The sequence below is a fragment of the Noviherbaspirillum sp. genome (assembly GCF_035944575.1).
Lineage (GTDB): Bacteria > Pseudomonadota > Gammaproteobacteria > Burkholderiales > Burkholderiaceae_D > Noviherbaspirillum.
Window position 1 is genome coordinate 1 of record NZ_DASZBA010000191.1, and the last position, 55,492, is coordinate 55,492.

A 55,492-nucleotide genomic window follows, 5' to 3' on the forward strand; every position below is an offset into this window, starting at 1 on the left:
AAAAAGCTCCTTCCCCCTTGTAGGGGGAAGGCTGGGATGGGGGTGTGAAGGTTGAACTACTGCATGCGAATGCTCGACCTCATTACCTCCACCTTAACCCTCCCCTGCAAGGGGGAGGGGATCTGACGGCGATTGAACTGACCGTAGTCCCAACCCGCTCACACCAAGGAGCAGAGACATGTTCACCAAAATCCTGATTGCAAACCGCGGCGAGATCGCTTGCCGCGTGGCCGCAACCGCGCACCGGCTCGGCGTCAAAAGCGTCGCCGTGTATTCGGAAGCGGATGCAAACGCCAAGCACGTTGCCGTATGCGATGAAGCGGTGCCGATCGGACCGGCGCCCGCGAAGGAAAGCTATCTCAAGGGCGACAAGATCATCGAGGTCGCGCTCGCCACCGGCGCGCAGGCGATCCATCCCGGCTACGGCTTCCTGTCCGAGAACGAAGCCTTCGCCAAGGCCTGCGCCGATGCGGGCCTGGTCTTCATCGGGCCGCCCGCCCCGGCGATCCATGCGATGGGGTCCAAATCCGCAGCGAAAGCGCTGATGGAAACCGCCGGCGTGCCGCTGGTGCCCGGCTATCACGGCGACAACCAGGACCCGGATTTCCTGCGGCAGCAGGCCGACAAGATCGGCTATCCGGTATTGCTCAAGGCCAGCGCGGGCGGCGGCGGCAAGGGCATGCGCATCGTCGAGAAAAGCGAGGACTTCAAGGCCGCGCTCGCTTCCTGCAAGCGCGAGGCGATCAGCAGTTTCGGCGATGACAAGGTGCTGGTGGAAAAATACCTGACCCGTCCGCGCCACATCGAAATCCAGGTGTTCGCCGACACGCAAGGCAATTGCGTCTACCTGTTCGAGCGCGATTGCTCGGTGCAGCGCCGCCACCAGAAAGTGCTGGAAGAAGCGCCGGCGCCCGGCATGACGGAAGAGCGCCGCCGGGCGATGGGCGAGGCTGCGGTGGCGGCTGCGAAGGCGGTCGGCTACGTCGGCGCCGGCACGGTGGAATTCATCGCCAACCAGGACGGATCGTTCTACTTCATGGAGATGAATACCCGCTTGCAGGTCGAGCATCCGGTGACGGAGATGATCACCGGGCTGGATTTGGTGGAATGGCAGCTCAGGGTGGCCGCCGGGCAGCCGTTGCCGAAAAAGCAGGAGGAACTGGCGATCCGCGGCCATGCGCTGGAAGCACGGATCTATGCGGAAAATCCGGAGAAGGGATTCCTGCCGTCGATCGGGGCCCTGCGGCATTTGCATACGCCGGAAGCGGTCGCCTTCATGTTGGGCCAAGGCGAAAGCGCGATCACACCTGCGGCGATCCGGATCGACTCCGGCGTCCGCGAAGGCGACACCATTTCCCCGTTCTACGACCCGATGATCGCCAAGCTGATCGTCTGGGGAGACGACCGCGCCGAAGCGCTCGCCCACATGTCGCAGGCGCTGTCCGAATATCGCATCGTGGGTCTCAGCAGCAACGTTGCCTTCCTCAAGCGGCTGGTCGAAAGCCCGGCATTCTCGCAGGCCGATCTCGATACCGGCCTGATCGAACGCAATCACGACGTCCTGTTCCCGAAGGCAATGCCGGTGACGATCGATGTCGTCTCGTTGGCTGCAGCTTTCCTCCTCACATCGGAGCAGAATGTCGGCGCTGCGGCCAATGACCCGTGGGCCGATACCACCGGCTGGCGCATGAACGGTACGCTGCTGCGCCGGCTCGATTTCTCGGACGAATCGCATGCCTATCCCGCCGACATCGGTTATCGCGAAACCGGCTGGTCGGTGCAACTCGGCGAGCGCACGGCGGTCATGACGTTAATCGAGCGCCATGGTGCGCAACTGGTGATCAAGGTCGACGGCGCGACGGTGCGCGGCACGGTGGTGCGCGACGGCGAGGCGTTCCATGTGTTCACCGGCGGCATGCATCATGTGCTGGCCTACAGCGATCCGCTGGCCCATGCCGGCGAAGCCGAGGCCGAAGGCGGCCGCCTCACCGCGCCGATGCCGGGCAAGATCGTGGCCGTGCTGGCGGAGAAAGGCAAGACGGTGGAAAAAGGCGCACCATTGCTGATCATGGAAGCCATGAAAATGGAACACACGATCGCCGCGCCGGCGGACGGCATGGTGGAAGACCTGCTGTATGCGGTCGGTGACCAGGTAGCGGAAGGCGCGCAGTTGCTGGCGTTCAAGGCGGCGTAGCGGCGTGACTTAGAAACAGCAGGTTCCTTCCCACTCGTAGGGGATGAAGCCGGGGTTTCGCAACGCATGCGTTGCCCCGGCTGAATCGAAGCCGCTTGCAAGCGGCGACGTGGAAAAGTTGTAAGCGGACCGGCTCCTTCCCCCTGTCAGGGGGAAGGCTGGAATGGGGGTAGTGGGATCGAGTAAACGCATGCAGTCGATCAACCTTCACACCCCCACCCTAGCCCTCCCCCTAAAAGGGGGAGGGGACCTGTTCTTTATGGCGCGAACCAGCGCGGACTACATCGAAAAGGCAACCCTATGACCCTCCCCAACAAAGTCAAAATTGTCGAAGTCGGCCCGCGCGACGGCCTGCAGAACGAAAAGGAAACCATTCCCGCCGCCGTCAAGATCGAGCTGGTCGACCGGCTGACCGACGCCGGCTTCTCCAACGTCGAAGCGGCATCCTTCGTCTCGCCGAAATGGGTGCCGCAGATGGCCACCTCCACAGAGGTGATGGAAAAGATCCGCCGCAAGCCCGGCGTGATCTATTCGGTGCTCACGCCCAACATGAAAGGCTTCGAGGCCGCCGTCGCGGCGAAGGCGGATGAAGTCGTGATCTTCGGCGCCGCATCCGAAGCCTTCTCGCAGCGAAACATCAACTGCTCGATTGCAGAATCGATCGAGCGCTTTCGCGACGTCGCGCAATCGGCCAAGCAGCACGGCATCCGCCTGCGCGGCAGTATCAGCTGCTCGTTCGGCTGCCCCTACCAGGGAGAGGTATCGCCGGACAGCGTGGCCGACGTGGTGCGGCGCCTGCGCGATCTCGGCTGCGATGAGATCGATATCGCCGACACCATCGGCGTCGCGACGCCAAACAAGGTCAAGACGGTATTCGAGCGGGTGAAGCAGGAATTCCCCGCCGAGCGCCTCTCCGGCCATTTCCACGACACCTACGGGCAGGCGCTGGCCAATATCTACGCCGGCATGGAATCCGGCATCGCGATCTACCACTCGTCGATCGCCGGCCTCGGCGGCTGCCCATACGCGAAGGGCGCGACCGGCAATGTGTCAACCGAAGACGTCTTGTACATGATGAACGGACTCGGCATCGATACCGGTATCGACCTCGACGCGGTGGTGGATGCCGGCCAGTTCATCTCGCAGCATCTCGGCCGCAAGGCCGCCAGCCGGGCCGGCAACGCCATCGCCGCCAAGCGGCAGGGCTGACACCACCGGCACGACCCGATGCTGAGCACGCTCGCCATCGCCAACTACCGCTCGCTGCGCGACCTCGTCATTCCGCTGCAGCGCCTGAACGTGATCACCGGCGCCAACGGCAGCGGCAAGTCCAGCGTATATCGGTCGCTGCGCCTGCTGGCCGATACCGCGCAGGGCGGGGTCATCCCGTCGCTGGCGCGCGAGGGCGGATTGCAATCTACTCTCTGGGCCGGCCCGGAAAAGTTTTCCCGGTCGGTCAAGCGGGGCGAGCATCCGGTGCAGGGCACGGTGCGCAAGGATTCGGTCAACCTGCGCCTCGGCTTCGCCGGCGACGAATTCGGCTATGCCATCGATCTCGGCCTGCCGATTCCGAGCCCGTCCGCGTTTTCCCTCGACCCGGTCATCAAGCGTGAATGCATCTGGAACGGTCCCGTGCTGCGGCCGGCGGCGCTGCTGGTGGACCGCCACGGCGCGGCGGTGCGCATCAAGCATGACAGCGGCGACTGGCAGCTCATCTCCAGCCATGTCCCGACCTTCGACAGCATGATGGCCCGTCTCGCCGACCCGCGCAACGCGCCGGAAGTGCTGGCGCTGCGCGAACAGATCCGCTCGTGGCGCTTCTACGACCACTTCCGCACCGACGCCGATGCCCCGGCGCGGCTGCCGCAGATCGGCACCCACACGCCGGTGCTGAGCAATGACGGCGCCGACATGGCCGCCGCACTGCAGACCATCCGCGAAATCGGCGATCCGGCCGCGCTCGACGAGGCGGTCGACGATGCCTTTCCCGGCTCCAGCATTTCGGTGTACAACCACGACGGCCGCTTTGAAATTGCCATGCACCAGCACGGCCTGCTGCGGCCGTTGAAAGCGTCCGAGCTGTCGGACGGCACGCTGCGCTACCTGCTCTGGATCGCGGCGCTGCTCACGCCGAGGCCGCCCGAGCTGCTGGTCCTGAACGAACCCGAGACCAGCCTGCATCCCGACCTGCTGCCGGCGCTCGCCCGGCTGATCGCCCGCGCTGCAAAGCACTCGCAGGTGCTGGTGGTGTCGCATGCCACGCGGCTGATCGCCGCCCTCGAACGCGAGCCGGAGTGCAACTCGATCATGCTCGAAAAGGAGTTCGGCGAAACCCGGGTGCGAGGCATGGAACCGCTCGACATGCCGCCCTGGCACTGGCCGGCGCGCTGAACGGATGTGCAATGCCTGACCTATTGCGCCCTCTGCTGATCGAGATCGCGGCCTGCCGGCAATGCGCCGCCCATCTGCCGCACGGCCCGCGCCCGGTGGTGCAGGCCGGCCGCCATGCGCGCCTGCTCATCGTCGGCCAGGCGCCCGGCCGGCGGGTGCACGACACCGGCATCCCGTGGAATGATCCCTCCGGCAACCGCCTGCGCGACTGGCTCGCCATGCCGCCGGACATTTTCTACGACCCGAAGGTCGTTGCCATCATGCCCACCGCCTTCTGCTATCCCGGCAAGGGCAAAAGCGGCGATCTGCCGCCCCGCCCGGAATGCGCGCCGCTGTGGCATGACCGCGTGCTCGCCGCGATGCCGGACGTGCGGCTCACGCTGCTGGTCGGGCGCCATGCACAGGAACGCTTTTTACAGCACAATGCCAAGGCCACCCTGACCGAAACCGTGGCGGCCTGGCGCGACTACCTTCCTGCGTACCTGCCCCTGCCGCATCCCAGTCCGCGCAACCAGTCCTGGTGGAAAAGCAACCCCTGGTTTGAAACCGACGTGCTGCCTGCCCTGCGCGAGCGCGTCAAATCGATCATTGCCTCATGAAAGAATCCATGCAACTTCCCGACAGCGCCCAACGCGTCGCCGACCTGCTCAACGCCATCGGCCACGACAAGCCGGTGGTCATGCTCCCCGAAACCGGCAAGACCTCCGCCGAAGCCGCCGCCGGCCTCGGCTGCGACATCGCCGCCATCGCCAAGTCCATCGTCTTCCGCCGCCTGTCGGATGATGCGGCGGTGATGGTCGTGGCCAGCGGCGCCAACCGCGTCGATGAACAAAAGGTCGCCGCCATCGTCGGCCCGCTCGGCCGCGCCGACGCGAAGTTCGTCAAGCAGCGCATCGGCTATGCGATCGGCGGCGTCTGCCCGATCGGCCACGTCGAGAAAACCGTCATGCTCATCGACGAAGACCTGATGCGCCTGGACAGCCTCTGGGCAGCCGCCGGCCACCCGCATGCGGTCTTCAATCTCACGCCGCAGCAGTTGCTGAACATGACCGGCGCGCCGCTCGCCGATGTCGCGCTGCGCGTGGAAACGAGGGTGGCGTGACGCCGTCGCCTTCAATGAAGGCGTTCGACCCGGACCATGACGCGTCGCCGGTGCCGTCGCCCTGCATCAATGTTTGCAGCATGAATGCGGCGACGGGCTTGTGCGAGGGATGTTTGCGGACGATCGACGAGATCGCGTTGTGGGGTACGGCGACGGAGAATGTGAAAAGGGCAGTGTGGCGGGAGATTCGGCGGCGGGAGGAGGGGTTGTTTTAGATGTGCCTGTTTCATGATGTTTTCATCGCCATCTCCGGCCGGTTCCCTACTCCTTACAGGGGGAAGGAGCAGGTAGGCGTAATGGATAAAGATTAGGTGGACACATCGCTTTCAAACCAGAAGGACAATCAGACCAACCATGAAAACACTCCACTGGTACTTCGACTTCATCTCCCCCTTCTCCTACCTCCAGGGCGAACTGCTCCCCACGCTCCCGGCAGACGTCGACATCCACTACAAACCCATCCTCTTCGCCGGCCTGCTGAACCACTGGGGCAACGTCGGCCCCGCCGAAATCGGTCCCAAGCGCCGCTGGACCTATGAACACTGCGCCTGGCTCGCACACCGCCACAACATCCCGATGACCATGCCCGCGCATCACCCCTTCAACCCATTGCCGCTGCTGCGCCTGTGCATCGCGCTCGGCCCGTCGCGCGATGTCGTGCAGCGCCTGTTCCGCTACGTATGGTGCGACGGCCACCTGCCCACCGAGGAGCAGCACTGGTCCGCGCTGATGCAGGAAGTCGGTGCCACCAGCGACATGCTCGACACACCGGAAGTCAAACAGCAACTGCGCGCCAACGGCGACGCTGCCATCGCCGACAGCGTCTTCGGCGTGCCGACTGCCGTCGTGGACGGCCGCTGCTTCTGGGGACTGGATTCCACCGACATGCTGCGCGCCTGGCTGGCAGGCGATCCGTTCTTCCAGTCGCCGCTGCTGCAGCAGGCGCAGAACATGCAGCCGGGGCTTCAGCGCAACCGGAGCGGCGGCGCATGAGCATGCATACACGGATTATCGTCATCACCAACGCGTCCGCACATCCGTGCATGCGCCGCGTTGCCGTCACACCCCGAAAGACACCATGAAACTACCCGCCACCATGCGCGTGTTCGAACGCGGCTGGCTCTCCTCCAACAACATACTTTTCATCGGCCGCGACGACACCGCGCTGGTCGACAGCGGCTACGCCACCCACGCGCCGCAAACCGTCGCGCTGGTGCGGCATGCGCTGCAAGGCAGGCCGCTCGACCGCCTGATCAATACCCACATGCATTCAGACCACTGCGGCGGCAACGCGGCGCTGCAACGCGAGTATGGCTGCCGCACCACGATTCCTGCCTCGGAAGCCGCAGCCGTGCGCACCTGGAACCAGGACGTGCTTACCTTCGAACTCACCGGCCAGCAATGCGAGCGCTTCACCTTCACCGACACGCTCGCACCAGGCGATGTGATCATGCTGGGCGGCATGGAATGGCAGGTACTCGGCGCTCCCGGTCATGACCCGCATTCGCTGGTGTTTTATTGTCCCGCCGAGCGCATCCTTATCTCCGCCGATGCGCTATGGGAAAACGGCTTCGGCGTCATCTTCCCCGAACTGGAAGGCGAATCCGGTTTCGCCGAAACCCGCGCCACGCTGGAACTGATCGCCTCGCTCGATGTGGACCTCGTGATCCCCGGCCATGGCGCGCCCTTCACCGATGTCGGCGCGGCGTTGAAACGGGCGTTTTCACGGCTCGACTATTTCGTCGCCGATCCAGCGCGTAATGCGCAGAATGCGGTGAAGGTACTGCTCAAATTCCTGCTGCTGGAACGGCAATCCATCCCGCTGGCCGACGTGCCGCGCCTGATGGCCGACATGCATCTGTCGGCGGAAGCAAACCGGCGCTATCTGCACCAGCCGCCCGAAGATCTCGCCAAGTGGGCGGTGTCGCAACTGGTGCGTGCCTGCGCGGCGAAAGTGGTCGACGATCAATTGGTGGATGCCGGCTGACCGATTCTTACCCGCTTACCGTCGCCGACAGCCCGACCTCGACCCGCTCGCCGGGCGCCAGTCCCTCGATCCACGGCATCAGCAATTCGACGACGCCATCCGGCTGATGATGCGCGGGTTTCGTCTCCGGATGCGGGTAGTACCAGAGGCCGGCATACGCGCGCCCCTTCACCTTCAATCGCGCGGGCGAAATCACGAACCGCTCCTCAATGTCTTCAAACCACCGGATGACGCCGTCGAACAGCGGCGCCTGCGGTACCGGCTTGCAGGGCGCGAGGTCGACATTCAGCGTTCCGGGGAAGTAAGGCGAGAAGTCGATGCCGTGCTGGAGGAAGAAAGGCTGTTGCAAGGAAATCGTGCCGCCGGGATAACGGCGGTCGTTGCCCCGGCCGCTGGCGACCCCGTGACCGGCGATGAGGACTCCGGGTGTCCAGTTCATCGCGTGATGGTCAGATGACATGGGTTACGCCATCCGGGCGATATATGGGCGCGGAACAGTTGCATGTTCAACTCGACGGAAACGCATCGATTTCCGCCGCGGCCGCACCGGCAAGCGCCGCAGGTTGAATGCCCATGGCTTCCAGTGCACGCAAGGCGACGCCGTGACGGGCGGCGGTGGCAGCCAGCAGGACGTGCGCGCCCAGCAACGGCTTGCCTGCATCCTCTTTTTTCCGCGCGGCCAACTGTTGCATCAGTGCTTGCGCTGACGGTTGCGCATGGTAGACACCCTTACCCGCAGGGATGGGAGCGGCAGCGCTCCCTGCCGCATCGAGCGACACTTCGATGCCAATATTGCGCAACGCATCGTCGTATTGCCGGGCGATCGCCGCACGATAACCGTCCGGGTCGCTCTGCATGCGCTCGAACGCCTTGCGTGCCGTTCCGTCCGGCAGCGCCAGTGCGGCAAGAACAAAATGTTCCGCGCCCGGTTCCTTCCGGCCGTCCGCGTTCGCATATGATTCGGCGTTTTGGCAAAGTACCTTGATGGTATGCATGTCCTGAAAACGCTGTCTGATTCTGGTGAACATGGAAGCTCCCGGTTTATGAATGCGGTTTTGAAAGCGTGCCGGCCAGGCGCTTATGTGCCGCCTGCTTCGATACGCCAAGCGCTTCGGCAATCTGCGACCACGACCAGCCCTGATCCAGCGCAGCTTCCACGGCCTTGCGCTCCAGCTTGTCCGCCATCAGGCGCAATGCCACGACGGCGGCCAGTGCTTCGGCGGGATCGTCGGGAGAAGGAAGCGATTTGGGATTCATCATGCGCCAATGATAGTTGACGCAGATTTTAATTGTCAACTGATGTTGACGGCCATGCCCAACGATGGTGTGCCGGGATGAACGACATCGCCCCGATCCGCTCATCCCTGGCCGTTACTTCACGCCGTCCAGAAGATGCCGTTTGAAAAAGGCGGTGATCTGTTCGTTGATTTTCGGAACAATCGCGTTCCTGTCGAAATCCGGAGGATCGCCGACGAGTGCCTCGACCGCAACGGAACGGCCGGGCGGAAGGGGGCTTAGCAGTGCACCGTGACCACCGGTCGGCAGATCCGCAAGATGTTCACACGACCGGCATGCCTGCAGTACGGCGTCGCTGTGAAATCGCGGGGTCAGCCACTTGTCTTTCCGCGCCGAGATGATCGCCAATGCCGGCCGCGGGTTCTTCAGGGAGTCAGGATCGAAATCGACGGCGAAGGGCACGCCGGCAACTATCGCAGTGATGCGGGGATCGCTATGTTCGTACCACGAAGGGTCATTGAACTTCATGTTGTTCACGTTACGGACGAGTGCGAGTTTGATGCCGTCAAATAGGCTTCCGGTAAGAAACATGAAGGGCCCGGCACAGGTATGAAAGTCTTCCTCGATGTATTCGTTGCAATGGCGCCGGAGCTGCGAAGGAGACCATTTGCCTCCGGCAAGCGTCAGCGCGGTATGGCCACCGGCGGACATGCCGAACATACCGATACGGGCAAAGTCGAGAGCCGGACCGAATGCCGGCTCGGCGCGCACCCTGTCGATCGCGCGCGTGACTTCCGTCGGCCGCCTGCGCCAGCTTGGCGGCCCCGGTTCGCTATTGTCCTTGTAGTTGTCGCCGAAATGTTCCGGCAGCGCCACGACAAAACCCGCGTTGACCAGCGACTTCGCGAGATCGAAATGCACCCACGGCGACGCGGGCGACCCATGCGATATCACGATGAGACGCCGGTTGACCGCTCCCAGCGGCGCATCCACCGCGACATTCATGGTAAACGCGCCCCTGCGTTCGACGGCCGGCTCCGATGCGGTCGGATAGAAAATCGTGACCGGACCGGATTCCGCATCCCCCTCCAGCTCGGCAAGCCCGACGGCTGCTCCGGCCGGGCCGGCACATGCAAGCAACAGGATAATGTAAGCGAGACGAAGTGCGCGATGCATGATCAAGGGAAGATAGATAAGGAAGCAATCCGATATGTCGCCACCATGGAAACCTCAGTCAACGCTGGCAGGACCCGGCGGGTTCTTGGCGAACCACTCCACGATCATGCCCATGTTGTCTTCGAAACCGCCGGGTGTGGAAATGTTCAGCACCCCGGCCCGGGCGCCGGTCCGGTTCTGGAAATCATGTGTCGCCCCCGCCGGCGCCAGTACGAAGGAACCTTTCGGGCAATCGATCCATGCGCCGTCGACGAAAAAGCTCATCGTGCCCTCAAGCACGTAGAAGACATCATCTTCGTCATGCGAATGCGCGCCCGGCCCCTGGGTATTTGGTTCAAGCCACCACTCGGAGATGGAATATTTGCGATTCGACTCAGCGCCGTCGGCTTTGAACAAGGCGGACATGCCGCCCATCCGGTAGGGCCGGCCTTCACCGGGACGAAGAACGATGGGACGGCGGGTTGTCTCTTCCATGGCGCTTCCTGTTATCGTGAAACGGCTGAGGTGGCATGAGCTGCCAAATGGCAGATTACCATGGTGCGGGACTACATCAGGCAGGCATGGCGATTCAGGCAGGAAACCGCGATGAGGGCATAAAAATCAATGATCCGGTATCGGCATACCCTGCGTACGCAGGAACGTCAGCTTGTCCCAATAGCCGCGTTGAAAAACGATCTGGTCATTCTGAATGTGAAAGAACCCGCATCCCCGCAGCCCGAGCGGATCGCGCCATTCAAGAATTGCCCATTCACCGTCTTCAAAAATGTTCTCGACGATGCATACCATCTTCGCAGCGGCGAACCCGTCGGCGAACATCTTCCGAATCGCGTCTCTGCCTTCGACGGGTGATTCGGCTACCTGGTGGTTCACCGCATGTTCGTTGTAGAACGATGCGAGCGCATCGACGTCCGCTTTGTTGAAGGCATCCACCCATTGTTTGACGAGGTCTTTTGGTTTCATGGTGAATGTGTTTGTCGTGGTCCTGACAGGCAATGTCTGACCGGACGCCGGCCTATAAGATGATATTGATCGAACTAAATTTAATCTACTCTGACGCTTATATTTTGACCTGTTGAGGTTACAGGTCAGATGTGCTGAGGTGCGAATGTGCTGCTGCAAGACTTGGCCCCGGTTACTGCTGTGCTCAGGACCAACCTGCCCAATTTGGTGCCCACGACGATATCCCCTCGCGGACGAACTCAGGCATTTTCTGTAACTCGTTGCGGCTTTCAGTTGCCTTGCCTAAATGCTTCTCAGCCATGATTCGTTCCCATCCGGCTCCACAAGTTTTTGTTCTTGAAGCTCATAGCTTTATCCTCTGCTTGTCACCCGTGAGTACCCGACCTTCATGTGCCCTTTGTTCTCAAAATTCTAAGATGATGTGAAACTTTAATATGAGACGATTTTTAAGACGATGCAAAAGGGAGTTTCATGATGTCTCGCGACTTGTAAGTTATAAGACATGCTCAGAAGTCCGATCATTAAAACCGACCACAGCGAAATAGCTAAATGCTGTAATTTCTGACTTAGAGCCAATACTTGCCCATTGGACATTCTGATTCGGATCTCGTAGACTTCATAAGCAAATCGCTACAAGTCTACCTAACGCGTAATTGCGTTGCTACCTATCCCTCTCTGAGTCACTCTAGATGTCGACAACGAAGCTAACAGAACAACAACTTGCCACTATTCGACCGCTTGAAGCTGCACTCCAGAAGGCGGTTCAACAGGTGGAACCGGAGAGGGCAATTGAGATTGTCACAAAAATACAAGCTGAGTTTCCCAACGATCGGAGCCACCACCGTTTGCTTCGCGCAAAACTTTGGGCATTTGAAGCAAATTTAGAAGCGAATCGAATTATGTACGCCGAAACTGGCTTTATCGGGATTCGGAAGCTATCGGAACCTAATACTCGACTGTACTTGGAAGCAAGTTCCTTGCTTGCAGTATGTAAGTTGCGCCAGAAACGTGTTCCTGAAGCAAAAGACCTAATTACTGAAGTTATTTCGAAAATAAACAACATTGCCTCAGAGCGAACTCGAAGACAATTTCAAAAGCGGTTGATTGAGCGTATAGAAGAGGAATGCATCCTGACAGAGTTAATCGGCACAGGAGATGCAACGTTAGATGTTAATGAAGTTGAGGCTAATGCTATATTTCTTTTGCAACGGAACACCGACGACGAAATTCTAAAACTAATTGGCGATAGCGTTCCAGCAGCTAGCATACAGTTGCTAAATGATGTTAGAACGCACTCGGTTAAGCAGCTTCCACCATCTGACCGCAAACTTCTTCCTCCACCCGAAAAGGCCGAAGAACCTAGGCAAATTGGGCGTACGACCTTTGCAATCCTGAAGCGTATCGCGTGGAAGACTTTCTGCAAGCCATCAAGTCCAATCTTCAAACTTTGGTCGAATCGTGTGCCAAAAGTCTTCAATGAAGGGTATTTTTCTGCAGCCGTTGTCACGACCTTGGGCGATTTTCGGATTGGAATCCCAATGATCGCGAGTGGCCTTGCTGCACTGGTTATGAAATACTCTGCGGAAGAGTTTTGCGAGTTGGCGAAACCGAAAGGACTGATGATCCCTAGGAACGAGCCTGAGACTTAGAACATTTGACTCCATTCTTGCAAGGAAGGTCCTTTCCAATCGAGCGGGCAAAGGGTATGGCGGAAAGGGCGCTTCGTTTGAAGGAGAAACGTGCACGCACAACTTGACGAATTTCGTTGTAAGGTATGGTGCGAGAATCGGGTTATTGGCTGCCGATTCCCGTGCTTAAGCGATCAATCTGCTGCTGATTCAGGTTGCGGTGCTAAGTAGCCAGCCTTGTTGGCACTCAACAGTGCATCTAGCTCAGCATCCGAGAATGTCCCCTGTGCTCGAAGCTTTTGAATAAACGTTCTGTAACTTGTTGCACCAGGTATGTCTGCATTCGTCTCCACTGGAAGTCTAATAATGCGTTCAAAGTCTTCTTTAATTAAATATTCGAAAATTGGGAAGATCACCTTTCCCATTATTTCATTGACGCGATTGAAAGAATAAGCGCCGCCCAAAAAGTGAATGGCACGGTCCTTTGCAAGTATTCCTAATCCATGCTCTATTCCTAAAACAAGCTCGTCGAAAGTTAGTTGAGCAACACGTTTCGCGACTGCTTCAGCTAACGCTTCTAATCGGTTAAGGGACGCGAGACCCGGCACGACTTGTTCAGGCGGTGCACAATTGATAAAGCTTAGCACCTTACCTTTAGCATCCTCGTCGAGCAGGTTCCAACCAATTCGAACATGGGTAAGTATCGCTACGGCAAACATCAGACCAGCGTCCGGAACGTCCCTAATAGCTTTATTAAGTTGCTGCTTTAGCCGCCTTTCGACCTTATCAGGAAACATTTCGAATACCCCCTTCAGGGCGGACATCACCGATAACTCTCCGTAAAAGTTATCGCCCTCCGTCACAAATCCAAAAACAATCATGTCAACGAAATTGCTGACTAGAGCTTCGCTAGGGCGGGCAAGGGATGAGGCCCGAAATTGGACGATTACCTTATCGGTTTCATTAGGGAAGAACTGAGAGAGTATGAGAGCTCTCAACTTTGCCAATGCTGCCTTTCCCTGAACTGGAGGCTCGGAAAGCACATGAATTACCGCGTTGCGCAGGTGTAGCCGCGCATGTTCTGCACTTGGACGGTAAGGTTCACCGATTCGTTGAAATGAGGGATGCGCGCACCGGTGTCTATCATCGCGTAATCGTAACAAGTCGGTAAACTGATGAGGATCGAGCATTTGTAGCTCGTTCCGACAAGTTTCGAGAACCTTTCTCTCGAACTCCAAGGCACCTTTCAGACCCTGATCATTGCCTGCCTCAATCTGAGCAATGTATCGTTCGTACTGAAGTTCAATGTCTTTGGCTTTACCCTCACCGGATGCGGCGAGCTCACGGATTTTGTCAATCAAGTCAAAAACAACGGCTATCCACGTACTTACAATCGCAGCACGATAAGCGCCTCCCCGATAACAAAGCACGGCTTCTGCTATATGTTCCTTTGAGCGTTCCGATCTACAGCGGAGGGCTAAGGTCTCAATGTCTGCAAGACTTTCTGCCACGTTTGTTTCTCCAAGTAAAGGATTGAGTGACAATAGAAGTGTAGGCGTAGACGAGTGCGCGCCTAATAGGTCACCCAATGTGTTGACTAAACTCATTACTTTACTTGGATTCTTGTTCGTGAAGCAAGGCTAGCCGCCCTTAGCTGCATTGAGGAGGAAAAATCTCCGAACAAGTTTTGAGATTGATGACTGCTTAGCTGAGACATGCGACGTTTGCTGACTCGACGCCATTAGACTATGTAAATGCCTAAGATATTCCTCGAGTAAGCGATGGTTTTGTCTATGCGAGGTAAAGATGAGTGATCAAGAACGTGTATGTCGAAAGACCATTGTGACGGACGCTTTGGAGCGCATGGTGTGTTGCACCATCACTTCCACTTATAACATCAATGGTGGCCTAACTCCTTGAGTTCTAAGGGGCGGTTCAATCCCCGCCATATCCCTCAAGCCACATTCTTCAACCGCTTCACCCCCGCCTGCGGCAAGTCCACCATCATCGGCTCCCCCGGCACCGTACATCCCGTCGCGCAGCATTTCCCCGGCTGCTTGTTCGCCGTGATCGGCCGTCGCGGATCGTCTACCAGCCCGCGGTCCATCAACCGCTCCACCAGTTCCACCTTGTTCCCGATCGGGTAGTTGCGGTAGATCTCCTGCTTCATCGCCGCCGGTGAGCCGCCGCCGTGCAGGCTGATGACCGAGTACCAGCCGCCCTGATAGGACGCGGTGAGGTCTTCGATGAAACGGGCCGTTTGTATGCGCTGCTCGTACGGCACATTCGGATTGGCGCGCAGGACGTCGGCGAGGTTGGCCGCCGTTTCAGGATTGTGGTCTTCGTCGGGGCCGGGGAGGGTAACAATCAGGCCGCCCGATACATAGTGGGCGATGCGATGCATGTCGTAGATCTGCGTGGCCAGCAGCAGCTTGCCGATGTTGGAGAACACCGCGTCCGGCACGAAGGTGTTCGAGGCCTCGTCAACCTTTGCATACACCGATGCGGCCACGCCGCAGGCATAGAAGCCTTCGGTGATCTTGATGAGTTCCACCATCTGTTCGCGCAAGTGAGTTTCCTTGCCAGGATCGAAGCCGTTCGCTTCGCACATCAATGCGCCGGCGCCGATGAGCAGGTCGCCGAAGCCGGCGCGTGCGCCGATGCAGCTGTGACGGTGGTGGGTCGCGTAGTTGTAGGTCATGTAGGACGAGTGTTCCCATTCGCCGGCGTAAAACACCCGTTCCCACGGCACGAAGACGCGGTCGAAGACCAGCACGCCGGTGGATTGGCCGAACTTGTTGGAGAACAGCGCCGATTTTTCTCCCGGGCGTCCGGCGGGGCGGGCGATGATGGTCAGCCCGGGGACATCGCAGGGCACCGCGCAGCAGACCGCGAAGTCGGCATCCGCCTCGCTCATGTTGCGGCAGGGCATGACGAGAAATTCATGCATGTAGGGCGCACCAGTGACGATGGCCTTGGTGCCGGACAGGACGATGCCTTTCGCATTGCGCTCGACGATGTGCACATACGAATCCGGATTGGCCTGCTCGTGCGGACGGCGGCTGCGGTCGCCTTTCGCATCGGTCATCGCAATGCCGACCGAGAGGTCGCGGTCCTGGAAGTCGTGCAGGTAGTTGAGGAAATGCTCGCCGTAGCGAGTGCCCTTGTCGGCGTCGATGCGATGCGTGGCCTGGTAGATCGCGTTGAAGGCATCGTGCGCAAGATAGCGCTGCGCGCAGCCGGTTTCCTGGCACAGCAGGCGAACCGCTTCCAGCTTGTTGAGCAGGTCACCGGTACTGGTGTTGATGTGCAGCATGCGGTTGACCTGCTTGCCGGAGGTGTGCTGTGTCGCCAGCATCAGCGGCGCGAAGTCTTCCTTTAATGCGTAGTCGTAGGTGACGCCGAGCGCATTGATGCCCGGTGCGAATGCCGGTTCGTCCGCCACCGATTCGATAAGGCGGCCATCCAGATAGACTTTCGGCTTGTATTGCCGCAGCGACTCGCGGTATTCGGCGGATGACATCAGCATGGCGATCTCCTTGAATTGAAAACGGTCTATCATGAATGTGAACTAAGTTCATTTTTGCGTCAAGCATGCATGGATGCATGTGCATCGTGCTACATTTTCCCCATGAAAAAACAGACCAGTACGGTAAAGGAAAGTAATGAGGTGATGGAGGCTGTCGAGCCGCGCCGGGTGCGCCTGCGCGCCGTCAAGGACATGAAGCGGCAGATGATTCTCGACGCCGCGCGGCGGGTGTTCGAGAAGGAAGGTTTGCTTGGCGCCAACATGCGGGCGATTGCCAACGAGGCCGGCTATACCGCCAGCGCGCTGTACAACCATTACGCCAGCAAGGAAGAGATCTACGGCGACCTGTTGTCGCAATCGCTCGACAGGCTGAACGACGCGGTCGAGGCGGCATCCGGCAATGGGCAGCCCGCGCACCGCATCAAGCGCCAGGCGCTGGCCTTCTATGATTTCTACCTGAATTATCCGCGCGAGCTCGACCTCGGCTTTTACCTGTTCCAGGGCATGAAGCCGCTCGGCCTCACGCCGGAACTCAATGAGCAACTGAACCAGCGCCTGCGCCAGGCGCTGGGCGGCGTGGAGAGCGGCTTGGTCGCGCTCGGCTGCAGCGCCGCCGTCGCAGAACGTGAAACCACGGCGCTGTTCGGCCACTGCGTCGGCCTGCTGCTGCTCACGCATACCGGCCGTATCCGCATGTTCGGCCAGGACGGCCGCGCATTGTTTTCCCTCTATATCGGCAGAATGATCCAGCAGGCGACCTCATGAGCACACTATGCGATGCGCAGCAATCCACCCTTGTCCTGATCGATCTGCAGGAACGGTTGATGCCGGCCATTCATGACAATGAAACCGTGGTCGCCAATGCGCGCAGGCTGGCGCAGGCGGCAAAGCTGCTGGAGGTGCCGGTGATCGGCACGGCGCAATATCCGGCGGGGCTCGGGCCCAACGTCGCCGACCTGCATGCGCTGTGCGAGCGAGTCATCGACAAGAATGACTTTGATGCCTGCGGCGCACCGGCATTCATTGCCGCACTGGATGCGACGGACCGCCCGGATTTGATCGTGACAGGCTGCGAAGCGCATGTCTGCGTATTGCAAACCGTGCTCGGCCTGCTGGGGCGCGGTCGCCGCGTGCGGCTGGTGGTGGATGCGATCGGATCGCGCCTGCCGTTGAACAAGACGATTGCGATCGAGCGGGCGAAGGCGGCGGGTGCGGAGTTGGTGACGACGGAGATGGTGTTGTTTGAGTGGATGAGGAGTAGTGAACATCCGCGGTTCAAGGAAATGCTGCGGTTGATCAAGTGAACCGGGTTTGCTTTGCATGGCTGGTGTTGGACAGTCGCCCGATTGCAACCCTAGAGTAATAAGGTCCAACATAATACTGGCAACATATTGCAGCAAATTATTCTGCTGCGTATCTCCTTCGCCCTATCAGGGGTAGGGAGCCGCGCAGTGAAAGCTTAAAGCGCCGTGTGTATCAGGAGACTTCCATGAAATCATTTATCGCCACCACCCTCATCGCCGCCACGCTTTTTCCCGCCGCATCAAGCGCCACCTCAACCTCTTACGCTGGCCAGGAAACCCGCGACATCAAATCCCTGTCGCAGGAAGACATCAACGGTTACCTGGCCGGCAAGGGCATGGGCTTTGCCAAGGCAGCCGAACTCAACGGCTATCCCGGCCCCATGCATGTCCTCGAACTCGCATCCGAGCTGCAACTGACGCCGGAGCAGCAGGCAAAGACAAAGCAGCTATTCGATGCGATGCAGGTAAAGGCCAGCATGCTGGGACGGGAACTGGTGGCTGCGGAACAGAAGCTGGACCGGCTTTTCGCCGGCCGGTCGGCCAATACGGAATTGCTGGACAACTCACTCAAGGAGATTGGCGCCTTGCAAGCGAAGGTGCGCGGTGCGCATCTGGAGGCCCATCTCACGCAGGCAGAGATCCTCACTGCAGAGCAGACCGCCCGCTATCTCACGCTGCGCGGTTACGGCAAGCAGGCAGCCACTGGTGTCGACCACGGTAGTCACGGCGGCCGGCACAAGCATTGACCCCGGCGGCACTCATCAAGGCAGTCCCACCACGATGCATTCCTTGGGATACGTAATCGCATCGTCTACGTTGTACTGCAGCGCCTGGTTCGGCGCGATCACGGTCTCCCATCCAACCACACCGCGCCGGCGCTTCCACGTACCCAGCGTCGGCGGCATTTTCCCGGACGTCTGAACCCTGATCTCTTCCGACGTGCTCACAGGTGACGCTTCCAGCACCAGCAGGCCGACCGGCTTCTTGTAGAAACTGGTGATCGTGTACACATCCGTCTCATCCTTGCCCAGGTTATGCAACGTTGCCAATACGGCGTCCCTGATGATGCTGGTTACCCTTGTCTGCGGCGCGACGATGAATCTCCCTGGCTTGCCTGCCCTCCTCATAAGCTGTTCGCCGTTTTAAGCCAGTTAACAAGTTTTTCCACGGCGTCCGGCAGAGACGAAATAGCGCCACCGTCAACGGAAATAATGTGTTGTTCAGTCGAAGACCGGACCGTTCGCAACATTGTTCAATAGCCTGTCATGGAACTGACGCATCGCTGCTGCCACACATTGCCTGTGGCGATAGCGCCACTTCTGCTTGGCCAACCCTTAACGCCAACGGAAATGGCCCGCCAGACAAGGACAATCACATGCGATCCACAACAGCCCTGAACACAGCGGATACGCGCCCCGACAAGGTGAGCGCCGCTCATCTCCTGCAAACCGCCAATGCATATCGTGATGCCGGCGAGCCGGCACTGGCGGAACAGCGCTATCGCGAGGCGCTCGACAGCGCTGCGCACAGCGTGGAAGCGCACTATCGCCTTGCCCTTCTACTCCAGAACCAGGCGCGTGCCGGCGAGGCATTGCCGCTGATCGATGCCGCCGTCGTTGCGCAACCCGGCAACCCGGCCCTGCATCTTACCCGGGCGATGATTCTTGCAAGCCTCGGCAAGCATCTGGAGGCGCTGGAAAGCATGGCTGCCGGCTGTCGCATCCATCCCGCCAATGCGGACACGCTTTATAACGTCGGCCTCCTGTATGCGGAGCTATGCTGTCCGGCCCAGGTCGAAGTCGTCGCCCGCCGTCTGCTTGCACAACGACCCGACTGGCCGGCTGCGCACTACTTGCTCGTGCGCGCGTTGACCGCGCTCTACGGCGATCCAGTGGAGCTGGACGCGCGCTATGCCCATCTCGTAAAAACCGATCCGCTGAACCCGGCGTTGCGTTTCGCCCGCGGCCTCCAGCAGCTCCGTACCGGCGATTACCGCGCCGGCTGGGAAGCGCAAGAATGGCGCTGGGAGATCGAGCCGGTAAAGTCGTCACGCTTCCTCTGCGCACAGCCGCGCTGGGCCGGCGGTTCGCTGGAGGGTAGAAAGTTGCTCGTAACCGGCGAACAGGGTTTCGGCGACGTGCTGCAATTCGTCCGCTATTTGCCGCTACTCATCAGCCAGGGGGCGCAGGTCACGCTTCGCCTCGATGCCAACCGGGCGTCGCTGGCGCGGTTGCTGCGAACGATTGACGGTCTGAGGGTCATTGCCGAAGCCACGCCGCTTCCGCCGTTCGACCTGCATTGTCCGCTCGCCAGTCTGCCTTACGTGTTCGACACGACGCCCGATACGATTCCCGCGACGCCGTACTTGCATGTCGATGAGGCGGATGTCGCCGCCTGGCGCGCGCGGCTCGTCGGCATGCCGCGGCCATGGACCGGCGTGTGCTGGGCCGGATCGGCGGAGCACGACCACAATATCCGCCGTTCACTGCCCCTGTGCACAGGCAGTCGCTACCACGCCGATCGAAGCCTGCGTGAGCAACGCATCGGTGCCGCATCGGCGGTCATTGCCAGTGCGTGCGGTCTTGAGGAGCTAAACGCTGCGGCGGTGCGCGACGCCGCTCCTGCGGCGTACACCATGGAACCCCTGTTGCGCAAACTGGACGGAAGCATCATTTCGCTGCAGATTGGCCCGCATGCGCAGGACTTCGAGGAACTGCCGGCCGGCTTGCGTGCCCGCAGCATCGCGCCGCTTGCGGATACCTGCGATTTCTACGACACCGCCTGTCTGGTACGGGCGCTCGACCAGGTAATTACCGTCGATACCTCGGTGGCGCATGTCGCCGGCGCAATCGGCCAGCGCGGACTGATCATCAAGCCAGCCGCGCCGGAATGGCGATGGATCGAACAGGAAGGAAAACCGGGCAGGTCGGCATGGTATCCGAACCTGGCATTGATGGAACAGCGGGCCATTGCCGAGTTCCATCCATCCTCCAGGGACTGGGGCGGCAGATGAAAATGGTTCCACGCCATCGTGTCGCTTGTCGATGTGCCGACAGCCGGCCCTACACGGTGCGCTGCTCCCTATCCTTCTTGTTCTGCGCCTCGATGCGGTCGCGCGCATCCTTCCATTGCTCCTGCGACCAGGAACGCAGCTCGTAGAAGTTGCCGCCGGTGGCGAGATGATTGCCGCCGTCCATCATGATCGCCTGGCCGGTGAGCCAGTCACAGCCGTCGGCCATCAGGAAGGTGGCGAGGTTCTGTAATTCCTCCATCTTGCCCGCACGGCCCATCGGGTTGATCGCCGCCGAGCGTGCGCCGGGTTGCTCGCCGGGATTGAGGCGCTTGCTCATGCCTTCGGTCGGTATCTCGCCGGGGCCGATCGCATTGAGGCGGACGCCGTACTGCGCCCATTCGGTTGCCAGCGACATCGTCATCGCATGAATGGCCGATTTGCTCATCGCCGACGGCACCACGAACGGGCCGCCGTTCAGCACCCAGGTGACGATGATGGAGATCACGCTGCGATAGCCGTCCGCAGGCGTCCATTGTCCGTTGGCGGCCATCTCGACCCAGCGCTTGCCGACCGCATGGGTGACGTAGAAGGTGCCGTGCATGACGATATTGGCGACGGCATCGAAGCCGCGCGGCGACAGCGCCGAGGTCGGCGAGATGAAGTTGCCGGCCGCATTGTTGACCAGCCCGGTCAGCGGCCCTTCGGCGAAGATCTGTTCCACCATGTCGTCCACTGCGGCGGCGTCGCGAATGTCCAGGCCGAAGGTCTTGACGCTGCCGCCGTGCTGCGCCATCAGTTCGGCGGCCGTCTGGTCGCACACCGGTTTGCGACGGCCGCAGATGTAGACGTCGGCACCGAGCGACAGATACTTTTCCGCCATCGCGCGGCCGAGGCCGGTGCCGCCGCCGGTGACGAGGATGCGTTTGCCCTGCATGAGTTTCGGTTGGAACATGATGGTCTCCTTGAGGTGAAAGGCTGCGGGTCGTGTCGCCATTGGGCGGGGTGGGTTTACTTCAGCGTGTATTTTGCCTCTTCAAACGAATGCAGCGGCGGCAAATCGTCGAACTGGGGCTTGCGTCCCTGCTGCTTTGCGGTGAACGCCTCCACCAGGTTGCTGGTCTGCCATATGCCGGATTGCAGCCAGCCCATTTGCTGCAATGCATCCTGTGTCGAATGGTCGCGCGCATAGTGGATCGCCTGCTTGCTGCCCCAGACCGCGACCGGTGGCTTTTCCGCGATTTCGCCGGCCATCTGCAGCGCCGCCGCAATCATGGCTTCCTGCGACTCGAATACCTCGTTGACCAGCCCGACGGCGAGCGCACGCTGCGCCGGCAGCCGCCGTCCGGTGTAAGCCATCTCATGCACGATGCCCTCGGGGATCAATTTCGGCAGGCGCTGCAGCGTGCCGAGGTCTGCCGTCATGCCGATATTGATTTCCTGAATGCAGAAGAAGGCGTCCGCGCTTGCAAGCCGGATGTCGCAGGCCGACACCATGTCTACGCCGCCGCCGATGCAGCCGCCGTGGATGGCGGCGATCACCGGCATGCGCAGCCGCTCGATGGCGGTGAAGGCCCGCTGCATGTCATCCAGTTGCGGCACGATGTTGGCGCGTCCGCCGGCGTTGCCGTCATTGAGCGCAATGCCGGAATCCGGGTCGCTGCCGAATACATCGAGCGCCATGCCGGCGGTGAAATGCTTGCCGGTGGAAGAGATCACCAGCGCGCGTGCGGGCGCGGTGCGCTGGAGCATGTTCACGATGTCGGTCAGCTCGCGCCACATCAGGGGATGCATGGTGTTCATTGACTGCGGCCGGTTCAGCACAAGGTGGGCAACCTTGTTGTCGATGGTCAGGCTGAAACATTGGTAGGTCATGGGAGTCTCCTTGAGAGAATGCTTCGGTAGTATGCGGGAGGGCAGGCATTTCTAGAGGGCCTAATCTAGCACGACCGTTCTTTTTTTGCCCTATAATCAAAATCCCTTTTTTCCCTTCTCGCGAGGTCGTCATGGCGTTGCCCGCAGCATTGCAGAATCTCAGTCTTCCCGTCATCGGCTCGCCCATGTTCATCGCCAGCGGTCCGGCCCTCGTCAAGGCGCAATGCAAGGCCGGCATCGTCGGTTCCTTCCCGGCCCTGAATGCCCGTCCGGCCGAATTGCTCGATACCTGGCTGACCGACATCCAGAACGAACTCGCCGCATACAGGGAAGCCAATCCGGGCGCGAAAGTCGGCCCGATCGCCGTCAACCAGATCGTGCATCAGTCGAACGACCGCCTCGCGCACGACGTGGAAGTGTGCGTGAAGCACCAGATCCCCATCATCATCTCCAGCCTGCGTGCGCCGCCAAAGGAAATGCTGGACGCGATCCACAGCTACGGCGGCATCGTGCTGCATGACGTCATTTCGATCCGCCATGCGCAGAAGGCGCTGGAAGCCGGCGTCGACGGGCTGATCCTGGTCGCGGCCGGCGCCGGCGGCCACGCGGGCGCGCTGTCACCCTTCGCGCTGGTTGGCGAAGTGCGCAAGTTCTTCAAGGGGCCGGTCGCCTTGTCGGGATCGATCGCCACCGGCGACGCAATCCTGTCTGCCCAGGCAATGGGCGCGGATTTCGCCTACATTGGTTCACGCTGGCTGGCGACGAAGGAATCGAATGTCGATGAAGGCTATCGCCAGGCAATCGTGGAATCGACCGCGGCCGATATCGTCTACACCAACCTCTTCACCGGCGTGCACGGCAACTACCTGAAAAAATCCATCGTCGCCGCCGGGCTCGATCCGGACAACCTGCCCACCGCCGACAAGTCGACGATGAACTTCGGCTCCGGCGGCGGCGCCAAGGCCAAGGCATGGCGCGACATCTGGGGCGCGGGGCAGGGCGTGGGATTGATGGACGACGTGCCGACCGTCGCGGAACTGGTGGAGCGGTTAAAATCCGAATACCACGCTGCCCGCCAGCGTCTCGCCATTCCGGGCTGACCATGCATCGCATGCGGCCCTCCTGAAATTCATTTACAGAAAGGGCTGCCATGCCGAAAGCCTACGTCGTCGCAGAAATCCAGGTCACCAACCCCACCGGCTACGCCGATTACCGCACACTCTCGACTGCCGCCGTCGCGCAATACGGCGGACGTTTCCTTGTACGGGGCGGACAGCGCGATCAGCGCGAGGGAGAGGACAGCACGCACAACAGCGGCTGGCGCACCGTCATCGTCGAATACGAATCCATGGAAAAGGCGCAGGCCTGGTACGACTCGGTGGAGTATGCCAAGGCGAAGGAGGTCCGGCTGGCGAATTCGGTGGGGAGGCTGTTTATTGTTGAAGGGGCGGAGTAGTAGTGCTTGCCGCATGGACATCTTAGGACTGCTCTCTGTCCTTGGCAGGAGGAGGGAACCGTGCGGCGCCTTTTGAACATGCAATTCACCGCCTACGTTGCTTTGCCTCACCTCGTTTCATAACATCCCCAACTATCTCAACTGCTCCTGCACCTCATCCAGCACCGTTTCCGTCAGCGCGCCACCCTCCAGCTTGATCACCCGATCCGCGACATGGAAATACCTGTCGTCGTGGCTGACCACGATCGTCGTCATGCCCTGCGCCTTCAGCTCCGGCAGAATCGCTTCGTAGAAGATCTTGCGGAAATGCGGGTCCTGGTCGGCTGCCCATTCGTCCAGCACCATCACCGAACGTTTTTCCATGCAGGCGACCACCATGGCCAGGCGCTTGCGCTGTCCGGTCGATAATTCGGTGCGGCTGAAACTGCCGCCGCCCACCGACACCACATCCTCCAGTTGGAGGCGCTGCAGCAGTTGCCGCACCTGCGCCTCGTCATCTTCGCCATCCTGCGCCACTACCTGATCAAACAGGAAGAAGTCGGACAGTACTGCGGAAAACATTGCCCGGTATTGCCTGCGGTTTCCCGCATGCACTTCCATGCCGTCGATGCCGATGCGGCCGCTGCTCGGCGCAAGCAGGCCGATCAGGAGCTTGGTAAGGGTGGATTTGCCGGCGCCGTTATGCCCGACGACGAAGATCAGCTCGCCGCGATTGATGCGCATCGACACCGGTCCCAGCGCGAAGCTGTCATTGCCGGGATAGCGATAGAACACGTCCTGCAGTTCGATGGCCGACCAGTCGGCGCGCAGCGGCTCGGCGAAACCGGTCTGTTCCGGATCGGGCAGCCGCAGGGACGCCAGCTTTTGCAGGGAGACGCGTGCGCTGAGGATGCCGGGTATCTGGTTGAGCGCGATGTTGAGCGGCTGGCGGATGAAGAGCAGCACCAGCGCGAACGATGCGCCGAGCGCAACGTCACCCCATTGCCAGCGGTAGACCGCCCAGAAAACGAGCCCGATCAGGGCCAGCGTCACCACCGTCATCATATGGATATTGATGACGATGTAGCGGTCCGCCAGCGTGCGCAGATCGCGTGAACGGCGTGCAACGCCATGCATCAGGGTGTCGAACACGATGCGGCTGCGCCGCTCGTTCTGCAGCAGTTCCTTGTGGCCGTCCAGGATGTTGCCGTATTGCTTGAACAGGCTGTCCTCCAGCTCCCTATCCTCGCGCAGCAGGCGCTGGAAGCGCGAGGTCAATGCCTGCCCGAGTCCCATCGCCACCGACAGGGTGCCCAGGCACAACAGCGCCAGCGGCCATGACAGCCACAGCATGTATGCCAGGCCGCCCATCACCAGCGTACTGCTGTAAATGAAAAACGGAAACATCACGAAGCCGTCCTGGATGCTGCGGATGTCCTTCGTCAGCGCGGCGTAGATCCTGCCCTTGCCGAGTTGCTGGATATGCTCGAACTCGGCCTGCAACACCTGCGTGAGCAGGCGGCCGCGCAACTGGTAGATGATGCGGTAACTCAGCGCCGTCATCATCGACTGCGATGCCACGCCGAAGGAGAACAGGATGACCAGCAGGGCGATCAGCCACAGGCCGTTTTCGATGAAGTGCGCGCCGCCGGTCGAGATGCTTTTGTTGATGAAGTTGATGGTCGCGATGTTGGCCAGCGCGCTGCCGACGACAAGAGCGGTGCCCCACAGCACCACCCAGCGGTTCTTCCGGTAAATATCTTTTACGAGGGACAAACTGAATTCCGGTTCGGGTATCGACGCCTCTTGCGTGCGAGATGCACGGTCGGGGCAGGAAGCAGGAAGGCCGGTCGTCGGCTTGCCTGTGATGAAGATGCGAAACGATGCTACGCGGCTTTTCCGCAGCCTGCCATTTTATAGACCCGCTCGCGCGACGCCGGGTAACTGGCAAGCTTTTCCGCCGGCCTGCGTGGCCGGGCAACGAGTTCGCCGCCGCAGTTCGGGCAGGTGCCGGCCAATATGGTCTCGGCACAGGACGCGCAGAACGTGCACTCGAACGAACAAATCCGCGCCTCGGTCGATTCAGGAGGCAGGTCCTTGTCGCAACATTCACAGCCGGGACGTAACTGAAGCATGGGTTCTCCTTCAAAGAGTGGATTAGGCAACGGTCGCGGCACGCAAGTTCACGCGACCGGCGGCCTACTGTCAGTTAAGAGTCTGGTCTCCGCCGCTCGCTTCGTATTCGATTCCTCCGGTGTACTTGCAGATGAAGTTATAGAGCAGGCATCCGACCGCGACCGTCAGGTAGCCGAGCACGAGATACAGCACCGGCATGATCAGGAACATGACCGCCGAGGGACCCATCGCATTACCCTGGCTGTCCACCGGCATGGGAAATATCAAGAACAGCAAAAACATCGGAATGGCGAATACAAGGGCACTCGCCGCCATCAGCACGCCGAATACCTTGCCGTTCTGGTGAGGAGAGAAGCGTTTGATCTGGATCTTCATTGCTGTTTCCTGGTGAATCAACGACGTGGTGAGGGGAGAGGCAAGGGCATATCGCGGCAGGCGCGAATGTTCCGCAAACGAAGTTGCAAAAAATGCATTGCTCGAAGCGATTGTACTTTTCGCGAAACCGGTTTGCAAACAACCCACGTGCAGTCAGGGCTTCACAGAATAAATAAGGGCAATCCGGCGCAAAGGGCATGTCGACTTGCCGGTTGGATCACAATCGCCGACCCTGCTTTGGGTGCCATAACGCCAATAGCAATCCGGGCGTCGACCTTCTGCCCGACCTGAACCACCGGTTTCCGAATGCCCTCGGCCGGGCAATCGGCGCCGAGGCACTGTAAGCTGTCATGGGTACGCGGGCCGGCTGCCGCGATGACGCATTCGAACTTCCAGCAACGGATCCTGAAACCATGATTACCTGCCACATACGCTATACCGTCGATCCCTATAAGCTCAAGGAGTTCGAGCACTATGCGAAGCTATGGATACCGCTGATCCAGCGATTGGGAGGAATCCATCACGGCTACTTCCTGCCCGCCGAAGGCGCGAACGACGTGGCGCTCTGCCTGTTCAGTTTTCCCAGCCTGGCCGCCTATGAAACCTATCGCACGCAATCCCGCTCGGACCCCGGATGCCGGGCCGCATTCAAGTATGCGGAAGAAACACGCTGCTTCAGCAGCACCGAGCGTACCTTCTTCCGGCCGGTCTTCGAATGACCGGACCACGGCCGCATGCGTGAACAGGCGCGGCACGGTTCCTTCGCCACTGCTAACAGGATTCTGAAAGGAGAAAATGGTCATGCATAACTACGGAAGTTGCCTGTGCAAGCGGGTGCGGTACGAGATCAACGGGCCGTTGAAGGATGTGTTGAACTGCCATTGCTCGATGTGCCGGAAGCTCCACGCAGCGGCATTCCGCACGCGGGCAAGCGTACGGACGAAAGACTGGACGACCGTCGCCGGTGCGGAGTTCATCAAATTTTATGAATCGTCGCCCGGCGAGCACAAAGCGTTCTGTTCGGAATGCGGGTCGAGCCTGTTCACGAAATTCGACCGCCATCCCGACTGGCTCGGATTCCCGCTCGGCACGCTGGACAGCGATCCGGGCGTGAAGCCGACCAGGCATGTATTCGTCAAGTCGAAAGCGCCCTGGTTCGATATCACTGACGATCTTCCCCAGCATGACGAGTTCTGGGAACGCTAGCCGCCGGCCGCACGATGACGAAACATTGTCGACATCCTCGATGACGAGGCGCTGATGGAAATACACTTGCCGCATATGGCTGTTCCATTAGAAGCAGTGATTGCCTGCATCCTCATCGCGGCAATTTTCTGGATAAATGTAAAAGCCACATTGCTGATCATGCGCGACGGCGTGTCGGAGCGGTCGCAACGCCTGATGCAGCTTGGGTTGGTGTGGGCATTGCCGATGATAGGGGCAACGCTGGTCTTCGCCGTGCACCGTCCGCCGGAGAAACATCCGGGCAGATACCGGGAGCCGCCTGATCCGGGCGACGACTTCAGTTTTCCGCGCTTCAGCGGCAGGCGGTCCGGAAGCGACAGCGATGATGAATAGAGCGGTTTTCGCAATGGCGCACGGTGCCGCGGGCTGCTTTGGGACGCATGGCGGTGTTGCTCGTCGCTTGCGTGGCTCGCCACACGGCACTCCTCCCGCCTTGTCCTGCACCCCAAATCAGCCCGCGTCTTCCGCACGCCATCGCGCAAACCGCTCTAAGGTCCCGTTAAAACGCCGGGCTGGTTTATTCACTTTCAGGACTTTTCAGTGCTTGCATTAAAGCTGTTTATTGTCCCGGCATTTCTTCTGCTCCTCACGATGGCGGGGAAGCGCTGGGGGCCGTCGGTCGCCGGATGGCTTGCCGGGCTGCCCGTGGTGACCGGGCCCATCCTGTTCTTTCTCGCATCCGAGCAGGGGCCGGTATTTGCGTCGCGCGCCGCATCGGCATCGTTGTCCGCGGTCCTTGCATCCGTCTCATTCAGCCTGGCTTACTCGCACGCGGCGAAGCGGCTGCCGTGGCCGCCGTCCTTGCTGTGCGGCCTGGCCGGGTGGACAACCGCCGCCCTGTTGCTGTCACGGCTGCCGGCTTCGCCGTATGCGGCGCTGGGTGTTTCATTGACCACGCTGCTCCTGGCGCCACGGCTGTTTCCGGCGGCCCGCGTCCAGATTGCTTCCCGGCCGATCACGACCCTGGAGTTGGGGTGCCGCATGCTGGCGGGAGCGATCCTGACGGTGGCCGTGACGGTTGCCGCAGGTGCTGTCGGCCAGGCATGGAGCGGTCTCCTTGCGGTGTTCCCGATCCTCGGCACCGTGCTTGCCGCCTTCTCTCATCAATCGCAAGGCGGCGCATTCGCCGCGGCGCTGTTGCGAGGCATGGTCGCCGGTCTGTATTCGTTTGTCGCGTTCTGCTTCCTCTTGGCCATGACGCTTCCGCACATGGGCATCACGGGTGCATTCCTTGTTGCCGTTGCAGCCACGGTCGCGGTGCAGTTGGTGTCGAAGCGGCTGCTGTCCCGACGGAGTGGCGAACGGCCTTCGCCGGTACGCGAAAAATCCCCCACATCGCGTTCGCAATGAACCACTGTTTCATTTGGTGATACAGATAGTCTATAGGCAAGTATCCTGCCATTGATATTTACCATGAGGAATTACTCTTATTTTGTGAGACTTTGTACCGTAATGATTGTTGCCACTGTCAATCTTGACGGGTAAGCAAAAACGAATGGTACGAGGAGTCTTATGGACCCAAGAGAAATTTCTCGCGATGAACACGCAACGTCCGCATCTACCCGCAAGGGTGCGAAATACGGAATCTCAACCTTCGGTTTACATGCAGTCCGCCGTCGCGGCGCGCGGAGTCACGCAACCGGACTTGTGACGGTTCCCCCTGCATCGCTTTCCCCGATATGCCACCAAGGCGAATTGCCGGCACGACGGCCGTGTGCTTATCGGATGGCCGTCTTTCCTGTCCTGAACGATCGATCCTGAACCACACAATCGGTACGACCTTCGGGCAGCTACCTATGCATCCCGTATGCCGGACTGACGTCGCCCGGACACCGGTCCTTGATCGGCAGGCGCATCAACCCGCTCTACCTGGCATCACATTTTTCCTCGTCATTCCTTCAACAGGATCGGAATACCAACATGAAATTCTCCAATCTGAAAATCGGCACCCGTCTCGGCATCACCTTTGGGTTCATCGCATTGCTGACGGTGATGCTTGGCGGGTTTTCGTACAGTGAATTCAGCATGATCGAAAATTCATGGAATCGGTACAGGACCCTGGCGAAGCCGAAGCTGGATGCCACTAACCATGCCGACGAGTCGCTGGGCCAGGGCATTCAGCACTTCAAGAACTTCATCATGCGCGGCAAGGATTACGAACAGCGGTTTAATGCCGAGATGACAAACATCGATGCGGCAATGACCGCTTACGAAAAACTGGGCAGCCTAACGGCCGTTGAAAAGGCGGAGATCGAGAAGGTGCGGTCCGGCATTGCCGCCTATCGCGAGGCGATCAGAAAGGCCGCGGAAATGAAAGCAACGGGCGCCGGCATTGCCGAGATCGATTCGGCCATCAAGGGCGCCGACCAGGCGATCAAAAGTGCATTGGGCAAACTCGAAGCGGTCGCCGAGGAGCAGATCAAGGAAACGAGCGTGATCGTCAACCGGGAAATCGTCAACGGCGAACGCATGGCGGTGATCGCCAGCACGCTCACGGTCCTGCTGACGGTGGTGTTCGCCTAGATCACCACCCGGTCGATCACGGCACCGATCGCCCGGGCGGTCAATGCCACCCGCGTGGTCGCATCCGGCGACCTGACGCAGAACATCGAAGCGGATTCGGCGGATGAAACCGGCGACCTGCTGCGCGCACTGGGGCAGATGAACGCGAGTCTCGCCAAGATCGTCGGCGATGTCCGGAGCGGGACGGATGCCATCAAAACCAGTTCCGGCGAAATCGCCGCCGGCAACCAGGACTTGTCCTCGCGGACCGAGCAGCAGGCATCGTCGCTGGAAGAAACCGCGTCGTCGATGGAGGAATTGACCTCGACCGTCAAGCAGAATGCCGACAATGCCCGCCAGGCGAACCAGCTTGCGGTGTCGGCTTCGGAAGTGGCGGTCAGGGGCGGCGGCGTGGTGTCGGAAGTGGTCAGTACGATGAGCGCCATCAATGAATCGGCGAAAAAGATCGTCGACATCATCGGCGTCATCGACGGGATTGCCTTCCAGACCAATATCCTCGCGTTGAACGCCGCCGTGGAGGCGGCGCGCGCCGGCGAGCAGGGTAGGGGCTTCGCGGTGGTGGCATCCGAAGTGCGCAACCTGGCGCAGCGTTCGGCGGCGGCGGCCAAGGAAATCAAGACATTGATCGGTGATTCGGTGGAGAAGGTGGACGCCGGCAGCAAGCTGGTCGATCAGGCCGGCGCGACGATGGATGAGGTGGTTGCCAGCGTGCGGCGTGTCACCGACATCATCAGCGAGATCGCCGCCGCCAGCGACGAGCAGCGCGCCGGCATCGAGCAGGTGAACCAGGCGATCACGCAGATGGATCAGGTCACGCAGCAGAACGCTGCGCTGGTCGAACAGGCCGCCGCAGCGGCCGATGCGATGCAACAGCAATCGGCCGGGCTGGAGCATCTTGTCAGTGTCTTCAGGATCAGTCAGGAACAGGCGCTGACGGTTGCCGCACCGCCTCGTGTGATGCCGGCGCAGAAGCAGACGGTTCCGGCTGAACGTTCGCAGCGGTTAGCCAGGCGCGATGCTGCAACGCCGGTCAAACGCAAGCCTCCGGTGCAGGACAAGCTTGCCATGGCGGGTGACTGGGAGGAATTTTAAAAACGCGTTTGCGTGCCGAATTTCCGGCCGGCAGGCTCGCGTCAACTCAGATGCGCAAAAGATATTGAATTGGGAATTTTTAGTTCTGCCCATGTTCAAACTGATATTGCCATTTGTTAAAGGGAAGCGTCATGAAATCCGCACAGGAACAACTGATCGTAAAGACCGGCAAGCCGAGCCAGCCGGAATCCACGCCGCGCCTGCCGCATGAGCGCGACGAGTCGGATGACAGCCAGGAAAGCGGCGTGCGTCCCGATATCCTGCAGGCCTACAAGGATCTGGAAAACGGCCAGGTCGATACCGACCTGCGCGAAGGCCGTGGCGTCGATGCCACTGTCAACAAGACACCGGGCGTATCACCGGTCAATCCACAGGATGTGCCGGCGCAGAAAAAATAAACGCCGGCTGCTTCACTTTCTACTCGTATTTCCGCGCATCCTCAATCACCTTGCCATCATTCGGCAAGGTGCCGCGGGCCACCAGGTTCACGTCGCCGCGCAACTTCGTCACATCGCGGATGCTGTCGACGATGGCCGGCACCAGCGTTGCGGCCGCTGCCGGATCGTCCACTTCGCAATGCAGCGTCATCACGTCGTTGGCCATCTCACCGCTGACGACCAGCCGCGCCTTGACGATGGGCGCAAATCGCTTGGCGATTTCCGCCACCTGCGACGGATGCACGAACATCGCCCGTACCTTGGTGGTCTGGTCCGCGCGTCCCATCCACCCCTTGATGCGGGTATTGGTGCGGCCGCACGGCGACGTGCCCGGCAGGATCGCGGACATGTCGCCGGTGCCGAAGCGGATCAGCGGATAGTCGGGGTTGAACGACGTGATCACCACTTCGCCGACCTCGCCCTCGGCGACCGGGTCGCCCGTACCGGGACGGACGATTTCCAGGATCAGGTCTTCATCGAGAATCATCCCGGGATTGACCTGCCCGTCGGTCTCCGACTCGTAGGCGATATTGCCGATGTCGGCTGAACCGTACATCTGCAACACATGCGGCACGCCATTATCCTGCAGCCATTTGCGCAAGGACGGTGGCAGCGCCTCCGCACCCACCACCGCACGCTGCACGCTGGAGATATCCGCGCCCATTTCCTGCGCCTTTTCAATGATGATCTTGAGGAAGGACGGCGTGCCGACATAGGCATCCGGCTTCAATGCGGTCATCGCCTGCACCTGCATTTCGGTCTGGCCGCTGCCGGCCGGGATCACCGGACAGCCTATCCGTGCCGCGCCGCCCTCGACCATGAAGGCGGCTGGCGTGAAGTGGTAGGAAAAGCAGTTCTGCACGATGTGTCCGGCGCGCAGGCCGACCGCGTACATCGGGCGCGCAAAGCGCCACCAGTCGACGCCGCGTCCCTCCGGATCGAAGATCGGGCCGGGCGACATGAAGAGCCGTCCGAGCTGCGCGACCGGCGTCGTCGTCAGCCCGCCGAAGGGCATGCCGGCGTGTTGCAGGTCTTTCAGGTCGGATTTGCGGGTGACGGGTAATTGGGCGAGCGCGGCGCGGGAAGTGATGCCGGCGGCGGAGACACCGTCGAGGATGCGCACCCAGCCGGGGGCGGTTTGGGCGCGTGCGATCAGGCGCGGAAGTGCGGCCATCTGATCTTGTTCGCGTTGCTGCGGGTTGCGGGTTTCAAGGGTATCTAGGGTGTCGGGCATGAGGGACCTGTTACGAATTCCGAATGGATCTGTTAAGTCGGTAGCGCAAATTCACCGCGCTGAAAACATAGACTCACGGTTCACTCCCCCTGTCAGTGGGAGGGGTGGGCAGTAGGTAGTGAGGTTGAGCAGCCGCATACAGCCGCTCGACCTCGCTACCCCCATCCCGACCTTCCCCCTAAAAGGGGAAAGGAGCTGGTTTGCTTACAACCTTTCCACGTCGCCGCTGGCAGGCGGCTCCGATTCACGCTGCGCAACGCAGTGCGTTGCGAAACCCTGCGCTCATCCTTACCTGATCATGCCAGCCACCGCTTGCGCCGCCGGTAAAACTTCATGTCCCGGAAGCTCTTCCTGCCCGCGCCGGACACGCCGAGATAGAACTCTTTCACATCCTCGTTCGATCCCAGTTCCTTCGCATCGCCTTCCATCACCACGCGTCCGTTTTCCAGGATGTAGCCGAAGTCCGCATAACGCAGCGCGACTGCGGTGTTCTGCTCGGCCAGCAGGAAGGTGACTTTTTCCTTGGTGTTCAGATCCTTGACGATGTTGAACACTTCTTCGACGATCTGCGGCGCCAGGCCCATCGACGGCTCGTCGAGCAGAACGATGCGGGGATTGGCCATCAGCGCGCGGCCGATGGCGCACATTTGCTGTTCGCCGCCGGAGGTGTAGGCCGCCTGCGAAGTGCGCCGTGTCTTCAGGCGCGGAAAGTAGGTGTAGACCTTCTCCAGGTTGGCTGCCACCTCGCCCTTGTCCTTGCGGGTATAGGAACCGGTCAGCAGGTTTTCCTCGATGGTCAGGTGGGCGAAACAGTGCCGGCCTTCCATTACCTGCACCACGCCGCGATGCACGAGGTCGGACGGCGACAGGTTCTCGATGCGTTCGCCGCGCAATTCGATCGAGCCCTTGGTGACGGCACCGCGTTCACCGCGCAGCAGGTTGCTGACCGCTCGCAGCGTTGTGGTCTTGCCGGCGCCGTTGCCGCCGAGGATCGCGACAATGCCGCCTTCCGGCACCTGCAGGGAGACGCCTTTCAGCACGAGGATGACGTGGTTGTAGATCACCTCGATGCCGTTGACGTTGAGTACGATGTTTTGTGGTTGCATGGGGGCAGAACGGGCAAAGTACAGACACAGTTAAATGGCAGGTTCCCTTCCCCTTGCAGGGGGAGGGATAGCGTAGTGAGGTTGAGCCACTGCATGCGATTGCTCGACCTCACTATCCCCATCCGAGCCTTCCCCCTGCAAGGGGAGAGGACCGGTTCGCTTACAACCTTTCCTTCGCCGCTTGCAGGCGGCTCGGTGAGGACGGCGCAACGCATGCGTTGCGAAACCCCGTCCTCATCCCTGGCAATCTTCCGGTGTGCGTGGTGTCAGCTTCTTCTCCGCCGCATACTTCGCCGCCGTATTCTTCACCAGCGGCTTGATGATCGTGTCATCCGCCTGCAGCCAGTCCGACGTGAATTTCCACTGCTTGCCGTCCCAGGTATGGATGCGGGCCCACGATGCGCCCATGTGGTCGGCGCACGAGGTGCTGATCGGGCGCATTACGCCAGCGAAGCCCAGCGCGTCCAGCTTGGCCTGCGTCAGGTTCAGGTTTTCCAGGCCCCAGCGCACCTGCTCGCCGGTCATGACCTTGCCCTTGCCGAACCGCTCCTGCGCCGCCCGCACGCCTTCCACGCCAAGCATCGCGCTCATCGCGCCGCGCATGTACAGCACCTGTCCGACTTCCTCCTTCGGTCCAGTGCCCTGGCCCTTGTCATGCACCATCGCCAGTACATCCTTGACGAACTTCGACTGCGGTTCCGCGCCGTGCTGCATGGTCACCGCGTTATAGCCCTTCGCGCCTTCGGCCACGTCCTTCACATCCGGCTCGGCGCCGGCCCACCACACGCCGTACATCTTCTCGCGCGGATAACCGGTGGCCTGTGCCTCCTTGATCGCGGTGGAATTCATCACGCCCCAGCCCCACAGCACCACATAATCGGGACGAGACTGACGTACCTGCAGCCAGGTGGCTTTTTGCTCGACGCCCGGCGCGGTTACCGGCAGCAGTTGCAGGTCGAAGCCCTGCAGGCCGGCACGCTGCTGCAGCAGCGGAATCGGTTCCTTGCCGAACGGACTGTCGTGATAGACCAGCGCGATCTTCTTGCCTTTCAGCTTGTCGAGTCCGCCTTCCTTCTTGGCGATTGCCTGGATGATGGCGTCGGCGGCGACCCAGTAGGTGCCGGCGATCGGAAAATTCCACTTGAACACCGTGCCATCGGCGCTTTCGCTGCGGCCGTAGCCGATGGTCACCACCGGCACCTTGTCGACCGGCGCTTTTTCGGTGATGGCGAAGGTCGCGCCGGTGGACAGCGGCTGCACCATCGAAGCGCCGCCGTTCTTGCCCTTCAGGCGCTCATAGCATTCCACGCTGCGCGCGGTGTCGTAACCGGTCTCGCATTCTTCAAATAGAATCTTCACGCCGTTGATGCCGCCGCGCGCGTTCACCAGCTTGAGGTAATCCACGTAGCCGTTCGCCCAGGGCACGCCGTTCGGCGCATACGGCCCCGTACGGTAGGACAGCACCGGGAAGTACTGTTCCTTGGCTTGCGCATAGGCACTGGTCGTCAGGACGGACGATGTGCCGGCAGCGAGGACGGCGGCTGCCACGACCATGTTGCGAATCTTCATTTGTCTCTCCGTGTATTTAATTTGATGAAGCACACCAACAACCACTCAATGCGGAAAAGGCCACAGCCGCAATTTCTGTTTGCCGATCGACCACAGCTTAGCCAGGCCGTGCGGTTCGACGATCAGGAACCACACGATCAATCCGCCGAAAATCATCAGTTCCGCATGGGCGAGTCCGGCGGTGGAAATTTCCAGGCCGACCAGGTGCGCCAGCACCGGCAGGATTTGGTTAAGTGCGATCGGCAGAATCACGATGAAGGCGGCGCCCAGGAAACTACCCATGATGGAGCCCAGGCCGCCGATGATCACCATGAACAGCAGCCGGAACGACTGGTCCACCGAGAACGCCGCCGGCTCCCATGAACCAAGATAGATGAATCCCCACAATGCGCCAGCCACGCCGATGATGAAGGAGCTGACCGCGAAGGCGGTGAGCTTGGCATACATCGGGCGGATGCCGATTACCGCCGCCGCCACGTCCATATCGCGGATCGCCATCCATTCGCGGCCAATGGCGCCGCGCACCAGGTTTTTCGCCAGCAGGGCCACCACGGTGAGGATGACGAGACAAAACAAATATCGGTTGACCGCGCTGTCGATCGGCAGCCCGAACACCTGCAGGTTGGATACCGAGACGGAACCGGACGGCGAGTCGAGCGTGAACCAGCGCACGCGCAAGAACATCCAGTCGGCGAAGAACTGCGCCGCCAAGGTCGCAACCGCGAGATACAAGCCTTTTACCCGCAGGCTCGGCAGGCCGAACAGAATGCCGAACAGCGTCGCGCACAGGCCGCCGAGCACCAGGGCCGGGATGAGCGGCATGTCCGGAATGCGGATGAAGAAGTTGTAGGCGCCATACGCGCCGACCGCCATGAAGGCACCGGAGCCGAGCGAAATCTGGCCGCAGTAACCGACCAGAATGTTCACGCCGACCGCCGCCAGTGACAGAATCAGGAAGGGAATCAGGATCGCGCGGAACAGGTAATCCGACGCCAGCAGCGGCACGGCGATGAAGGCGAAGGCCAGCATCAGGCCGATGACAAACCTGTCCTGCGCAATCGGAAAGATCTGCTGGTCGGCCTGGTAGGAGGTTTTGAATTGGCCGTTCTCACGGTAGAGCATATGTTTTCCTTAACAGCCTAAACGCGATCGATGATTTTCTCGCCAAACAAGCCTTGCGGCCGGAACAGCAGGAATACAAGCGCCAGTACGTAGGCAAACCAGATTTCGATGCCGCCGCCGACGTAGGGGCCGAGATACACCTCCGACAGCTTCTCGCCGACGCCGATGATCAGGCCGCCGATGATTGCGCCCGGCACCGACGTCAGGCCACCGAGGATGACGACGGGCAATGCCCGCAGCGCCACCGTCGTCAGCGAAAACTGCACGCCGAGCTTGCTGCCCCAGATCATGCCGGCGACCAGCGCCACCACGCCGGCGACGCACCAGACGATGACCCAGATGCGGTTGAGCGGAATGCCGATCGACTGCGCCGCCTGGTGGTCGTCGGCCACTGCACGCAGTGCGCGCCCGGTCGCCGTCTTCTGGAAAAAAATGCTGAGCAGGAGGACCAGCGCGGCGGCAATGGCGGCGGCGATGATGTCTTCCTTGTTGACCAGGATGCCGCCCTGGAAGGTCGACTCCATCACGAAGATCGGTTCCTTCGGCATGCCGATATTGATCTTGTAGATGTCGCTGCCGAAGATGGTCTGGCCGAGGCCTTCCATGAAATAGGTGATGCCGAGTGTCGCCATCAGCAGCGTGGCCCCTTCCTGGTTGACCAGGTGGCGCAGCACGAGCCGCTCGATGATCCATGCGACCGCGAACATGATGGCGCCGGCGATCAGGAAGGCGGCGAGATTGGCGAAGATGGGATTGGTAATGCCGGTCCAGCGCGGAATCCATTCGGCAAAGCGGGCCATCGCCAGCGCCGCGAACAGCACCATCGCGCCCTGGGCGAAGTTGAATACGCCGGATGCCTTGAAGATCAGCACGAAGCCGAGCGCAACCAGCGAGTAGAGCATCCCGGCCATCAGGCCGCCGAGCAGGGTTTCAAGGAAAAATGCCATGGTTGTTGTCTTTTTACCTTTTCATGCTGCTTTATCCCTCCGCAAGGTTCCCTCCCCCTCGCAGGGGGAGGGCTAGGGTGGGTGTAGTGAGGTCGAGCTACTGCATACGTTGGTTCGACCTCACTACCCCCATCCCAACCTTCCCCCTGAAAGGGGGAAGGGGCCTTACAGTGGTGCCAGATTCGTAGTCAATGCATTCACTGCGCTTAATGCGACGTCCCCAAATAAGCCCGGATCACATCCTCATTCCCCCGCACTTCATCCGGCGTACCATCCCCGATCTTCTTGCCGTAATCCAGCACCACCACCCGGTCGCTGATATCCATCACTACGCCCATGTCGTGCTCGATCAGTACCACCGTGGTGCCGAACTGGTCGTTCACGTCGAGGATGAAGCGGCACATGTCCTGCTTTTCCTCGACGTTCATGCCGGCCATCGGCTCGTCCAGCAGCAGCACTTCCGGTTCCATCGCCAGCGCGCGGCCGAGGTCGACCCGTTTCTGCAGGCCGTACGGCAGCTGGCCGACCGGCGTCTTGCGGATATGCTGGATTTCCAGGAAGTCGATGATCTCCTCCACCTTGACCCGGTGCGCGATCTCTTCCTTTTCCGCCGGCCCCCAGCGCAGCGCCTGCAGCAGCAGGTTCGATTTCATCTTCAGGTTGCGGCCAGTCATGATGTTGTCGAGCACTGACATGCCCTTGAACAAGGCGATGTTCTGGAAGGTCCGCGCGATGCCGCTCTTGGCCGCTGCGTGGGTGTTCATGTCCTTGCGGTGCTTGCCCTGGAAAACGATTTCACCCTGCTGCGGCCGGTAGACGCCGTTGATCACGTTCAGCATCGAACTCTTGCCGGCGCCGTTGGGGCCGATGATGGCGCGGATCTCGTGCTTGCGCACATCGAAGGAAATGTCGGTCAGGGCTTTCACGCCGCCGAACGACAGTGAAATGTTTTTCAGGCTGAGGATGACATCGCCGATCCGCCTGGCATTTGTCGTGGTCCCGCCGGTTGCGCCTTCGTCGTCTCGTTTCATGCTGCCTGCCTGATAGCGGGGAATGTCTTCACGTCACGGATCTGCAGGTCGGCGCTGATCATGCCTTGCCGCCCGTCTTCGAACTTCACCTGCGTTTCGATGTACTGCGAAGTCTTCTCCAAATACAGCGCATCGATCAGCACGCGGTATTTCTCGCTGATGAACTTGCGCCGCACCTTGCGCGTGCGCGTCAGCTCATCATCGTCCGGATCGAGTTCCTTGTGCAGGACGAGGAAACGATGGATCTGGGTGCCGCTCATCAGCGGTTCGGCGGCAAGATCGGCGTTCACCTTCTCCACGCATTCGGCGATCAGGTCGGCGGTCTCGCGCTTGCCCGCGAGATCGGTGTAGCCGGCGTAGGGCAGGCCGCGCCGCTCGGCCCAGTTGCCAACCGCGTCCATGTCGATGTTGATGAAGGCGCACACCCGGTCGCGCCCGTTGCCGAAGGCAACTGCTTCCTTGATGAAAGGGAAGAACTTGAGCTTGTTCTCGATGTAGTTGGGCGCGAAGATGTCGCCGCCGGACATCTTGCCCACGTCGGCCGCGCGGTCGATGATTTTCAGGTGGCCCTGCTCATCGAAGAAGCCGGCATCGCCGGTATGGAAATAGCCGTTTTCGTCGATCACCTCGGCGGTCGCGTCCGGCCGCTTGTAGTACTCCTTCAGCATCGCGGCAGAGCGCACCAGCACCTCGCCGTTGTCCGCGAGCTTCACTTCCACGCCGGGCGCGGGCAGGCCGACGCTATCGAACTTGATGTTGCCGTCGGGCTGCAGGCATACATAGGCACAGGTTTCGGTGGCGCCGTAGAGCTGCTTCAGGTTGACACCGATGGAGCGGTAGAAGCGGAACAGGTCGGGACCGATCGCCGCGCCGGCGGTGTAGGCCACGCGCACCCGCGACATGCCGAGCACGTTCTTCAGCGGGCCGTAGATCAGCATCTTGCCCAATGTGTAATTGATCCGGTCCATCATGCCGACCGGCTTGCCGTCGAGGATGTCGGAGCCGACCCGCCGCGCCACGTCCATGTAGTAATGGAACAGCTTGCGCTTGACGAAACCGGCATCCTCCATGCGGATCATCACCGTGGTCAGCAGGTTCTCGAAAATGCGCGGCGGCGCGAAGTAATAGGTCGGCCCGATCTCGCGCAGGTCGGTCATTACCGTATCGCCGGACTCGGGGCAGTTGACGGTGAAACCCGCCACCAGCGCCTGCGCGAAGGAGAACAGATGATCCCCCACCCATGCCATCGGCAGGTAGGACAGGATGTCGTCGGCATCGGTGAGCTTGTCGAAACCGACACCGCCGGTCGCCGCCGCGATCATCGCGCCATGCGCCATGCACACGCCTTTCGGCTTGCCGGTGGTGCCCGAGGTGTACATCATGATTGATACATCGTCGGGCTTGCCGGCAGCAACTTCGCGCAGGAAGAAATCCGGATTGGCGCGGTCGAACTCGCGGCCGAGCTGCTGCACGCTCTTGTACGAGGTCAGTTCCGGCTGCGTGTAGTTGCGCATGCCGCGCTCATCGTCGTAGATGATGTGCGAGATACGCGGCAGCGTGGCCTTGATCTCCATCAGCTTGTCGACCTGTTCCTGGTCCTCGACGATGGCGAAATCGATTTCCGCATCGTCCAGCACATAGGCCATGTCGGCCGCCGGCGCATCCTGGTACAGGGGCACGGGCACGCCGCCGAGGCATTGCGCGGCCATCATCGCCCAGTACAGGCGGGGCCGGTTATCGCCGACGATCGCCAGGTTCATGCCGCGCCGGAAGCCCATGGCCGCCAGCCCGCAGGCGAGCGCGCGCACTTCATCGTTGACCTGGGACCAGTTCCAGGTCTGCCAGATGCCCAGATCCTTTTCGCGGAACGCCGGTTTGCCCGGTCTTTGTTTCGCGTGCTGCATCAATATGCGCGGGAAGGTCTGCGTTCCCGCTGCGTGTGTCTCGTCCATCATCCCGCTCTTTCCTTTGACCTGCACTTCGGTAGAGAAGAGACGCCGTGACGGCGATGCAAGCGGCCCGTGCGCTTTCTGCACGCGGTATCCGCTTACAATATCTCCGTGATGTTCTTGGAACTCTTTTTGTCAGGATACTAGAGTGATGCGCCGTCGTGCGCTGTCATCTGATTGACAATCTACGCTTTAAAACAAACTAACTTCAACTATCTCGTTGACGCATTGCACAATGAATTCTGATAAAGCCTCCTTCAATCAATTGCTGCGCCAGACTATCTGGGCGCAGCAGCTGACGCCCGAGCAGATGGCGCGGGTGGAAGCGGAAACCATCGAGCAGTTCGTGCCGAAAGGCGGCTTCGTGTGCCGCAAGGGCGAGATGGTGGACGCATGGATCGGCGTGATCGAAGGCTTGATCAAGATCAACAATCTGTCGCCGGAGGGAAAATCGGTGACATTTGCCGGCGTGCCCGCCGGCGGCTGGATCGGCGAAGGCACGCTGCTCAAGCAGGAACACCGCAAGTACGATGTCACCGCATTGCGCGACAGCCGCATCGCGCGCATGCCGAGCAAGACCTTCATGTGGCTTCTCGATACCAGCCTGCCGTTCACCCGTTTCCTGCTGATGCAGCTGAACGAGCGGCTTGGGCAATTCATCGGCATGGTGGAGTTCGACCGTCTGCTGGACCCCGATGCCAAGGTGGCACGCTGCCTTGCAGCGCTGTTCAATCCCCATCTCTATCCCGGCACCAGCACGCTGCTGCAAATCTCGCAGGAGGAAGTCGGCTACCTGTCCGGTGCGTCGCGCCAGCGCGCCAACCAGGCGCTGCAGGTGCTGGAAAGGGAAGGTCTGCTGAAAGTCGATTACGGCGGCATCCAGATACTGGATCTGGAAGGATTGCGCAACTTCCGCAAGTGATATGTCGGGTACCAGACGCCGCAACTGTCGCGATCTTTAACTATCTCAACAATGGTCGAATGAGATACGACCCGCCCGGACATCCGCGCTACCATCAGGCAATACCTTATTGCCCGTCGAAGGAAGACCGCCGATGCCCGCCATGGAGTCACTTGCCGCATTCTGGTCCGGCCATGTGCTGGCGTCGAACCTGATCGTCGTCCTGAGCCTTTTTGGCGCATTGCTGCTGGGATTGCTGGTCGGCTATGAGCGCTCCTACCATGGCCGGGCCGCCGGCATGCGTACCTACGGCCTGGTGTGCATGGCCTCGGCGGCGCTGACGGTGATCGCCGGCTACCCCGGCGACTGGTTTGGAGGGCAAAACGGCGCGGAGGCCGGGATGCTGTACGGCGTGGACCCGACGCGCATCATCCAGGGCATCGTCACCGGCATCGGCTTCCTCGGTGCCGGCGTGATCATGAAGGAAGGCCTCAACATCAGCGGGCTGACCACCGCCGCGTCGATCTGGGCGGCATCGGTGATCGGCATCCTGGTCGGCGTCGGGTTTTATCCGGCCGCCATCGGTCTGGCGGTCCTGTCGGCGATGTGCATGGTATGGATACCGAAACTCGGCGCGCGACTGCCATCCCGGCAGGCGGTCGCATTCACGCTGCGTTTCTGTAAAGGCGTGCAACCCAGTGAGGAAAGACTGCGGCGCGCGGCACTCGAACGTGGTTATGAGATCGCGAACGGATCGATTGCCATTTCCGTCCGGAATGGCCAGGCGGAGTGGCATTTTGTCGGTGTCGCGCTCAACAAGGTCAGCGGCGCGCCGCTGACCGAGCTGGCGAGGGAATTGTCGGCCTTCGAAGGCGTGGAGAGCTTCCAGCTTTCACATGCGCGAAACTAGACGCCGGTCGGTTGACTAGCTGCTTGCAATCCCCACTGCATGTTCATCGGCGGTTCCGCGCAGATGCGCGCGCATCTTGTTGGAGATCGCTTCGACCATCGCTTCGTTGAACGCCGGAAGGTCGTCCGGCGTACGGCTACTGACGAGGTTGCCGTCCGTCACCGCTTCCTGGTCCACCCAGTTGCCGCCGGCACTACGGATTTCGTCCTGAAGCGTCGGATAACTGGTCAGCGTCCTGCCTTCCACCAGCTTGGCCGATACCAACAGCCATGCGCCGTGGCAGATCACGGCGATGGGCTTCTGTTCCTCGTCGATCCCCTGGACGAAGCGCTGGGCTTCCGGGATGTTGCGCAATTTTCCCGCATTGATTTCGCCCCCCGGCAATAGCACCGCGTGGAATTCCATCGGGTCGGCTTCCGTTAGCAGCAGATCGACGGTAAATTCATCGGCCTTCTGGTCGTGGTTGTAGCCTTGCACCTTGTCGAATTTGTCGGACACGATGGCGGTGGTTGCGCCGGCCTGTTCCAGCGCCTTTTTCGGCTCCGTGAGTTCGGATTGCTCAAAGCCATCGGTGACGAGAATCGCCACCTGCATGCCGTTCAGTACTGGATCCATGCTTGTTCTCCTGTCTGCAAATATGAAGTGGAGTAACCCGCATGGAAAAAGTTCGGCGGGGCATGAGGTCCCTTGGCTTTGCACATTGCGCCGGCGCGGTGGCCGTCACACTGTCTGATCTTCAACAATTGCGGTTGCCGAACCAGCATTCCGGAAACAAGTCGAACAATAACCAATCCGGCATTTGCGCGACACAACAGGGAGCCGAATGAATCACGCTTGACCCGTATTTATATAGTGGAGGCATTCATGAATATCAGCCGCATGTCGATCGTTCTTTCCGCCGCAGTCCTGTTCATGGCGGGATGCCAGAAGGCATCCGAGCCGCCAACGCCGGTGACATCGTCGGCCGCCGGATCGACGTCGTCGAGCACGTCGGTCGCTGCGCCGCCAAGCGCCATGCCGTCGTCGGACGCGACGATGAAGCCAGCCGCCCCGGGCAGCACCGGAAGCAGCGGTGACGCCCAATCGCCGACGCAGGCCAATCCAAGCACGTTAAGCAAGCAGGAAGAAAAAACCGCCATGCCGCAGTCTGGCCAGGTGAACAATCACTCCGTGCCCGACACGACCGGCGAGAAAAAATAACGGTCAGCGATTGGCGAAGGGGAAGAACAACCGCTCGCCATTGACCTTGAAGTCGGCAATACGCCTCTGGCCCGCGTCGGAGGTGATCCACTCGATCAATTGCATCGCGCCCTTGTGATTGGCGCCCGGATGCCTTGCCGGGTTGACGGCGATGATGCCGTAGGGGTTGAACATTTTCTTGTCTCCCTCGACCGCGATCGCCAATCCGGTTTTCGCCTTATAGGCGAGGTAGGTGGCGCGGTCGGTCAGCGTGTAAGCCTGCAGCTCCGCCGCCATCGTCAGCACTTCGCCCATGCCAAGCCCGGCGGAAATGTAGGCGCTGCCCACCGGCTGGGTGCCGATTTCCTTCCAATAGGCTTTTTCCATCTGGTCGGTCCCGGAATTGTCGCCGCGCGAAATGAACTTCGCTTTCGCGTCGACGATCTTCTTCATCGCGGCCGTCACATCCTTCATGCCCTTGATGCCGGCAGGGTCCGCGGTCGGGCCGACGATGATGAAATCGTTGTACATGACATCGCGCCGGTTCACCCCATGGCCCTCCGCCACGAACTTGTCCTCCGATGGCCGCGCATGCACCAGCGTCACATCGACATCGCCATTCTTCGCCAGCTCCAGCGCCTTGCCGGTCCCGACCGAAATCACGTGCACCTTGGTTTTTGATTGCGCTTCGAACTCCGGCAGCAGGAATTTCAGCAGGCCGGAATTCTCGGTGCTGGTGGTGGTGGAGAGGCGGATGACGTCCTGGGCCAAAGCGGGGAGGTGGAGGAGGGTGGCGGTCAGGGCGATGGTGAAGAAGCGTCCGAGGAATTGGAAATTCATGTCATGTCTCCGAAGTAGAAGCAATCGGCCACTTGCTCCTTCCCCCTGCAAGGGGGAAGGAGCATGCCAGCGGCATAATCAATATCTCATTAAGCTTCCCGCCCTCACGCCACCCGCACCCTGTTTTGCCGCGCCTGCAACCTTCCATCCCGCAGCTTCAGCCTCTGCACGCCCGGCAGTGCGATCAAATCGCGATCATGGCACGCCATGATCACGCTGCATCCCGCATCGATCAGCGACGGAATCAGGCGGATCACCTGTTCCCGTGCCGGGCCGTCGAGGTTCGCGGTCGGTTCGTCCAGCAACAGCAACCGGGGCGACAGCACCTTCGCACGCGCCAGGGCGACGCGCTGCTTTTCACCGCCCGACAGCGTGTGCGGCTTGCTGTTGCGCAGGTGCGCAAGCCCGGCCCACTGCAATGCTTCCTCGATGCGTTGCGCTGCATCAGCCTTGGCCACGCCGCGCGCCACAAGGCCATAGCCGATATTGTCGACGATGGTCGTTGAAAACAGGATCGGATGCTGGTGCACATAGACGATCGCGTCGCGCAATGCCCGCGGGTAGGGTTGGAAGGACACCGGTTCGCCGAGGAAGCGGGCGTCGCCGATTGCCGCCGGTTCCAGTCCGGCGAGGATGCGCAGCAGCGTGCTTTTGCCGGCGCCGTTCAGGCCGGTCAGCACATAGGCGCATCCGGCATTGACGGTCAGCGCGTCGATGTCAAACAGCAGCCGCTCGCCATACGCCTTGCGCAACAGCCGCAGCGACAGGATCGGGCTCATGATGCGCTCCGGACGCCGCGCGCATCGCCCTGCGCCAGCATCAGCAGGGCGTTGATTGCCAGGGCGAATGTGATCAGCACCAGCCCGAGCGCGATGCCCTGCGCAAAATCCCCCTTGCTGGTTTCGAGTGCGATCGCGGTGGTGATGGTGCGGGTTTCGCCGGCGATGTTGCCGCCCACCATGATGGCGCAGCCCACTTCGGAAATCACCCGGCCGAAACCGGTGATGACGGCCGCCATGACGCCGAAGCGCACTTCATACAGCACCGTTGTCATGACGCGCCATGCCGATGCGCCGAGGCTAAGCGCGGTTTCGGCGATGCGGATGTCTGCCGCCTGCACCGCCGCCAGCGTGAAGGCGATCAGCACCGGCAGCGCGATGAGTACCTGTCCGGCGATGACGCCGGATTGCGAAAACAGCCATTGCAGGCTGCCGAACGGTCCCTGGCGCGACAGCATCAGGTAGAGCAGCAGGCCGATCAATACCGTCGGCAGCGATAGCGATACCTGGGCGAGCCAGATGACGATGCGGCGGCCCTTGAAGCTGCGGGTGGCTAGCGCATACCCGGCCAGCACGGCGATGGGTGCGGCGATCAGCAGCGCGATGAAGGAGGTTTTCAGGGAGACCCAGATGATTTGCCATAGCGCGGCGTCGCCGGAGAAGAGGAGGGCAAAGGCGTCGTTGATGGCGGTGAGGAGGTGCATTGGGTGAGGCTAGGGAGTGCGGATGAGTGTCATTCTACTGAGAGTTTGAGATGTGGTTTGCAGTGGGTCTGGTGAACGCATACTGCTTCTATCCTTACCGTCTCGCTTCCCGATGTAAAGGAAAGGTCCCTTCCCCCTTCCAGGGGGAAGGCTAGGATGGGGGTAGTGAGTATCAACCAAAGACTACCTCGGCAACAATATCGAATGCAAAGGGAAACCAGTGCAGGAATTCTCTTCGTTAATTCAACGCTTTCCTTTCTTCGAAGAGACCAGCCGGGACTGGCCCCGGCGGGCCACCTCCTTTTTTGCTTCGCCAAAAAAGGAGGCAAAAAAGGGCTGGAGCACTGCTCCAGCGAGGCAAAGTCGCTGCCCTTCGGGTCCCCGAGGAAGTGACGCACCAAGCGGGAAGCGAAATAAACTCGCCTGCGGCTCAGACAAATTTCGCTTCTATATCCGCTCGGCACGCCACTTCCTCGGCAGCGCCACAGCGGAATTCAACAACCACAGCCTCTATGCGCAACCCTGGCGATTTGCAGTCAGCTTACCCATTCTTGGCAAATGCCTCACGCCACCCTTAACCCGCCTTCCAGCAGATGCGGTTCAAGAATTAACCTCTCCTTGCCCGTCAGCAGCAGGAAATGCTTGCCGGTGCAGCGCGCCAGCAGCGACATGCCGAGTTTTTCGGCGACCATGTGGCCCATCTGGGTGGTGCCGGAGCGGGAGAGCAGGAAGGGGATGCCCATCTGTGCGCCCTTGATGACCATTTCCGAGGTCAGCCGGCCGGTGGTGTAGAAGATCTTGTCGTCGCCGCCGATGTCGTCCAGCCACATGCGGCCGGCGATGGAGTCGACCGCATTGTGGCGGCCGACGTCCTCGACGAAGTACAGCAGTTCGCCATCCGACGAGAACAGCGCGCAGCCGTGCACCGAGCCAGCCTGCTTGTAGATCGATTGCTGTACGCGGATGGTATCGACGATCTTGTACAGCGTCGATTGCTTCAGGCGCGCGTCGGGCGAGAGGGTGATGCTGTCGACCTCATCCATCAAACCGCCGAAGACCGAGCCCTGGCCGCAGCCGGTCGTGACGACTTTTTTCGACGTCCGTTCTTCCACGTCGGCAATGCCGTTGCGGGTGGTGACGGCAACCGCTTCCACTTCCCAGTCGACCTGCACCGATTCGATCTCGTCGATGGACCGCACCAGCCGCTGGTTGCGCAGATAGCCGAGCGTCAGGGCTTCCGGCGCGCCGCCCAGGGTCATCAGGGTGACGAGTTCGCGCTTGTCGACATAGACAGTGAGCGGCCGTTCGGCCGGGATCGAGATGGTGGACAGGCGGCCGCGCTCGTCCATGACTTCGACTTCCCTGGTGAGAGGGACGGTGGCACTGGAAAGAAGAGGGCGGCGTGACATGGCGAATCGCTTTATTCCGGGTCTGGCATGGCGACCGGCATCGCCATGCATCGTGCTGCGTGGTTTGCTGCCTTACTTCTTCGTTTCAGCGGCCTGGGCCGGTTGGGCCTGCTGGGTCTGCTGACCCGCCGCCGGTACCGGCTTGGCATCGGCGACGCCGACCTGGGTTGCCTGCTGTGCCGCCACGTAGGGGCCGGGATCGGTGCATGCCGGGACTTCCGGCCCGCCCTTGATGCTCACGTTCTTGGTCTTCGCGTAGTATGCCGCGACCTTGTCCTGCGACAGGCAGAGTTTGTAGGCGGCAACCTTGTCGCCCCACGCCGCCTTGTCCTTGGCGGCTGCTGCTGCGGCGGTTGCTTCCGGGGTCGGCGGTGGCAGTTTTGCCTGCGCCGCGCCGCAAATTGCAAGGGCGATCAAGCCGAACGACAACTTCTTCATGTGCGGTTCTCCTTCAGGACCGTTGGACGGGCGGCGACGGATTTCTTCGTGCGCATGCGCGGAATCTCGCCATTCTCGATTTGCTGATACCACAGGTCATGGTGCTCCTTGGCCCACGTCTCGTCCACATAGCCTGTGCGCATTGCCTGATATGCACCTTCCATGCCAAGCGTGCCGATGTAGATATGGGCAAACGACATCGCGGTGACCAGCGTCGCCGAGCTCAGGTGGATGATGTTGGCGACCTGCATCATGCTGCGGTCATACTGCAGGCCCGGCACGATCATGTTGAGCACGAAACCCGAAGTGCTGACAACGAGGCCGAGCAATACCACGCCGAACCAGAACCATAGTTTTTCGCCGGCATTGAAACGGCCGGCGCTGACATGGCCCTTGCCGACCGCGCCGCCGAGACGCTTGATCCACTCGATATCGGTCGCATGCGGCAGGTTGTCCTTTACATAGATCACGAAGAACACCAGGGTCGATATGGTGAACAGCGGGCCGACGAAGTTGTGGATGTTCTTGCACGCATAGGCCAGCCAGCCGAACAGCGTGTGGCCGAACACCGGCAGCAGCACGTACTTGCCGAACAGCATCGCGATGCCGGTGATCGCCAGCACCACGAAGCTGATCGCCATCGTCCAGTGGGCGATGCGCTCCACGGAGGTGAAGCGTTCGATCAGGCGGCCGGTTCGGGGATGCTGCAGCTTGATCGGGCCTTTCAGCAGGAACATGCCGGCAATACCCAGGATCGCCACGATCAGCAGCCAGCCGCCGATCTGCGTCAGCGGACCGTTACGGTACTGCCGCCATGCCTCGCCGGCGGTCACGGCCTGCGCCTGTCCGGGGAACTGTGCCTTCGGCTGGATCAGGACGCCGGCTTCCGGGTACGGCAGGCTGGAATAGTTCTCCGTGCCTTCCTTGATGGTGCGCCACACCGGCGCGTTGTTGCCGGGCTGAACGACGGCGCGCTCGGCCTGATTCTGCTTGAGGATGTCGACCGATTCGACATTCGGCGCCGCCGACGCCTGCTGTGCGATGGCCGGTGTCGCCGACATCGTCAGGACCGACAGCCCGATGGCAAGACTGGCAAACCATGTTTTCATGATGTTTCCCTCTGCTCATGCGGCGCAGTCACCTGCCCGTGCGCCGCACGACGCGTTCAGTTGCTTTTGACGTACTCGTTCTGCTGCTGCGAACGGGTGCGAAGCTGGGTTTCCCATGCCGTCTTGTCGCCGGCGGTCCAGCCTTTTTCCATGTAGGCGTTTTTCGTGCCCTGCCATGGCGGGCTGTCGCCCCTGCTGCCCGTCGTTTGCTCTTTCTCGCCGCAGGCGGCCAGGACAATCAGGGATGCGGATGCCAGTAACAGTTTCATCATGATTTTTTCCCTTCCGTACCGTTGGCCGACCCGTTCCCATTCCCATTCGCCGGCCCGTTCGGGGCCTTGCCGTAGGCGGTGCCCCAGCCCCACACTTCGCTGCCCTTGCCGCGTCGCATGACACGGGTGCGGAAGATGTCGGCGATCGCATCGCCGTCGCCGCCCAGGAGCGCCTTGGTCGAGCACATTTCCGCGCAGGCCGGCAGCTTGCCTTCGGCAAGGCGGTTGCGGCCGTATTTCTCGAACTCCGCCTTCGAGCCGTTTTCCTCCGGACCGCCGGCGCAGAAGGTGCACTTGTCCATCTTGCCGCGCAGGCCGAAAGCGCCATTGGACGGGAACTGCGGCGCGCCGAACGGGCAGGCATACGAGCAGTAACCGCAGCCGATGCAGGTGTCCTTGTTGTGCAGTACCACGCCTTCGTCGGTGCGGTAGAAGCAGTCGACCGGGCAGACCGCCGCGCAGGGCGCATCCGAGCAGTGCATGCAAGCCACCGAGATCGATTTCTCCTGGCCGATCACGCCGTCGTTGACGGTCACCACCCGGCGGCGGTTCACGCCCCAGGGCACCTCGTGCTCGTTCTTGCAGGCGGTGACGCAGCCATTGCATTCGATGCAACGCTCCGAGTCGCAAATGAATTTCATCCGTGCCATGTTTGTCTCCTCAGCGTCTTATCGATCAAGCGGTAAAACGCTCGATATTGCAAATCGTGGTCTTGGTTTCCTGCATCATGGTCACCGAGTCGTAGCCGTAGGTCGTGGCGGTATTGACCGCCTCGCCGCGCACCACCGGCGCCGCGCCTTCCGGATAGGAATCGATCATGTCCTTGCCCTGCCACCAGCCGGAGAAGTGGAACGGGATGAACGCGGTATCAGGACCGACGCGCGGGGTCACCAGCGCCTTCACCTTCAGCCGGGCGCCGGTCGGCGTCGACACGATCACAAACTCGCCGTTGCGGATGCCGCGGTCGGCGGCCGCCTTCGGATTGATCTCGACGAAGTTTTCCTGCTGCAGCTCGGCCAGCCACGGATTGGACCGGGTTTCCTCGCCGCCGCCCTCGTACTCGACCAGTCGGCCCGAGGTGAGGATGATCGGGAATTTCTCGGCCAGCTTGGCTTCGACGTTCTTGTCCTGCACCGACTTGAACAAGGTCGGCAGGCGCCAGAAGGCTTTCTTGTCTTCGTGCGTCGGGTACTTGGCGACGAGGTCCGGGCGGGTGTTGTAGAGCGGTTCGCGGTGCAAGGGGATCGGGTCGGGGAAGTTCCACACCACCGCGCGGGCTTTCGCATTGCCGAACGGGTGCACGCCATGCACTTTCAGGCAGACGCGCTGGATGCCTCCGGACAGGTCGGTCTTCCAGTTCTTGCCTTCCGCCGCTTTCTGCTCCGCCTCGGTCAGGTCGCCCCACCAGCCGAGCTTCTTCAGCAACACGTGGTCGAACTCCGGATAGCCGGTGGTGATATCGGCGCCGACGGAATGCGAGCCGTCTTCCGCCAGCAGGTTCACGCCCTCGCGCTCGACGCCGAAGTTGGCGCGGAAGTTGCCGCCGCCGTCCATTACATGCTTGGTGGTGTCGTACAGGTTAGGTGAGCCGGGGTGCTTCAATTCGGCATTGCCGTAGCAGGGCCAGGGCAGGCCGAAGTAATCGCCGGTCATGTCATAGCCGGTTACCGGATCCTTGCCGCCCTTGCACTTGAGCGTTTTTACATCGAACAGATGCATGTTCCGCATGTGCGCCTTCAGCCGTTCCGGCGACTGGCCGGTGTAGCCGATGGTCCAGGTGCCGCGATTGATTTCGCGCAGCATGTCTTCCGGCTCCGGCTCCATCATGCCGCCCTTGCCCGGCACCAGCTTGATCTTCGCGACCAGTTCCTTGCCGAAGCCGAGCTTCTCGGCCAGCTGGTACATGATCATGTGGTCGGTGCGCGACTCGAACAGCGGCTCGATGACTTTCTCGCGCCACTGGATCGAACGGTTGGATGCAGTCACCGAACCGGAGGTTTCGAATTGGGTCGCCGCCGGCAGCAGGTACACCGCGCGGTTCGGGTTTAGCTCCTGGCCGTCCACCTTCATCGCCGCCATCGCCGCCGTGGCGGACGGATAGGGGTCGATCACCACCAGCAGGTCGAGCTTGTCGAAGGCCTTCTTCATGTCGAGGCCGCGCGTCTGCGAGTTCGGCGCATGGCCCCAGAACACCATCGCCTTGACGTTGCTGTCCTGGTCGATCAGTTCATTCTTTTCCAGCACCGCATCCACCCAGCGCGACACCGTCGTGCCGGATTTTTCCATCATCGCCTGCGAGGCGAACTGCTTCTTGATCCATTCGTAATCGACGCCCCACACTGTTGCCCAATGCTTCCAGGAACCGGTCGCCAGGCCGTAGTAGCCGGGCAGGGAGTCCGGGTTCGGGCCGACGTCGGTCGCGCCCTGCACGTTGTCGTGGCCGCGGAAGATGTTGGCGCCGCCGCCGGAGACGCCGATGTTGCCGAGCGCCAGCTGCAGGATGCAGGATGCGCGGACCATCGCGTTGCCGATCGTATGCTGCGTCTGTCCCATGCACCAGACGATGGTGGATGGACGGTTCTTGGCCATGGTTTCGGCCGCCTTGAAGATCTCGGCCTCCGGCACGCCGGACACGTCCTCGACCCGGTCCGGCGTCCACTTCATGATTTCTTCCTTGACCTTGTCCATGCCGTAGACGCGGTCATTGATGTACTTCTTGTCTTCCCAGCCGTTCTTGAACACATGGTAGGCGATACCGAACAGCACGGCGACGTCGCTGCCGGAGCGGAAGCGGATGTACTGGTCCGCCTTGGCCGCGGTGCGGGTGAAGCGCGGATCGCAGACGATCATCTTGGTGCCGGTTTCCTTCGCATGCAGCATGTGCAGCATGGACACCGGGTGCGCTTCCGCGGCGTTGGAGCCGATATACAGCGCCGCTTTCGCGTTCTGCATATCGTTGTAGCTGTTGGTCATCGCCCCATAGCCCCAGGTGTTCGCGACGCCGGCCACCGTGGTGGAGTGGCAAATGCGGGCCTGGTGGTCGGTGTTGTTGGTGCCGAAGAAGGACACGAACTTGCGCATCAGCGCCGCCTGTTCGTTGTTGTGCTTCGACGAGCCGACCCAGAACACCGAATCCGGCCCGCTGGTTTTTCGCATGTCGAGCAGCCTGGCGGATATTTCGTTTAGCGCCTGGTCCCAGCTGATGCGCTGGTATTTGCCGTTGACCAGCTTCATCGGGTACTTCAGCCGGTACTCGCCGTGGCCGTGCTCGCGCAGCGCCGCGCCCTTGGCACAGTGCGCGCCGAGGTTGAGCGGCGAATCGAATACCGGTTCCTGGCGCACCCAGACGCCGTTCTCGACCACCGCATCCACCGCGCAGCCGACCGAGCAGTGGGTGCACACGGTACGTTTCACCTCGATCTTGCCGCCGCCCGCGCCTGCGGCGCTGTCCGCCGCCTTCGCCTTCTGGATCAGGTTCAGCTGGGAAGCGGCAATGCCGGCGCCGACGCCGATGCCGGAACGTTTCAGGAACGTTCGTCGGTCCATGGTCGGCAATGCGCGCGACAGGGTCTGGCTGAGGCTGGATGAAAAACGATTGGGCGAGCGCTGGCCTGACTGGCCCTTGCGAGTCAACAGCATGGTTGTCCCCTCGACGGTTGACGGTTAGATGGTGGTGGTGCGGTAGTATTTTTTGACGTGTTCCGTCATCCGGTAACCGGTACCCGCCGGTTTTTCCGGGGCGGGTTCCGCGACGGCGGCGGTGACGGCTTTGGGGGAAAGTTTCGCTGCGATGCCTGCGGCTGCGACTAATCCGAGACCGGCGAAGAAGCTCCTTCTTGCGATCTTGCTCTGCTCTGCCATGGCTGTCTCCTGTGTGGCATGAGTAATCTGTCGTTACTTTTTTATGTAGTTCAAGTTAGCACAATCTTTCCGGCGCGTGTATTGCGGTGCAACATGCGGCGGAGTCCTCGTCGTGCATTATATTGGTGCAGAGTAACACTATATTGTTTGGTTTGGTGTGGCTGGCTGTGTGGTTGAAAAGATTTCATGCGTCGAAAGCGTCGCGTGAGGTTCCCTCCTCCCTAAAAAGGGGAAGGAGCTTTTCCGCCTACAATCTTTGAATACGCGATCACAAGCATTACGCCATATCAAACGCCTGCATCTCCACCTCAAAAAAACTTTTCGCCAGCCGCGCCACCGGCGCATAAAAGCGCGTCCCCGGATGCGCCGTCACCGCATCGCACATCTGCAGCACCCAGGGCTGCATGTGATTCGCGAAGAACTGCTTCTGCGTTGCGACATTGGCATGCAGCGGATCGTCCGACGCGATCAGGTAGCGCATGACTTCGCACAGCGATGCGACATGATCCTCGCTCTCCGGCACGCGTTCATCCCGTTGCAACCCGAGATTCGCGAGGTCGGTGCGCAGCGCCGCCAGCGGTTTTTCCATCAGAAAGCCGGACAGGTAGAAGGACCCGTACAACATCACCTCCGGTTTGCCGACGCCGAGGAAAAGCGCCTCATACTCTTCCCTCACCAATTCTGCCTGCGCAAGCTTGCATGAAGCTGACAGCTCCGCCCATGCCTGTTCAAGCACGCCCTCGCCCTCGCTGCGCGCTGACGCGATCGTGTCCAGGAGCTGCTGCGACGGCGGCGCGTAGAAGAGGGTGGCCAGCAAGCCATAGAGGTCGGCGCGGGCGGTTTCCTCGCCCTGGTCGGGCGCTTCGAATTTCAGGGGCTGGGCACTGGTCATGTGTTTGTCGGTCGCCTTATAAGAATTAGCGCTTCAGGTCCACGATCGTGGTTTCCCGCTTGTTGTCCATCATGTCGATCACCCGGCAGTCGGAACACATCTTGATGCGGTCGATATTCCCGGCGAAAGCGCCGTGCATGGACAGCTTCGAGACCATGTTCTCGATCATCTGCAGCGTGCCGAACGGCTTCTGGCAACGGATGCAGTGATACGGCTGCGCTTCGTTCAGCACCACTGCCTGCTTCGCCGTGTCGGCCAGCAGCAGGCGCGGCGTCAGCGTGATCGCGTTTTCCGGGCAGGTTTTCTCGCAGAGTCCGCATTGCACGCAGTTGCGTTCGGTCAGCCGCAGCTGCGGCATGTTGGCGTTGTCGGTCAGCGCCGACTCGGGGCAGGCGCCGACGCAGGACATGCACAGCGTGCAGGCGCTCTTGTTGACGTTGATTGTGCCGTAGGGAGACGCTGCCGGCAGGGCGATTTCCACCGGTTTCTGCGGCGCGGATTTCAGCAGATGGTCGAGCGCGAAATCGAGGGTGCTGCGCTTGTCCGGCGCAAGGTTGAAGGTAGCGCGTTGCGCCGGGACCTGCGCCGGCTGCATGGCGTGCAGCGCGGCATCGAGCGCCTCCGGCGTCGCCGCCCGGACCAATTGCACATGGGTGCCGACATACCCCATTCCGGACAGGATGGCTTGCGCCACCCCGATCTGTGCCGCGATGGCGTCCAGGTACTGCGGCGCTTCCTCGCCGGTGGCGAGGATGGCGATGTTCGTTGCGCCGTAGGCGATCGCCGCCAGCCAGACATCGATGCCGGTCGAAGCGGTATGGTGCAGATCGACCGGAATCATGCGCGCCGGCAAGCCCTTGATCGTTCCGCCTGCCTTGGCCAGCCGGCCGGCCTGGCCGATCAGCGCCGTGCCACCGGCCTGGCTGTGCAGCAATAGCGCCGGTTGCGCGCCGCCGGCTTTGGCGTAGGTGGTCAGCAGGGTTTTCAGGCGCGTGCCGAGATCGGTTGCACGCGGATAGGTGTAGCTCAGCGCGCCCGAGGGACAGACAGTGGTGCAGGCGCCGCATCCAATGCACAGGTTCGGATTGACCTTGATATGGTTGCCGTTATGGCTGATGGCGGCGGCGGAGCACACCTCGATACAGGCGTTGCAGCCTATCTGCGTATTGCGGCTGTGCGCGCACAGCTTGTCCTTGTAACTGAAGAACTTCGGCTTGCTGAACTGGCCGACCATCTGTGTCAGTTGCAGTGCCGCTTCGGCTTGCTTCGTTTCGCTCGCGCCCGGCGCGAAATAACCCTGCGGCGGCTGGTGCAGGCTGATCAGCGGCCGGTCGGACAAGTCGAAAATCAGGTCGAAGTCGCCGTCGCGCCTGTCCGCCTCGCGGCCGAAGTCGATCGCCCCGATGGCGCCGCAGGCTTTCACGCAATCGCGGTGCGAGCGGCACTTGTCGAGGTCGATCTGGTAGTTGAAGTCGATTGCGTTTTCCGGGCAGACATCGATGCAGGCGTTGCAGCGGGTGCAGGTTTCCAGGTCGATCGGATTAATCTGTTCCCAACGCACCTTGAATGCGCCCAGCCAGCCGTCGATCTGGATGCGGTCGCCGG

General features: G+C 60.9%; 58 protein-coding genes and 1 pseudogene (1 of these 59 cut by a window edge). 25 read left to right on the plus strand and 34 right to left on the minus strand.

Annotation, left to right across the window (positions count from 1 at the left end):
* Window positions 1–178 precede the first annotated feature (178 nt).
* The 8 genes from VGU61_RS14200 to VGU61_RS14235 all read left to right on the plus strand — a co-directional run bounded on the left by VGU61_RS14200 (window position 179) and on the right by VGU61_RS14235 (window position 7,674).
* Entirely contained in the window at window positions 179–2,194 is a 2,016-nt protein-coding gene (locus VGU61_RS14200; protein WP_326859801.1) for an acetyl/propionyl/methylcrotonyl-CoA carboxylase subunit alpha, read from the plus strand.
* A 300-nt stretch (window positions 2,195–2,494) separates the two neighbouring features.
* Complete coding sequence (locus tag VGU61_RS14205) at window positions 2,495–3,403, plus strand: hydroxymethylglutaryl-CoA lyase (RefSeq protein ID WP_326859802.1); 909 nt, start codon at window positions 2,495–2,497, stop codon at window positions 3,401–3,403.
* 18 nt (window positions 3,404–3,421) lie between these two features.
* Window positions 3,422–4,585 (plus strand): AAA family ATPase, encoded by a 1,164-nt coding sequence (locus tag VGU61_RS14210; protein WP_326859803.1) that lies wholly within the window; start codon window positions 3,422–3,424, stop codon window positions 4,583–4,585.
* Between the two features lie 11 nt (window positions 4,586–4,596).
* Window positions 4,597–5,184, plus strand: coding sequence for a uracil-DNA glycosylase family protein (locus tag VGU61_RS14215; RefSeq protein WP_326859804.1), 588 nt, complete (start codon window positions 4,597–4,599; stop codon window positions 5,182–5,184).
* Window positions 5,181–5,687, plus strand: coding sequence for a YbaK/EbsC family protein (locus VGU61_RS14220; RefSeq protein WP_326859805.1), 507 nt, complete (start codon window positions 5,181–5,183; stop codon window positions 5,685–5,687). Before VGU61_RS14215 ends, VGU61_RS14220 begins: the two co-directional genes overlap by 4 nt.
* Window positions 5,688–5,701: 14 nt before the next feature.
* Window positions 5,702–5,902 carry a DUF1289 domain-containing protein gene (locus tag VGU61_RS14225; RefSeq protein ID WP_326859873.1) on the plus strand — a complete coding sequence of 67 codons (201 nt, stop codon included), beginning with the start codon at window positions 5,702–5,704 and terminating at the stop codon, window positions 5,900–5,902.
* A 139-nt stretch (window positions 5,903–6,041) separates the two neighbouring features.
* Window positions 6,042–6,680 carry a 2-hydroxychromene-2-carboxylate isomerase gene (locus VGU61_RS14230; RefSeq protein ID WP_326859806.1) on the plus strand — a complete coding sequence of 213 codons (639 nt, stop codon included), beginning with the start codon at window positions 6,042–6,044 and terminating at the stop codon, window positions 6,678–6,680.
* 85 nt (window positions 6,681–6,765) lie between these two features.
* Window positions 6,766–7,674, plus strand: a complete 909-nt coding sequence (locus VGU61_RS14235) for an MBL fold metallo-hydrolase (RefSeq protein ID WP_326859807.1) — start codon at window positions 6,766–6,768, stop codon at window positions 7,672–7,674.
* Window positions 7,675–7,681: 7 nt separating this feature from the next.
* Here VGU61_RS14235 and VGU61_RS14240 read toward each other — a convergent pair whose 3' ends face one another.
* The 6 genes from VGU61_RS14240 to VGU61_RS14265 form a co-directional block, all read right to left on the minus strand.
* The gene (locus VGU61_RS14240) at window positions 7,682–8,113 is read right to left on the minus strand and encodes a hypothetical protein (protein WP_326859808.1); all 432 of its coding nucleotides are present in this window, start codon (window positions 8,111–8,113) and stop codon (window positions 7,682–7,684) included.
* Between the two features lie 67 nt (window positions 8,114–8,180).
* Complete coding sequence (locus VGU61_RS14245; RefSeq protein WP_326859809.1) at window positions 8,181–8,702, minus strand: Clp protease N-terminal domain-containing protein; 522 nt, start codon at window positions 8,700–8,702, stop codon at window positions 8,181–8,183.
* Window positions 8,703–8,715: 13 nt separating this feature from the next.
* Window positions 8,716–8,934 carry a helix-turn-helix domain-containing protein gene (locus VGU61_RS14250; RefSeq protein WP_326859810.1) on the minus strand — a complete coding sequence of 73 codons (219 nt, stop codon included), beginning with the start codon at window positions 8,932–8,934 and terminating at the stop codon, window positions 8,716–8,718.
* 111 nt (window positions 8,935–9,045) lie between these two features.
* The gene (locus tag VGU61_RS14255; RefSeq protein WP_326859811.1) at window positions 9,046–10,086 is read right to left on the minus strand and encodes a dienelactone hydrolase; all 1,041 of its coding nucleotides are present in this window, start codon (window positions 10,084–10,086) and stop codon (window positions 9,046–9,048) included.
* A 54-nt stretch (window positions 10,087–10,140) separates the two neighbouring features.
* Window positions 10,141–10,560 carry a cupin domain-containing protein gene (locus tag VGU61_RS14260; protein WP_326859812.1) on the minus strand — a complete coding sequence of 140 codons (420 nt, stop codon included), beginning with the start codon at window positions 10,558–10,560 and terminating at the stop codon, window positions 10,141–10,143.
* Window positions 10,561–10,686: 126 nt separating this feature from the next.
* On the minus strand, window positions 10,687–11,046 hold the full coding sequence (locus VGU61_RS14265) for a nuclear transport factor 2 family protein (RefSeq protein WP_326859813.1): 360 nt from the start codon (window positions 11,044–11,046) through the stop codon (window positions 10,687–10,689).
* Between the two features lie 689 nt (window positions 11,047–11,735).
* On the opposite strand from VGU61_RS14265, the gene VGU61_RS14270 reads away from it, so the two are divergent.
* A complete protein-coding gene (locus VGU61_RS14270; RefSeq protein WP_326859814.1) occupies window positions 11,736–12,695 on the plus strand; it encodes a hypothetical protein in 960 nt (319 codons plus the stop codon).
* 173 nt (window positions 12,696–12,868) lie between these two features.
* On the opposite strand, the gene VGU61_RS14275 is transcribed toward VGU61_RS14270, so the two are convergent.
* Window positions 12,869–14,185, minus strand: a complete 1,317-nt coding sequence (locus tag VGU61_RS14275) for a hypothetical protein (RefSeq protein WP_326859815.1) — start codon at window positions 14,183–14,185, stop codon at window positions 12,869–12,871.
* A gap of 443 nt (window positions 14,186–14,628) precedes the next feature.
* Complete coding sequence (locus VGU61_RS14280) at window positions 14,629–16,203, minus strand: 4-hydroxyphenylacetate 3-hydroxylase family protein (protein ID WP_326859816.1); 1,575 nt, start codon at window positions 16,201–16,203, stop codon at window positions 14,629–14,631.
* 102 nt (window positions 16,204–16,305) lie between these two features.
* On the opposite strand from VGU61_RS14280, the gene VGU61_RS14285 reads away from it, so the two are divergent.
* The 3 genes from VGU61_RS14285 to VGU61_RS14295 all read left to right on the plus strand — a co-directional run bounded on the left by VGU61_RS14285 (window position 16,306) and on the right by VGU61_RS14295 (window position 18,253).
* Window positions 16,306–16,968, plus strand: coding sequence for a TetR/AcrR family transcriptional regulator (locus tag VGU61_RS14285; protein WP_326859817.1), 663 nt, complete (start codon window positions 16,306–16,308; stop codon window positions 16,966–16,968).
* Window positions 16,965–17,507, plus strand: a complete 543-nt coding sequence (locus VGU61_RS14290; protein ID WP_326859818.1) for a hydrolase — start codon at window positions 16,965–16,967, stop codon at window positions 17,505–17,507. The genes VGU61_RS14285 and VGU61_RS14290 overlap by 4 nt, the downstream gene beginning before the upstream one ends.
* A gap of 185 nt (window positions 17,508–17,692) precedes the next feature.
* Window positions 17,693–18,253, plus strand: coding sequence for a Spy/CpxP family protein refolding chaperone (locus VGU61_RS14295; RefSeq protein ID WP_326859819.1), 561 nt, complete (start codon window positions 17,693–17,695; stop codon window positions 18,251–18,253).
* Between the two features lie 15 nt (window positions 18,254–18,268).
* Here the strand turns inward: VGU61_RS14295 and VGU61_RS14300 are convergent, their stop codons facing one another.
* The gene (locus tag VGU61_RS14300) at window positions 18,269–18,556 is read right to left on the minus strand and encodes a DUF4139 domain-containing protein (protein ID WP_326859820.1); all 288 of its coding nucleotides are present in this window, start codon (window positions 18,554–18,556) and stop codon (window positions 18,269–18,271) included.
* A gap of 326 nt (window positions 18,557–18,882) precedes the next feature.
* Between VGU61_RS14300 and VGU61_RS14305 the strand changes: the two genes are divergently transcribed.
* The gene (locus tag VGU61_RS14305; RefSeq protein ID WP_326859821.1) at window positions 18,883–20,520 is read left to right on the plus strand and encodes a tetratricopeptide repeat protein; all 1,638 of its coding nucleotides are present in this window, start codon (window positions 18,883–18,885) and stop codon (window positions 20,518–20,520) included.
* Window positions 20,521–20,569: 49 nt separating this feature from the next.
* Here VGU61_RS14305 and VGU61_RS14310 read toward each other — a convergent pair whose 3' ends face one another.
* Together VGU61_RS14310 and VGU61_RS14315 are read right to left on the minus strand one after the other, a co-directional pair.
* On the minus strand, window positions 20,570–21,472 hold the full coding sequence (locus VGU61_RS14310; protein WP_326859822.1) for an SDR family oxidoreductase: 903 nt from the start codon (window positions 21,470–21,472) through the stop codon (window positions 20,570–20,572).
* 56 nt (window positions 21,473–21,528) lie between these two features.
* Entirely contained in the window at window positions 21,529–22,392 is an 864-nt protein-coding gene (locus VGU61_RS14315) for an enoyl-CoA hydratase-related protein (protein WP_326859823.1), read from the minus strand.
* A 131-nt stretch (window positions 22,393–22,523) separates the two neighbouring features.
* Here VGU61_RS14315 and VGU61_RS14320 point away from each other — a divergent pair, with 131 nt between their 5' ends.
* Together VGU61_RS14320 and VGU61_RS14325 are read left to right on the plus strand one after the other, a co-directional pair.
* Entirely contained in the window at window positions 22,524–23,492 is a 969-nt protein-coding gene (locus VGU61_RS14320) for a nitronate monooxygenase family protein (protein ID WP_326859824.1), read from the plus strand.
* A gap of 50 nt (window positions 23,493–23,542) precedes the next feature.
* A complete protein-coding gene (locus VGU61_RS14325; RefSeq protein ID WP_326859825.1) occupies window positions 23,543–23,848 on the plus strand; it encodes a DUF1330 domain-containing protein in 306 nt (101 codons plus the stop codon).
* Between the two features lie 132 nt (window positions 23,849–23,980).
* Here VGU61_RS14325 and VGU61_RS14330 read toward each other — a convergent pair whose 3' ends face one another.
* The 3 genes from VGU61_RS14330 to VGU61_RS14340 all read right to left on the minus strand — a co-directional run bounded on the left by VGU61_RS14330 (window position 23,981) and on the right by VGU61_RS14340 (window position 26,338).
* The gene (locus tag VGU61_RS14330) at window positions 23,981–25,603 is read right to left on the minus strand and encodes a cyclic peptide export ABC transporter (protein WP_326859826.1); all 1,623 of its coding nucleotides are present in this window, start codon (window positions 25,601–25,603) and stop codon (window positions 23,981–23,983) included.
* Window positions 25,604–25,713: 110 nt separating this feature from the next.
* Window positions 25,714–25,962, minus strand: a complete 249-nt coding sequence (locus tag VGU61_RS14335) for a DUF1272 domain-containing protein (protein WP_326859827.1) — start codon at window positions 25,960–25,962, stop codon at window positions 25,714–25,716.
* Between the two features lie 70 nt (window positions 25,963–26,032).
* A complete protein-coding gene (locus VGU61_RS14340) occupies window positions 26,033–26,338 on the minus strand; it encodes a hypothetical protein (protein ID WP_326859828.1) in 306 nt (101 codons plus the stop codon).
* Window positions 26,339–26,751: 413 nt separating this feature from the next.
* Here VGU61_RS14340 and VGU61_RS14345 point away from each other — a divergent pair, with 413 nt between their 5' ends.
* The 7 genes and pseudogenes from VGU61_RS14345 to VGU61_RS14375 all read left to right on the plus strand — a co-directional run bounded on the left by VGU61_RS14345 (window position 26,752) and on the right by VGU61_RS14375 (window position 31,596).
* A complete protein-coding gene (locus VGU61_RS14345) occupies window positions 26,752–27,057 on the plus strand; it encodes an NIPSNAP family protein (RefSeq protein ID WP_326859829.1) in 306 nt (101 codons plus the stop codon).
* Between the two features lie 82 nt (window positions 27,058–27,139).
* Window positions 27,140–27,544 carry a GFA family protein gene (locus tag VGU61_RS14350; RefSeq protein ID WP_326859830.1) on the plus strand — a complete coding sequence of 135 codons (405 nt, stop codon included), beginning with the start codon at window positions 27,140–27,142 and terminating at the stop codon, window positions 27,542–27,544.
* 75 nt (window positions 27,545–27,619) lie between these two features.
* Window positions 27,620–27,916 carry a hypothetical protein gene (locus VGU61_RS14355; RefSeq protein ID WP_326859831.1) on the plus strand — a complete coding sequence of 99 codons (297 nt, stop codon included), beginning with the start codon at window positions 27,620–27,622 and terminating at the stop codon, window positions 27,914–27,916.
* Between the two features lie 207 nt (window positions 27,917–28,123).
* Window positions 28,124–28,933 (plus strand): hypothetical protein, encoded by an 810-nt coding sequence (locus VGU61_RS14360; protein ID WP_326859832.1) that lies wholly within the window; start codon window positions 28,124–28,126, stop codon window positions 28,931–28,933.
* 570 nt (window positions 28,934–29,503) lie between these two features.
* Window positions 29,504–30,106, plus strand: a complete 603-nt coding sequence (locus VGU61_RS14365) for a hypothetical protein (protein WP_326859833.1) — start codon at window positions 29,504–29,506, stop codon at window positions 30,104–30,106.
* Window positions 30,107–31,198, plus strand: a pseudogene (locus VGU61_RS14370) (methyl-accepting chemotaxis protein); the annotation flags it as partial.
* 131 nt (window positions 31,199–31,329) lie between these two features.
* Entirely contained in the window at window positions 31,330–31,596 is a 267-nt protein-coding gene (locus tag VGU61_RS14375; RefSeq protein ID WP_326859834.1) for a hypothetical protein, read from the plus strand.
* A gap of 19 nt (window positions 31,597–31,615) precedes the next feature.
* On the opposite strand, the gene VGU61_RS14380 is transcribed toward VGU61_RS14375, so the two are convergent.
* The 7 genes from VGU61_RS14380 to VGU61_RS14410 all read right to left on the minus strand — a co-directional run bounded on the left by VGU61_RS14380 (window position 31,616) and on the right by VGU61_RS14410 (window position 40,596).
* Window positions 31,616–32,869, minus strand: a complete 1,254-nt coding sequence (locus tag VGU61_RS14380; RefSeq protein WP_326859835.1) for a phenylacetate--CoA ligase family protein — start codon at window positions 32,867–32,869, stop codon at window positions 31,616–31,618.
* Between the two features lie 296 nt (window positions 32,870–33,165).
* Window positions 33,166–33,975: an ABC transporter ATP-binding protein gene (locus VGU61_RS14385; protein ID WP_326859836.1), complete on the minus strand. Its 810-nt coding sequence runs from the start codon at window positions 33,973–33,975 to the stop codon at window positions 33,166–33,168.
* Window positions 33,976–34,209: 234 nt separating this feature from the next.
* Window positions 34,210–35,544, minus strand: a complete 1,335-nt coding sequence (locus VGU61_RS14390; protein WP_326859837.1) for an ABC transporter substrate-binding protein — start codon at window positions 35,542–35,544, stop codon at window positions 34,210–34,212.
* Window positions 35,545–35,589: 45 nt separating this feature from the next.
* On the minus strand, window positions 35,590–36,666 hold the full coding sequence (locus VGU61_RS14395) for a branched-chain amino acid ABC transporter permease (protein WP_326859838.1): 1,077 nt from the start codon (window positions 36,664–36,666) through the stop codon (window positions 35,590–35,592).
* A 17-nt stretch (window positions 36,667–36,683) separates the two neighbouring features.
* On the minus strand, window positions 36,684–37,613 hold the full coding sequence (locus VGU61_RS14400) for a branched-chain amino acid ABC transporter permease (protein WP_326859839.1): 930 nt from the start codon (window positions 37,611–37,613) through the stop codon (window positions 36,684–36,686).
* 206 nt (window positions 37,614–37,819) lie between these two features.
* Entirely contained in the window at window positions 37,820–38,644 is an 825-nt protein-coding gene (locus VGU61_RS14405; RefSeq protein ID WP_326859840.1) for an ABC transporter ATP-binding protein, read from the minus strand.
* Complete coding sequence (locus VGU61_RS14410) at window positions 38,641–40,596, minus strand: AMP-binding protein (RefSeq protein ID WP_326859877.1); 1,956 nt, start codon at window positions 40,594–40,596, stop codon at window positions 38,641–38,643. Before VGU61_RS14410 ends, VGU61_RS14405 begins: the two co-directional genes overlap by 4 nt.
* A 232-nt stretch (window positions 40,597–40,828) precedes the next feature.
* On the opposite strand from VGU61_RS14410, the gene VGU61_RS14415 reads away from it, so the two are divergent.
* Together VGU61_RS14415 and VGU61_RS14420 are read left to right on the plus strand one after the other, a co-directional pair.
* Window positions 40,829–41,515, plus strand: a complete 687-nt coding sequence (locus tag VGU61_RS14415; protein WP_326859841.1) for a Crp/Fnr family transcriptional regulator — start codon at window positions 40,829–40,831, stop codon at window positions 41,513–41,515.
* 133 nt (window positions 41,516–41,648) lie between these two features.
* Entirely contained in the window at window positions 41,649–42,404 is a 756-nt protein-coding gene (locus VGU61_RS14420) for an MgtC/SapB family protein (protein ID WP_326859842.1), read from the plus strand.
* 15 nt (window positions 42,405–42,419) lie between these two features.
* On the opposite strand, the gene VGU61_RS14425 is transcribed toward VGU61_RS14420, so the two are convergent.
* Window positions 42,420–43,019 carry a type 1 glutamine amidotransferase domain-containing protein gene (locus tag VGU61_RS14425; protein ID WP_326859843.1) on the minus strand — a complete coding sequence of 200 codons (600 nt, stop codon included), beginning with the start codon at window positions 43,017–43,019 and terminating at the stop codon, window positions 42,420–42,422.
* Between the two features lie 249 nt (window positions 43,020–43,268).
* Between VGU61_RS14425 and VGU61_RS14430 the strand changes: the two genes are divergently transcribed.
* Entirely contained in the window at window positions 43,269–43,604 is a 336-nt protein-coding gene (locus VGU61_RS14430) for a hypothetical protein (protein WP_326859844.1), read from the plus strand.
* Between the two features lie 3 nt (window positions 43,605–43,607).
* Here the strand turns inward: VGU61_RS14430 and VGU61_RS14435 are convergent, their stop codons facing one another.
* The 12 genes from VGU61_RS14435 to VGU61_RS14490 form a co-directional block, all read right to left on the minus strand.
* On the minus strand, window positions 43,608–44,423 hold the full coding sequence (locus VGU61_RS14435) for a substrate-binding domain-containing protein (RefSeq protein WP_326859845.1): 816 nt from the start codon (window positions 44,421–44,423) through the stop codon (window positions 43,608–43,610).
* Window positions 44,424–44,527: 104 nt separating this feature from the next.
* A complete protein-coding gene (locus VGU61_RS14440; protein WP_326859846.1) occupies window positions 44,528–45,202 on the minus strand; it encodes an energy-coupling factor ABC transporter ATP-binding protein in 675 nt (224 codons plus the stop codon).
* Window positions 45,199–45,906, minus strand: coding sequence for an ABC transporter permease (locus tag VGU61_RS14445; RefSeq protein WP_326859847.1), 708 nt, complete (start codon window positions 45,904–45,906; stop codon window positions 45,199–45,201). Before VGU61_RS14445 ends, VGU61_RS14440 begins: the two co-directional genes overlap by 4 nt.
* 563 nt (window positions 45,907–46,469) lie before the next feature.
* Entirely contained in the window at window positions 46,470–47,315 is an 846-nt protein-coding gene (locus tag VGU61_RS14450) for a formate dehydrogenase accessory sulfurtransferase FdhD (protein WP_326859848.1), read from the minus strand.
* A gap of 72 nt (window positions 47,316–47,387) precedes the next feature.
* On the minus strand, window positions 47,388–47,753 hold the full coding sequence (locus VGU61_RS14455) for a hypothetical protein (protein WP_326859849.1): 366 nt from the start codon (window positions 47,751–47,753) through the stop codon (window positions 47,388–47,390).
* Window positions 47,750–48,862, minus strand: a complete 1,113-nt coding sequence (locus tag VGU61_RS14460; protein ID WP_326859850.1) for a formate dehydrogenase subunit gamma — start codon at window positions 48,860–48,862, stop codon at window positions 47,750–47,752. The genes VGU61_RS14455 and VGU61_RS14460 overlap by 4 nt, the downstream gene beginning before the upstream one ends.
* A gap of 56 nt (window positions 48,863–48,918) precedes the next feature.
* Complete coding sequence (locus tag VGU61_RS14465; RefSeq protein WP_326859851.1) at window positions 48,919–49,134, minus strand: hypothetical protein; 216 nt, start codon at window positions 49,132–49,134, stop codon at window positions 48,919–48,921.
* Window positions 49,131–49,784, minus strand: a complete 654-nt coding sequence (gene fdh3B / locus VGU61_RS14470; protein ID WP_326859852.1) for a formate dehydrogenase FDH3 subunit beta — start codon at window positions 49,782–49,784, stop codon at window positions 49,131–49,133. Before fdh3B ends, VGU61_RS14465 begins: the two co-directional genes overlap by 4 nt.
* A 25-nt stretch (window positions 49,785–49,809) precedes the next feature.
* On the minus strand, window positions 49,810–52,773 hold the full coding sequence (locus VGU61_RS14475) for a formate dehydrogenase subunit alpha (RefSeq protein ID WP_326859853.1): 2,964 nt from the start codon (window positions 52,771–52,773) through the stop codon (window positions 49,810–49,812).
* 24 nt (window positions 52,774–52,797) lie between these two features.
* On the minus strand, window positions 52,798–52,995 hold the full coding sequence (locus VGU61_RS14480; protein ID WP_326859855.1) for a hypothetical protein: 198 nt from the start codon (window positions 52,993–52,995) through the stop codon (window positions 52,798–52,800).
* A gap of 277 nt (window positions 52,996–53,272) precedes the next feature.
* Window positions 53,273–53,887 (minus strand): TorD/DmsD family molecular chaperone, encoded by a 615-nt coding sequence (locus VGU61_RS14485; RefSeq protein WP_326859856.1) that lies wholly within the window; start codon window positions 53,885–53,887, stop codon window positions 53,273–53,275.
* Window positions 53,888–53,912: 25 nt separating this feature from the next.
* Window positions 53,913–55,492: the 3' portion of a 4Fe-4S binding protein gene (locus VGU61_RS14490; protein WP_326859858.1), read on the minus strand. 520 nt of this gene lie beyond the right edge of the window; the window shows 1,580 of its 2,100 coding nt (coding positions 521–2,100); the start codon falls outside the window, past its right edge; the stop codon is at window positions 53,913–53,915.

Excerpts from the sequence above, each read along its gene's own strand:
- VGU61_RS14200 (WP_326859801.1), top strand. The coding sequence starts at position 179 with ATGTTCACCAAAATCCTGATTGCAAACCGCGGCGAGATCGCTTGCCGC.
- VGU61_RS14205 (WP_326859802.1), top strand. The coding sequence starts at position 2,495 with ATGACCCTCCCCAACAAAGTCAAAATTGTCGAAGTCGGCCCGCGCGAC.
- VGU61_RS14210 (WP_326859803.1), top strand. The coding sequence starts at position 3,422 with ATGCTGAGCACGCTCGCCATCGCCAACTACCGCTCGCTGCGCGACCTC.
- VGU61_RS14215 (WP_326859804.1), top strand. The coding sequence starts at position 4,597 with ATGCCTGACCTATTGCGCCCTCTGCTGATCGAGATCGCGGCCTGCCGG.
- VGU61_RS14220 (WP_326859805.1), top strand. The coding sequence starts at position 5,181 with ATGAAAGAATCCATGCAACTTCCCGACAGCGCCCAACGCGTCGCCGAC.
- VGU61_RS14225 (WP_326859873.1), top strand. The coding sequence starts at position 5,702 with ATGAAGGCGTTCGACCCGGACCATGACGCGTCGCCGGTGCCGTCGCCC.
- VGU61_RS14230 (WP_326859806.1), top strand. The coding sequence starts at position 6,042 with ATGAAAACACTCCACTGGTACTTCGACTTCATCTCCCCCTTCTCCTAC.
- VGU61_RS14235 (WP_326859807.1), top strand. The coding sequence starts at position 6,766 with ATGAAACTACCCGCCACCATGCGCGTGTTCGAACGCGGCTGGCTCTCC.
- VGU61_RS14240 (WP_326859808.1), bottom strand. The coding sequence starts at position 8,113 with ATGAACTGGACACCCGGAGTCCTCATCGCCGGTCACGGGGTCGCCAGC.
- VGU61_RS14245 (WP_326859809.1), bottom strand. The coding sequence starts at position 8,702 with ATGTTCACCAGAATCAGACAGCGTTTTCAGGACATGCATACCATCAAG.
- VGU61_RS14250 (WP_326859810.1), bottom strand. The coding sequence starts at position 8,934 with ATGATGAATCCCAAATCGCTTCCTTCTCCCGACGATCCCGCCGAAGCA.
- VGU61_RS14255 (WP_326859811.1), bottom strand. The coding sequence starts at position 10,086 with ATGCATCGCGCACTTCGTCTCGCTTACATTATCCTGTTGCTTGCATGT.
- VGU61_RS14260 (WP_326859812.1), bottom strand. The coding sequence starts at position 10,560 with ATGGAAGAGACAACCCGCCGTCCCATCGTTCTTCGTCCCGGTGAAGGC.
- VGU61_RS14265 (WP_326859813.1), bottom strand. The coding sequence starts at position 11,046 with ATGAAACCAAAAGACCTCGTCAAACAATGGGTGGATGCCTTCAACAAA.
- VGU61_RS14270 (WP_326859814.1), top strand. The coding sequence starts at position 11,736 with ATGTCGACAACGAAGCTAACAGAACAACAACTTGCCACTATTCGACCG.
- VGU61_RS14280 (WP_326859816.1), bottom strand. The coding sequence starts at position 16,203 with ATGCTGATGTCATCCGCCGAATACCGCGAGTCGCTGCGGCAATACAAG.
- VGU61_RS14285 (WP_326859817.1), top strand. The coding sequence starts at position 16,306 with ATGAAAAAACAGACCAGTACGGTAAAGGAAAGTAATGAGGTGATGGAG.
- VGU61_RS14290 (WP_326859818.1), top strand. The coding sequence starts at position 16,965 with ATGAGCACACTATGCGATGCGCAGCAATCCACCCTTGTCCTGATCGAT.
- VGU61_RS14295 (WP_326859819.1), top strand. The coding sequence starts at position 17,693 with ATGAAATCATTTATCGCCACCACCCTCATCGCCGCCACGCTTTTTCCC.
- VGU61_RS14305 (WP_326859821.1), top strand. The coding sequence starts at position 18,883 with ATGCGATCCACAACAGCCCTGAACACAGCGGATACGCGCCCCGACAAG.
- VGU61_RS14310 (WP_326859822.1), bottom strand. The coding sequence starts at position 21,472 with ATGTTCCAACCGAAACTCATGCAGGGCAAACGCATCCTCGTCACCGGC.
- VGU61_RS14315 (WP_326859823.1), bottom strand. The coding sequence starts at position 22,392 with ATGACCTACCAATGTTTCAGCCTGACCATCGACAACAAGGTTGCCCAC.
- VGU61_RS14320 (WP_326859824.1), top strand. The coding sequence starts at position 22,524 with ATGGCGTTGCCCGCAGCATTGCAGAATCTCAGTCTTCCCGTCATCGGC.
- VGU61_RS14325 (WP_326859825.1), top strand. The coding sequence starts at position 23,543 with ATGCCGAAAGCCTACGTCGTCGCAGAAATCCAGGTCACCAACCCCACC.
- VGU61_RS14335 (WP_326859827.1), bottom strand. The coding sequence starts at position 25,962 with ATGCTTCAGTTACGTCCCGGCTGTGAATGTTGCGACAAGGACCTGCCT.
- VGU61_RS14340 (WP_326859828.1), bottom strand. The coding sequence starts at position 26,338 with ATGAAGATCCAGATCAAACGCTTCTCTCCTCACCAGAACGGCAAGGTA.
- VGU61_RS14345 (WP_326859829.1), top strand. The coding sequence starts at position 26,752 with ATGATTACCTGCCACATACGCTATACCGTCGATCCCTATAAGCTCAAG.
- VGU61_RS14350 (WP_326859830.1), top strand. The coding sequence starts at position 27,140 with ATGCATAACTACGGAAGTTGCCTGTGCAAGCGGGTGCGGTACGAGATC.
- VGU61_RS14355 (WP_326859831.1), top strand. The coding sequence starts at position 27,620 with ATGGCTGTTCCATTAGAAGCAGTGATTGCCTGCATCCTCATCGCGGCA.
- VGU61_RS14365 (WP_326859833.1), top strand. The coding sequence starts at position 29,504 with ATGAAATTCTCCAATCTGAAAATCGGCACCCGTCTCGGCATCACCTTT.
- VGU61_RS14375 (WP_326859834.1), top strand. The coding sequence starts at position 31,330 with ATGAAATCCGCACAGGAACAACTGATCGTAAAGACCGGCAAGCCGAGC.
- VGU61_RS14380 (WP_326859835.1), bottom strand. The coding sequence starts at position 32,869 with ATGCCCGACACCCTAGATACCCTTGAAACCCGCAACCCGCAGCAACGC.
- VGU61_RS14385 (WP_326859836.1), bottom strand. The coding sequence starts at position 33,975 with ATGCAACCACAAAACATCGTACTCAACGTCAACGGCATCGAGGTGATC.
- VGU61_RS14390 (WP_326859837.1), bottom strand. The coding sequence starts at position 35,544 with ATGAAGATTCGCAACATGGTCGTGGCAGCCGCCGTCCTCGCTGCCGGC.
- VGU61_RS14395 (WP_326859838.1), bottom strand. The coding sequence starts at position 36,666 with ATGCTCTACCGTGAGAACGGCCAATTCAAAACCTCCTACCAGGCCGAC.
- VGU61_RS14400 (WP_326859839.1), bottom strand. The coding sequence starts at position 37,613 with ATGGCATTTTTCCTTGAAACCCTGCTCGGCGGCCTGATGGCCGGGATG.
- VGU61_RS14405 (WP_326859840.1), bottom strand. The coding sequence starts at position 38,644 with ATGAAACGAGACGACGAAGGCGCAACCGGCGGGACCACGACAAATGCC.
- VGU61_RS14410 (WP_326859877.1), bottom strand. The coding sequence starts at position 40,596 with ATGGACGAGACACACGCAGCGGGAACGCAGACCTTCCCGCGCATATTG.
- VGU61_RS14415 (WP_326859841.1), top strand. The coding sequence starts at position 40,829 with ATGAATTCTGATAAAGCCTCCTTCAATCAATTGCTGCGCCAGACTATC.
- VGU61_RS14420 (WP_326859842.1), top strand. The coding sequence starts at position 41,649 with ATGCCCGCCATGGAGTCACTTGCCGCATTCTGGTCCGGCCATGTGCTG.
- VGU61_RS14425 (WP_326859843.1), bottom strand. The coding sequence starts at position 43,019 with ATGGATCCAGTACTGAACGGCATGCAGGTGGCGATTCTCGTCACCGAT.
- VGU61_RS14430 (WP_326859844.1), top strand. The coding sequence starts at position 43,269 with ATGAATATCAGCCGCATGTCGATCGTTCTTTCCGCCGCAGTCCTGTTC.
- VGU61_RS14435 (WP_326859845.1), bottom strand. The coding sequence starts at position 44,423 with ATGAATTTCCAATTCCTCGGACGCTTCTTCACCATCGCCCTGACCGCC.
- VGU61_RS14440 (WP_326859846.1), bottom strand. The coding sequence starts at position 45,202 with ATGAGCCCGATCCTGTCGCTGCGGCTGTTGCGCAAGGCGTATGGCGAG.
- VGU61_RS14445 (WP_326859847.1), bottom strand. The coding sequence starts at position 45,906 with ATGCACCTCCTCACCGCCATCAACGACGCCTTTGCCCTCCTCTTCTCC.
- VGU61_RS14450 (WP_326859848.1), bottom strand. The coding sequence starts at position 47,315 with ATGTCACGCCGCCCTCTTCTTTCCAGTGCCACCGTCCCTCTCACCAGG.
- VGU61_RS14455 (WP_326859849.1), bottom strand. The coding sequence starts at position 47,753 with ATGAAGAAGTTGTCGTTCGGCTTGATCGCCCTTGCAATTTGCGGCGCG.
- VGU61_RS14460 (WP_326859850.1), bottom strand. The coding sequence starts at position 48,862 with ATGAAAACATGGTTTGCCAGTCTTGCCATCGGGCTGTCGGTCCTGACG.
- VGU61_RS14465 (WP_326859851.1), bottom strand. The coding sequence starts at position 49,134 with ATGATGAAACTGTTACTGGCATCCGCATCCCTGATTGTCCTGGCCGCC.
- fdh3B (WP_326859852.1), bottom strand. The coding sequence starts at position 49,784 with ATGGCACGGATGAAATTCATTTGCGACTCGGAGCGTTGCATCGAATGC.
- VGU61_RS14475 (WP_326859853.1), bottom strand. The coding sequence starts at position 52,773 with ATGCTGTTGACTCGCAAGGGCCAGTCAGGCCAGCGCTCGCCCAATCGT.
- VGU61_RS14480 (WP_326859855.1), bottom strand. The coding sequence starts at position 52,995 with ATGGCAGAGCAGAGCAAGATCGCAAGAAGGAGCTTCTTCGCCGGTCTC.
- VGU61_RS14485 (WP_326859856.1), bottom strand. The coding sequence starts at position 53,887 with ATGACCAGTGCCCAGCCCCTGAAATTCGAAGCGCCCGACCAGGGCGAG.